This is a genomic window from Halobacteriovorax sp. GFR8 (assembly GCF_050955245.1).
Lineage (GTDB): Bacteria > Bdellovibrionota > Bacteriovoracia > Bacteriovoracales > Bacteriovoracaceae > Halobacteriovorax_A.
This window is the reverse complement of the sequence record NZ_JBPBLR010000002.1, coordinates 2258168-2315838: the sequence shown is the minus strand read 5'-3', so window position 1 is coordinate 2315838 and position 57671 is coordinate 2258168. Positions and strand designations below refer to the sequence as shown.

At 37.0% G+C, this 57671-nt stretch carries 52 protein-coding genes (2 of these 52 running past the window's edge); 40 read left to right on the top strand and 12 right to left on the bottom strand.

Features of this window, described 5'->3' with window-relative positions; genetic code table 11:
• The 5 genes in view from ACRXC1_RS11510 to ACRXC1_RS11490 are tightly spaced (at most 56 nt apart) and all read left to right on the top strand, a layout consistent with a single transcriptional unit that may run on beyond the window.
• A protein-coding gene (locus ACRXC1_RS11510; protein ID WP_433658937.1) for an N-acetyltransferase family protein crosses the window boundary here: on the top strand, positions 1-247 show its 3' portion. The gene continues 275 nt to the left of window position 1, outside the view; the window shows 247 of its 522 coding nt (coding positions 276-522); its start codon lies beyond the left edge, outside the window; it ends in the stop codon at positions 245-247.
• Between the two features lie 17 nt (positions 248-264).
• Positions 265-1917: an AMP-binding protein gene (locus ACRXC1_RS11505; protein ID WP_433658935.1), complete on the top strand. Its 1653-nt coding sequence runs from the start codon at positions 265-267 to the stop codon at positions 1915-1917.
• Between the two features lies 1 nt (position 1918).
• The gene (locus ACRXC1_RS11500) at positions 1919-2224 is read left to right on the top strand and encodes a hypothetical protein (RefSeq protein WP_433658933.1); all 306 of its coding nucleotides are present in this window, start codon (positions 1919-1921) and stop codon (positions 2222-2224) included.
• A gap of 56 nt (positions 2225-2280) precedes the next feature.
• The gene (locus tag ACRXC1_RS11495; RefSeq protein ID WP_433658931.1) at positions 2281-3006 is read left to right on the top strand and encodes a pirin family protein; all 726 of its coding nucleotides are present in this window, start codon (positions 2281-2283) and stop codon (positions 3004-3006) included.
• Positions 3007-3059: 53 nt separating this feature from the next.
• The gene (locus ACRXC1_RS11490) at positions 3060-3662 is read left to right on the top strand and encodes a hypothetical protein (RefSeq protein ID WP_433658929.1); all 603 of its coding nucleotides are present in this window, start codon (positions 3060-3062) and stop codon (positions 3660-3662) included.
• 14 nt (positions 3663-3676) lie between these two features.
• On the opposite strand, the gene ACRXC1_RS11485 is transcribed toward ACRXC1_RS11490, so the two are convergent.
• Positions 3677-5380, bottom strand: a complete 1704-nt coding sequence (locus ACRXC1_RS11485; protein ID WP_433658927.1) for a transglutaminase-like domain-containing protein — start codon at positions 5378-5380, stop codon at positions 3677-3679.
• A gap of 270 nt (positions 5381-5650) precedes the next feature.
• Here ACRXC1_RS11485 and ACRXC1_RS11480 point away from each other — a divergent pair, with 270 nt between their 5' ends.
• The gene (locus ACRXC1_RS11480; RefSeq protein WP_392988930.1) at positions 5651-7228 is read left to right on the top strand and encodes a Na/Pi cotransporter family protein; all 1578 of its coding nucleotides are present in this window, start codon (positions 5651-5653) and stop codon (positions 7226-7228) included.
• Positions 7225-7596, top strand: a complete 372-nt coding sequence (locus ACRXC1_RS11475; RefSeq protein ID WP_433658925.1) for a hypothetical protein — start codon at positions 7225-7227, stop codon at positions 7594-7596. The genes ACRXC1_RS11480 and ACRXC1_RS11475 overlap by 4 nt, the downstream gene beginning before the upstream one ends.
• Positions 7597-7630: 34 nt before the next feature.
• On the opposite strand, the gene ACRXC1_RS11470 is transcribed toward ACRXC1_RS11475, so the two are convergent.
• Positions 7631-8830, bottom strand: a complete 1200-nt coding sequence (locus ACRXC1_RS11470; RefSeq protein WP_433658923.1) for a PAS domain-containing protein — start codon at positions 8828-8830, stop codon at positions 7631-7633.
• 208 nt (positions 8831-9038) lie between these two features.
• Between ACRXC1_RS11470 and ACRXC1_RS11465 the strand changes: the two genes are divergently transcribed.
• The 7 genes from ACRXC1_RS11465 to ACRXC1_RS11435 all read left to right on the top strand — a co-directional run bounded on the left by ACRXC1_RS11465 (position 9039) and on the right by ACRXC1_RS11435 (position 15831).
• Entirely contained in the window at positions 9039-10229 is a 1191-nt protein-coding gene (locus ACRXC1_RS11465; protein WP_433658921.1) for a hypothetical protein, read from the top strand.
• Complete coding sequence (locus ACRXC1_RS11460; protein ID WP_433658919.1) at positions 10210-11406, top strand: hypothetical protein; 1197 nt, start codon at positions 10210-10212, stop codon at positions 11404-11406. The genes ACRXC1_RS11465 and ACRXC1_RS11460 overlap by 20 nt, the downstream gene beginning before the upstream one ends.
• 81 nt (positions 11407-11487) lie before the next feature.
• Positions 11488-12000 (top strand): hypothetical protein, encoded by a 513-nt coding sequence (locus tag ACRXC1_RS11455; protein ID WP_393060921.1) that lies wholly within the window; start codon positions 11488-11490, stop codon positions 11998-12000.
• 126 nt (positions 12001-12126) lie between these two features.
• Positions 12127-12597, top strand: coding sequence for a hypothetical protein (locus ACRXC1_RS11450; RefSeq protein WP_433658917.1), 471 nt, complete (start codon positions 12127-12129; stop codon positions 12595-12597).
• A gap of 46 nt (positions 12598-12643) precedes the next feature.
• Positions 12644-13708, top strand: a complete 1065-nt coding sequence (locus ACRXC1_RS11445) for an AI-2E family transporter (protein WP_433658915.1) — start codon at positions 12644-12646, stop codon at positions 13706-13708.
• A 20-nt stretch (positions 13709-13728) separates the two neighbouring features.
• A complete protein-coding gene (locus tag ACRXC1_RS11440; protein ID WP_433658913.1) occupies positions 13729-15384 on the top strand; it encodes a Na/Pi cotransporter family protein in 1656 nt (551 codons plus the stop codon).
• A 12-nt stretch (positions 15385-15396) separates the two neighbouring features.
• Positions 15397-15831 (top strand): OsmC family protein, encoded by a 435-nt coding sequence (locus ACRXC1_RS11435; protein WP_433658911.1) that lies wholly within the window; start codon positions 15397-15399, stop codon positions 15829-15831.
• Between the two features lie 13 nt (positions 15832-15844).
• Here the strand turns inward: ACRXC1_RS11435 and ACRXC1_RS11430 are convergent, their stop codons facing one another.
• The 3 genes from ACRXC1_RS11430 to ACRXC1_RS11420 form a co-directional block, all read right to left on the bottom strand.
• Positions 15845-16357, bottom strand: a complete 513-nt coding sequence (locus ACRXC1_RS11430) for a Tll0287-like domain-containing protein (RefSeq protein ID WP_433658909.1) — start codon at positions 16355-16357, stop codon at positions 15845-15847.
• 76 nt (positions 16358-16433) lie between these two features.
• Positions 16434-17735 carry a hypothetical protein gene (locus ACRXC1_RS11425; protein ID WP_433658907.1) on the bottom strand — a complete coding sequence of 434 codons (1302 nt, stop codon included), beginning with the start codon at positions 17733-17735 and terminating at the stop codon, positions 16434-16436.
• Positions 17725-19002, bottom strand: a complete 1278-nt coding sequence (locus ACRXC1_RS11420) for a hypothetical protein (protein WP_433658905.1) — start codon at positions 19000-19002, stop codon at positions 17725-17727. Before ACRXC1_RS11420 ends, ACRXC1_RS11425 begins: the two co-directional genes overlap by 11 nt.
• A 284-nt stretch (positions 19003-19286) precedes the next feature.
• On the opposite strand from ACRXC1_RS11420, the gene ACRXC1_RS11415 reads away from it, so the two are divergent.
• The 3 genes from ACRXC1_RS11415 to yghU all read left to right on the top strand — a co-directional run bounded on the left by ACRXC1_RS11415 (position 19287) and on the right by yghU (position 21430).
• The gene (locus tag ACRXC1_RS11415; protein ID WP_433658903.1) at positions 19287-19811 is read left to right on the top strand and encodes a hypothetical protein; all 525 of its coding nucleotides are present in this window, start codon (positions 19287-19289) and stop codon (positions 19809-19811) included.
• Between the two features lie 19 nt (positions 19812-19830).
• Positions 19831-20469, top strand: coding sequence for a hypothetical protein (locus ACRXC1_RS11410; protein ID WP_433658901.1), 639 nt, complete (start codon positions 19831-19833; stop codon positions 20467-20469).
• A gap of 103 nt (positions 20470-20572) precedes the next feature.
• Positions 20573-21430 (top strand): glutathione-dependent disulfide-bond oxidoreductase, encoded by an 858-nt coding sequence (yghU, locus tag ACRXC1_RS11405; RefSeq protein ID WP_433658899.1) that lies wholly within the window; start codon positions 20573-20575, stop codon positions 21428-21430.
• Here yghU and ACRXC1_RS11400 read toward each other — a convergent pair.
• On the bottom strand, positions 21427-22485 hold the full coding sequence (locus tag ACRXC1_RS11400; RefSeq protein ID WP_433658898.1) for a hypothetical protein: 1059 nt from the start codon (positions 22483-22485) through the stop codon (positions 21427-21429). The genes yghU and ACRXC1_RS11400 overlap by 4 nt on opposite strands.
• Before the next feature lie 206 nt (positions 22486-22691).
• On the opposite strand from ACRXC1_RS11400, the gene ACRXC1_RS11395 reads away from it, so the two are divergent.
• Together ACRXC1_RS11395 and ACRXC1_RS11390 are read left to right on the top strand one after the other, a co-directional pair.
• A complete protein-coding gene (locus ACRXC1_RS11395; RefSeq protein WP_433658896.1) occupies positions 22692-25901 on the top strand; it encodes a hypothetical protein in 3210 nt (1069 codons plus the stop codon).
• A gap of 116 nt (positions 25902-26017) precedes the next feature.
• Positions 26018-29224 (top strand): hypothetical protein, encoded by a 3207-nt coding sequence (locus tag ACRXC1_RS11390; RefSeq protein WP_433658894.1) that lies wholly within the window; start codon positions 26018-26020, stop codon positions 29222-29224.
• Between the two features lie 16 nt (positions 29225-29240).
• On the opposite strand, the gene ACRXC1_RS11385 is transcribed toward ACRXC1_RS11390, so the two are convergent.
• Positions 29241-30020, bottom strand: a complete 780-nt coding sequence (locus tag ACRXC1_RS11385; protein WP_433658892.1) for a hypothetical protein — start codon at positions 30018-30020, stop codon at positions 29241-29243.
• Between the two features lie 189 nt (positions 30021-30209).
• Between ACRXC1_RS11385 and egtB the strand changes: the two genes are divergently transcribed.
• Together egtB and egtD are read left to right on the top strand one after the other, a co-directional pair.
• Positions 30210-31376, top strand: coding sequence for an ergothioneine biosynthesis protein EgtB (gene egtB, locus ACRXC1_RS11380; protein WP_433658890.1), 1167 nt, complete (start codon positions 30210-30212; stop codon positions 31374-31376).
• Entirely contained in the window at positions 31376-32368 is a 993-nt protein-coding gene (egtD, locus tag ACRXC1_RS11375) for an L-histidine N(alpha)-methyltransferase (protein WP_433658888.1), read from the top strand. Before egtB ends, egtD begins: the two co-directional genes overlap by 1 nt.
• On the opposite strand, the gene ACRXC1_RS11370 is transcribed toward egtD, so the two are convergent.
• The gene (locus ACRXC1_RS11370) at positions 32365-32712 is read right to left on the bottom strand and encodes a zinc ribbon domain-containing protein YjdM (protein ID WP_433658886.1); all 348 of its coding nucleotides are present in this window, start codon (positions 32710-32712) and stop codon (positions 32365-32367) included. The two genes, egtD and ACRXC1_RS11370, sit on opposite strands and share 4 nt — an antisense overlap.
• A gap of 178 nt (positions 32713-32890) precedes the next feature.
• Between ACRXC1_RS11370 and rimK the strand changes: the two genes are divergently transcribed.
• The 6 genes from rimK to ACRXC1_RS11340 all read left to right on the top strand — a co-directional run bounded on the left by rimK (position 32891) and on the right by ACRXC1_RS11340 (position 39381).
• The gene (gene rimK / locus ACRXC1_RS11365; RefSeq protein WP_433658884.1) at positions 32891-33784 is read left to right on the top strand and encodes a 30S ribosomal protein S6--L-glutamate ligase; all 894 of its coding nucleotides are present in this window, start codon (positions 32891-32893) and stop codon (positions 33782-33784) included.
• Entirely contained in the window at positions 33785-34810 is a 1026-nt protein-coding gene (locus ACRXC1_RS11360; RefSeq protein ID WP_433658882.1) for a succinylglutamate desuccinylase/aspartoacylase family protein, read from the top strand.
• A gap of 231 nt (positions 34811-35041) precedes the next feature.
• Positions 35042-36550 carry a methyl-accepting chemotaxis protein gene (locus tag ACRXC1_RS11355; RefSeq protein WP_433658880.1) on the top strand — a complete coding sequence of 503 codons (1509 nt, stop codon included), beginning with the start codon at positions 35042-35044 and terminating at the stop codon, positions 36548-36550.
• Positions 36551-36565: 15 nt separating this feature from the next.
• Positions 36566-37378: a CheR family methyltransferase gene (locus ACRXC1_RS11350; RefSeq protein ID WP_433658878.1), complete on the top strand. Its 813-nt coding sequence runs from the start codon at positions 36566-36568 to the stop codon at positions 37376-37378.
• A 3-nt stretch (positions 37379-37381) separates the two neighbouring features.
• Positions 37382-37879 (top strand): chemotaxis protein CheD, encoded by a 498-nt coding sequence (locus tag ACRXC1_RS11345; RefSeq protein WP_433658876.1) that lies wholly within the window; start codon positions 37382-37384, stop codon positions 37877-37879.
• Positions 37876-39381 (top strand): chemotaxis protein CheW, encoded by a 1506-nt coding sequence (locus ACRXC1_RS11340; protein WP_433658874.1) that lies wholly within the window; start codon positions 37876-37878, stop codon positions 39379-39381. Before ACRXC1_RS11345 ends, ACRXC1_RS11340 begins: the two co-directional genes overlap by 4 nt.
• On the opposite strand, the gene ACRXC1_RS11335 is transcribed toward ACRXC1_RS11340, so the two are convergent.
• From ACRXC1_RS11335 to ACRXC1_RS11325, 3 genes are all read right to left on the bottom strand, one after another.
• Positions 39378-39995, bottom strand: a complete 618-nt coding sequence (locus tag ACRXC1_RS11335; RefSeq protein WP_433658872.1) for a TetR/AcrR family transcriptional regulator — start codon at positions 39993-39995, stop codon at positions 39378-39380. The two genes, ACRXC1_RS11340 and ACRXC1_RS11335, sit on opposite strands and share 4 nt — an antisense overlap.
• Positions 39996-40067: 72 nt before the next feature.
• A complete protein-coding gene (locus tag ACRXC1_RS11330) occupies positions 40068-40760 on the bottom strand; it encodes a cupin domain-containing protein (RefSeq protein WP_433658870.1) in 693 nt (230 codons plus the stop codon).
• Positions 40757-41284, bottom strand: coding sequence for a sigma-70 family RNA polymerase sigma factor (locus ACRXC1_RS11325; protein WP_392908938.1), 528 nt, complete (start codon positions 41282-41284; stop codon positions 40757-40759). Before ACRXC1_RS11325 ends, ACRXC1_RS11330 begins: the two co-directional genes overlap by 4 nt.
• 284 nt (positions 41285-41568) lie before the next feature.
• Between ACRXC1_RS11325 and ACRXC1_RS11320 the strand changes: the two genes are divergently transcribed.
• From ACRXC1_RS11320 to ACRXC1_RS11290, 7 genes are read left to right on the top strand one after another with little or no spacing between them, the layout of a single operon-like run.
• Positions 41569-42855 (top strand): DUF1295 domain-containing protein, encoded by a 1287-nt coding sequence (locus ACRXC1_RS11320; protein WP_433658867.1) that lies wholly within the window; start codon positions 41569-41571, stop codon positions 42853-42855.
• The gene (locus ACRXC1_RS11315) at positions 42855-44093 is read left to right on the top strand and encodes an NAD(P)/FAD-dependent oxidoreductase (protein WP_433658865.1); all 1239 of its coding nucleotides are present in this window, start codon (positions 42855-42857) and stop codon (positions 44091-44093) included. Before ACRXC1_RS11320 ends, ACRXC1_RS11315 begins: the two co-directional genes overlap by 1 nt.
• Positions 44090-44875, top strand: coding sequence for a DUF1365 domain-containing protein (locus ACRXC1_RS11310; RefSeq protein ID WP_392908942.1), 786 nt, complete (start codon positions 44090-44092; stop codon positions 44873-44875). Before ACRXC1_RS11315 ends, ACRXC1_RS11310 begins: the two co-directional genes overlap by 4 nt.
• A 2-nt stretch (positions 44876-44877) precedes the next feature.
• On the top strand, positions 44878-46134 hold the full coding sequence (locus ACRXC1_RS11305) for a class I SAM-dependent methyltransferase (RefSeq protein WP_433658863.1): 1257 nt from the start codon (positions 44878-44880) through the stop codon (positions 46132-46134).
• 9 nt (positions 46135-46143) lie between these two features.
• On the top strand, positions 46144-47163 hold the full coding sequence (locus ACRXC1_RS11300; protein ID WP_433658861.1) for an SAM-dependent methyltransferase: 1020 nt from the start codon (positions 46144-46146) through the stop codon (positions 47161-47163).
• An 18-nt stretch (positions 47164-47181) separates the two neighbouring features.
• Positions 47182-47874 (top strand): fatty acid desaturase, encoded by a 693-nt coding sequence (locus ACRXC1_RS11295; protein ID WP_433658859.1) that lies wholly within the window; start codon positions 47182-47184, stop codon positions 47872-47874.
• On the top strand, positions 47867-48334 hold the full coding sequence (locus ACRXC1_RS11290; RefSeq protein WP_392908949.1) for a chalcone isomerase family protein: 468 nt from the start codon (positions 47867-47869) through the stop codon (positions 48332-48334). Before ACRXC1_RS11295 ends, ACRXC1_RS11290 begins: the two co-directional genes overlap by 8 nt.
• Position 48335: 1 nt before the next feature.
• Here the strand turns inward: ACRXC1_RS11290 and ACRXC1_RS11285 are convergent, their stop codons facing one another.
• Positions 48336-51323 (bottom strand): hypothetical protein, encoded by a 2988-nt coding sequence (locus ACRXC1_RS11285; RefSeq protein ID WP_433658857.1) that lies wholly within the window; start codon positions 51321-51323, stop codon positions 48336-48338.
• A gap of 118 nt (positions 51324-51441) precedes the next feature.
• Here ACRXC1_RS11285 and ACRXC1_RS11280 point away from each other — a divergent pair, with 118 nt between their 5' ends.
• From ACRXC1_RS11280 to ACRXC1_RS11255, 6 genes are all read left to right on the top strand, one after another.
• Positions 51442-52035 carry a class I SAM-dependent DNA methyltransferase gene (locus tag ACRXC1_RS11280; RefSeq protein WP_433658855.1) on the top strand — a complete coding sequence of 198 codons (594 nt, stop codon included), beginning with the start codon at positions 51442-51444 and terminating at the stop codon, positions 52033-52035.
• A gap of 5 nt (positions 52036-52040) precedes the next feature.
• The gene (gene mtnP / locus ACRXC1_RS11275) at positions 52041-52877 is read left to right on the top strand and encodes an S-methyl-5'-thioadenosine phosphorylase (RefSeq protein ID WP_433658853.1); all 837 of its coding nucleotides are present in this window, start codon (positions 52041-52043) and stop codon (positions 52875-52877) included.
• A gap of 91 nt (positions 52878-52968) precedes the next feature.
• Positions 52969-55260, top strand: a complete 2292-nt coding sequence (locus tag ACRXC1_RS11270; RefSeq protein WP_433658851.1) for a PEP/pyruvate-binding domain-containing protein — start codon at positions 52969-52971, stop codon at positions 55258-55260.
• Entirely contained in the window at positions 55214-56629 is a 1416-nt protein-coding gene (locus ACRXC1_RS11265; protein WP_433658849.1) for a PQQ-binding-like beta-propeller repeat protein, read from the top strand. The genes ACRXC1_RS11270 and ACRXC1_RS11265 overlap by 47 nt, the downstream gene beginning before the upstream one ends.
• Positions 56630-56832: 203 nt before the next feature.
• Positions 56833-57402 carry a manganese efflux pump MntP gene (locus tag ACRXC1_RS11260; RefSeq protein ID WP_433658847.1) on the top strand — a complete coding sequence of 190 codons (570 nt, stop codon included), beginning with the start codon at positions 56833-56835 and terminating at the stop codon, positions 57400-57402.
• Between the two features lie 58 nt (positions 57403-57460).
• Positions 57461-57671, top strand: partial view of a carbonic anhydrase gene (locus ACRXC1_RS11255; protein WP_433658845.1) — the start only. The gene runs 416 nt beyond the window's last position; the window shows 211 of its 627 coding nt (coding positions 1-211); it begins with the start codon at positions 57461-57463; its stop codon lies beyond the right edge, outside the window.

Below are 57671 nucleotides of genomic sequence, written 5' to 3'. Positions count from 1 at the left end.
TCGTGATTCTGATAATTCACCAAAGGCCGAATTCGCTGTTACGGTGATTGATAAATATCATCGCATGGGATTTGGTGGAATTCTAATTGATCACTTAATTGAAGCCGCCAAAGAGCGTAAGATAAAAGAAATATATGGAACGGCCAGTACCGGCAATCACGCTGTTTTAGGGCTTCTTAAAAGTCGCGGAGAAGTTGTTATTGAGCCTGAAACAATGGGAATTGTGAATATAAGATTAAAGTTATAAGAAAAAAGGATATATAAATGAATAAAGTATGGTTAGAAAATTACCCAAAAAGTGCAGCAACGGAAATCAACCCTGATCAATATAATAATATTGTTGAAATGATTGATGAGACTTGCGAAAAATTTTCGACGAGAAAAGCATTTATTAATATGAATGCAAGTATGACTTATCAAGAAGTAAGAGAGAAGTCTGATGCATTTGCAAATTACCTTATTGAAGATTTAAAACTAAAGAAAGGTGATGTCATCATGATTCAGATGCCAAACCTTCTACAATATCCTGTCGCTCTTTTTGGAGCTTTTAAAGCCGGTCTAATTGTCGTTAATACAAATCCTCTTTATACAACAAGAGAAGTAAAAAAAGTTCTTGAAGATAGTGGTGCAAAAGCAATCGTTATCTGTTCAAACTTTGTTGCAAATTTAGAAGAGGCCATTGAAGGGAGTAAGATTGAGCATATTATCACAACTGAAATTGGTGATTTCTTCCCTTTAGTAAAGAGAAAGCTTACGAACTTTGTGATTAAGCACGTCAAGAAGATGATTCCTGCTTATAAAGGAACTTATATAACTCTTAATGAAGCCATCGCAAAAGGAAGAGGTGCGAGTTCTACTTTTCCAACGATCGAAAGTGAAGATACTGCACTTTTTCAATACACAGGTGGAACGACAGGTAAAACAAAGGCCGCGATTCTTACTCACCGAAATATTATTGCCAATATGTTACAAATGGATGTTTGGATTAATGCTGGCTTAGGTACGGAACAAGCTAATATTCTAGCACCACTACCAATTTATCACGTCTTCACATTATCAGTTAATATCTTTGGTTTTTTTAAGATGGGGATGACAAATGTACTTGTGACAAATCCTCGTGATCTTAATTCTCTAATTAAGGACGTCTATACTCATAAGCCTAAAGTTATGATTGTAGTTAATACACTTCTACAGGCCTTACTTGCAAATGAAGACTTTAGAAAGCACGACCTAAGCTTTATTGCTTTTAGTGTTGCTGGTGGTATGGCCCTTAAACCAGCTGTTAAACAAGAGTGGGAGAAGGTGACTAAGACAAGAGTTATTGAAGGCTATGGCCTTACTGAAGCATCTCCAGTTGTTAGTTGTAACCCTACAGATGGGACAGATGAAATTGGTTCCATTGGACTTCCTCTTCCTTCAACTGACATTAAAATTATTGATGGAGATGAAAACGAGCTAGGCTTTAATGAAGAAGGGGAGCTCTGTGTAAAAGGTCCGCAGGTTATGAAAGGGTACTGGAATCAACCAGAGGAGACGAGTAAGACTTTTACGAAAGATGGATGGCTTAAAACTGGGGATTACGCAACGATTGATGAAAAAGGTTTTTTAAGAATTTTAGATCGTAAAAAAGATATGATTGTTGTTTCAGGATTTAATGTTTATCCAAATGAGGTCGAAGGTGTTCTTCTTGAGATTGATGGGGTCCAGGATGTTGCTGCCATTGGAATTGATAGTGAGAAATCAGGACAGGTTGTTAAGGTTTTTGTTGTAAAATCGAACGCCTCTTTAGCAGAAGAAGATATTAAGGCGTATGCAAAGAAGAACTTAGCTGGATATAAAATTCCTAAGCAAATTGTATTTGTCGATGATCTTCCAAAGAATAACGTTGGAAAGGTTCTTCGTAGAGAGTTACGTTAAGATGTACTCAACTTCAAGAAGATATCGTAAAAATGATTGGTGGGATCTTGTTGCTGTCATCGATCAAGAGCTGGAAAGAGATGACGGCCCTCAAACTTATTACCATATCCTTGATGAATTAAAGTGGAGAATGGTTGAGTCTATTTCAGAAGGCTCAACCTTTAAAATTAAAAAGAAAGCCGCAGAGCTTTATGATCGAATTCAAGTTAGCCAGAAAAAGTGGGATCATATTGAACCTGATCTTGCCAAGGAGATTGAGCTTCTTTTGGAGTTCTTGCTGGATCCTCCAGTTAAAATTTTAATTTAATTTACCTACATTGAGATTTTGAAGACCGCTATAATATCGAAAATGTAGGAGGAAAGATGACGAATGTACTTCACCGTGCAGATTCGCGCGGTTACGCAGAACATGGGTGGTTAAAAAGTAACCATACTTTCAGCTTTGCCAATTATTATGATCCAGAAAGAATTCACTTCGGCACTCTTAGGGTTATAAATGACGATGTTGTTGCCCCTGGGGAGGGATTTAGTACCCATCCTCATCGTAATATGGAAATTATTTCGATTCCTCTTAAAGGCTCTCTTCATCATCAGGATACTATTGGAAATGATTTCATTATAAGGAAAGGAGAGATCCAAGTGATGTCTGCCGGATCGGGAATTTCTCATAGTGAATATAATAACTCTGACAGAGAAGAGGTACACTTCTTACAAATTTGGGTTCTACCTAAAGAGCATAATATAAGGCCTTCTTATTCTCAAAAATATTTTAAAGAATCTGGTCGCAGAGGAGAGTTTCAATTAATTGTCTCTCCTGATGGCCGAGATAATTCTGTCACGATTAATCAAAATGCCTTCTTCTCATTAGCAAATTTAGAAGAAGGACAGAACTTAACTTATAAGAAGTTTTTGAAATCAAATGGCGTCTATCTCTTTGTCATTGATGGCGAGGTTAGGATTAATGACTTAACGTTATCAAAACGAGATGGACTAGGTATTGATCCAGATAATAATATTGGACTAAAGTCACTTAATGACTCAGAGGTTCTGGTGATGGAGGTACCGATGGATTTTGAAAAATATAACTAAAAAACCTGACCTTGGTCAGGTTAAACTAATAAAATTGTTTGCTAAAATAAAGTATGAAAAAAGAAAATATTGTACTCCTGATTCTTATTACATTAATCTCTTTTGCTGGTGCTGGATATTATGCATCAAACCTAAATGAAGATACGAGCTTGCAAAGGTGGGTGTTCTTTGATTTAGGGGATACTATTATCAACACGAAAAAGAGTGGGAATTATCACTACTATGAAGGTTCTCTTGAGTATATCCATGCTTTAAAGAATATGGGCATTCATGTGGCGATTATCTCAAATATTCCTGAATCTTTTGGTGAAACATATGAACAAAAGATTGTAACTCTAAAGGAATATGTAAGGGCGCACTGGAATGACTCTGTCGAATTTGATTGGAGTGTGTTTGAGAAAGTCTATATCCCAATGAGTAATGATGAACTAAAGCCAGCTCCTTATATTTTCAATAAGGCATTAGATGAGACAGGACGCTTTCCTAGTCTTTATATTTCGGAGTCCTTGAAAGAGGTTGAAGCCGCAAGACAGTTAGGACTTGCAGGCTTTCACTTTAAAGAAGGAACGTTAAATAAGGCAAAGTTGGTCGATAAAAATATTTATATCCACTTAGACGAAATCATTGATTATATCGATAATAATAGTCACCTGTAACAGGTGACTATTTTTTAAAAGATATATTCACCTTCAAATTTATAAGTTGCTTCTTTATTTTCTTTTTTAATATATTTAATACCTAATTTTAAGCTATCTTTTAATACTTTTGTTTGTGCAGCTATATATGCTGACTTTTGGTTTCCTTTTACCCAGAACCCTGTTCTTCCATATAGTGGTGCTTTCATTCCAATCTCAAATGAATGACGTCCATCTTCGGAGTAGAGTGTAATACTATAGTCAGCTGTAGCACCCTCTTGCCTTACATAGATGATATTTTGAATACCAATGCCATACTCATCCATAATCTGTCTTTTGATTTCATTTTTAATTGTTCCACCAATTACGGCCATCGTGTATTTACCTTCTTCTCTAACATCCGCCTTCATAATAGATGCGTGGGCCGTAACAATTCCTTTCCAATTCACTCCCATGTAGCTCGAATCAGCATATAGGGAAGAGGTGAACATATTTTGGCTGTCGCTAAATTCTCCCTCTGTTTGGAAGTTTTTAGCTTTTATCTTTCCATTTCCAACAGTAATACTTACGTGTGACTTTATGTCTGCGTAGACATTTCTTAGAATACCTAAGTCAACTTTTCCTGACTTCAGTTGTGCATCCATACCGAAATAAAAACTAGTACTATCTTTAACAAAGTCTCGATGTTCTAATTTCTTTTGCTCTCTTTGAATTGCAATACCAGCGTCAAATTTAATTCGATTACCTTGATTTTTTAGAGTTGCTGCTACACCTGATGCCGTTAGGCCATTTTCAGTTTCAGCATAGTAACTCTTTGCTCTTATGAGCCCGTTCTCATAATTCATCGAAATAACATCGATATTATCAAACTCGACACCTGGAGCGACCATATCAATATCTAGACCGACTGCTTGATTTAGTAAGTAACCAACCTCACTTGGTACTCGGTCAACAGGCTCTCCATCTGCATTAAAAATTCGATAATTAATTCCAAAGTCAGCTAGAGTTGTATCTTGTGCTAAACTCTGTGCGCTTTGACCTTCATTAATTCTGGTTTCACCGTAGTTAAAATTAATGATTCGATCTTTATTTCCCGGGTCTTGGACAACGACAGTAGCGTGGCCAACATTTCGTGTGTTGTAAGCGACGACATAGACGTCTTCAACATTTAATTTTTTTAGAACATTGGCCTGAGTCACGGCAATGTCACGACAAACACCGGCCTTAGTACCGCTTCTGATTGCTTCAAAGATATCTTCTGTTGTTACAACGCCATCTTTATCACGTTCAAAGTCGTAATGGTTATTCATAATTGTCCCAAGTATATGGGCCAAGTACATCTTCTGATTAAAGCTTAATAGAAGTTTTGCTGATGAATAGATATCGTCTCTTCTAACTTCAGGAGAGCCAATGATTAGGCCCGCGACAACGTTGGTAAAATACATTTCACCTTCTTCTTTTCCAAATTGTGCCACGGACTCTTTAAAGATATCCGACATATCCATTTCATTAAAATAGGCACAATTCTCACTTAGACAACCGACAATTGATTTTACAACTGCAGTTCTTCTGACGGTATCTGCCCAATAAGATGATGTATTGAATTCTTCTGTTTGAATAAGCGGTTTCGTATGATACTTGCGCTTTTTAATATCAGCAGTTGAGCCATTGGCACTTATGCTAAACTCTGCTTGAGTACTAAAAGATAAAAGTAGACTTAGAAAAAAGATTTTCTTCATGTGAAATCGCTCCGTTCAATATTTCAGTATATTAATGCAAGGTGAGTGCCAGTAATTTTCTCGAATATTCATTTAGTTGGCTTAAGAGTGGTGTTGATAATCCATGCGGCCGTCCAAAGTTCATTCATTTATTATGATTATGGCGATCTTTTTAACTTATTGAAATTACGAGTAATTTATTCAAATAAAGAATATGATAATTTTATGATGCTAGTTTTACTGCTATATTTATCTCAATAATTCATTTTTATATTAGACATAGGTTTATTAATGAAGGACTTTCAAATTATTTTGGCCGCAACGTCGAGTGTGATTCTCTTTGTCTTTGGCCTTGAGAACTTTTCTAAAGAAGTTCAAAATATTACTGGTGAAAAGTTTCGAAAGTTTCTCGGAAGCGCAACCATGTATCCCGTTGTAGGGCTCTTAATTGGTGCCATTATTACGGCATTGATTCAGTCGAGTTCTGCAACCTCTGTCATTGCAATTAGTTTAGTAAATGCCGGTGTTATGTCCTTTAAAAATAGTGTTGGGATTATTTTTGGTGCTAATGTTGGGACAACTGTAACGGCCCAATTAGTTGCATTTAAGCTAACGGCCTTTGCTCCTGTCTTTATCATTATTGGCTTTCTACTTTCTTTTACAAGATCACGTTACGCTATTTTTGGAAAGACTCTTTTCTATTTTGGTTTTGTCTTCTTTAGTTTAAACCTTATTTCATCGGCCCTTTCTCCACTACAAACAGATGCTCGCTTAATTGAGTTTCTCACGAGATCTCATAATCCACTTCTTGGTGTTCTCGTTGGAGCAGTTATTACCGCAGTTGTTCAATCAAGTTCAGTGACAACTGGTTTGGCCATTATTTTCACTCAACAAGGTCTTATGAGTCTCGATAATGCGATTCCTATTTTAATGGGCTCAAATCTAGGAACGACAGTAACAGCTTTGATTTCAATTATAAATATGGATATTGCGGCAAAGAAGACGGCCCTTGCACACTTTCTTTTCAACTTGGGTGGTGTGTTGATCTTTCTTCCTATCGTTATTTTTTGGGGAGATCGTATGCCCCTAATGTCTGATGTTCCTGCCATTGCTCTTGCAAACTTTCATCTGATCTTTAACGTCACGACGAGTTTTATTTTTGTTATTTTTTTAACTCCTTTTACTGCTCTCATTGATCGAATGCTTGGGGAAGGTAAGATGGACTTTGAACGTATTGCTCTAGGCCTAAAAGAAGAATCAGACTTTAGTGAAATTGAAAAAAACTTAATGGATGACCTTGAAAAGACTTTTCAGTTCGTACAAGAAAACTACAATCTTGTCACTCTAAGTATTGAAACAAATTACAAAGGTATTTATGAGGCGGCAAAGAAGCGTATTGATTATATGGATTTTCTTAAGGCCGAGCTTTTAGGTTTTTTCTCTAAGTTTATTTCTAAGTGCAATAACGAGGAAGAAGTTGATCGTATTGTAAATATCATGGCGATGTATGAATATATTTTTCAAATGCACGACTCAGTTAAGGATATTACAAGTGTTAAGGTTTCAATGGATAATAATTATATTGAGCTCAAAAGTGATGTACTTATGATTGTGCGAGAAATAGCAAGTAGTACACTTTCTGTTTTTGACTATATTTCAAATGATGGTCAAAAAGAAAAGGATCTAAAAAAAGTTTCACAAGACTTTCAAAGAAATCTAGAAGGGTTTGGAAAGAAAGTTTTCACACTGATGGCAAAACCTGAACGAAATGATGCTGGAGCAATTATGCATCTTTTAACTTACTCTCAAAGACTTAAAGATAAGCTCATGAATTACTATCATCTTAGAGAAGGTCGAATCGCTCCATGAGAATGTTCAAAAAAATCGAAGAAATTTATATTGAAGTACTTCTCTGTTTTGCTTCTAAAAAGAAGGGTCTTTTACTTAAATTAAGAAAGTCATTAATAACTTTACGTGACGGGCTTGAAAAAGAGGGAGTGGAAACAAGGGAAATGTTTAATACTTATGGCCGCTACACTCAGGGCCGTGCCTCGAAAGAAGAAATGAGAGAGGCCAACAAGCAGTTTGTTGAAATTATCAAAGGACTTGGTGTTGGTGTCCTACTCGTTCTTCCTTTTGCTCCTTTAACAATTCCATTTGTAATCAAATTAGGACAAAGGCTAGGGGTTGATATCATTCCTTCATCATTCAAAAGTAAGGAAGCTAAAGATAGATAAGGCAGCCTTAAGAAACTTAAGGCCGCACCAATAATTAATTTACTAATGTTTCATTCATTCGTGATACCTGATGAACTAAATCGTTACCGATATCGTTTATCTCTTTTAATGATTGCTTGAGTGAGTCTTTAAATTTAGTCAGTTGATCGAGAAGCCCCGAAAGCTCTCCTGAGTTTCTATTAAGCTTGGCCGCTTCGATCTTTCCACTGATACTAACCATCTCTAGGCCAATTGATAGCTTCTTCACATCGTTACATACTCTTTTGAATTCACTAAACTCCGTTTGAATCTCAACTAGACTAGACTTGGCATTATTTATTTGTTGTTCTTGTAATAGGGCCAAGATATTCATTTCATTTGCCTTTTGAATTGGTGAAGGCTTCGTTTCTTTTTCAAAGAAGTTGTAAATTTCTCTTTGTAAAATGGAATTACAAACGAAGAATTGGCAATCCTTAACTTTCTCTTGAACAAGCTTTCCAGAAACCATGAATTTATTAATTTCGTCTTGAATTTCTTTTGCAAGATTATCGTATTGAGCAGATATCGTCGCCATTGAAGCTGCTTCTTCTCCAATTCTTGCTGCTTGAACTTCTAGGTTCATAGGCACAAGTGATGTCTTCTTGTATTCCTCAAATATACCTTCTGACTTTTCTTGTAGGAATGAACCTGATTCTAGTGCCTTTCTTAATAAGTTAAGCTCTGCAATTGGTTCTTCTCCAAGTACTTTTTGTCTCGATTCAAGCTCTTGCATCAGGGCCTCAATCATAAAGTGCTCGTAGGACTCAAAGCCTAACTCTTTAATCATTGCTAGTAGAGTCTCTTGGGATTGTGCCGGTGTAAGCTTTTTGCGCCTTTCTAATTGAGTTAGCTCAATATACTTTTCCTTCACGATCTCAAAGAAATGACTACTAGGCTTTAGTCTTACAGATAGGTAGCCATCGTCTATAGGTGAGACAAGGGCAAAGACCCAATAATTACTTCCATCTTTAGCTTGATTATTGACATAGGCGCCGATCATCTTGTCTTGGGCAATAGTGTCCCAAAGTAAGGAAAATACCCCGCGAGGCATTTCCGGATGTCTAACTACCTTGTGGGGCCTACCAAGCATCTCCTCCCACTCGTACTGACTGACTCGTTGAAATACTGAATTTCCAGATGCGATAACTCCTCGCTTATCGGTCCTGGAAAAGAATAGTTCATCAAAATCGAAGTTACTCTCTCTTTCCTTCGACATGCATCCTCCTTTTCTAAAAAATGATGAATATTTTCTGTTTAGAATAAAAAAAAACAACAAAACATGATATATGTCATAAACTGTTGATTTTATTGATTTCTTAACATTATTGCTATCTTAACTAGTTAAATGTAATTTACAACTAAATAATTAGTGTATAAATTTCACCACTTATTTTCTTTGTTACCTGTTCAGGGTAGATAGACATATGAAAAACCATCTACTTATCTTTATTCTGTCATTGAATATGAGCTTTCAGGCGTGTGGGTTAAACCTCGCTGGAGAAAGTGCGTACTTTGATAGGGAGGATATAGCAAAGGCCGAGGCGAAACTAAGTTCTCAAGAGCAGGCCTTACTAGATGAAGTGGCCCTGCCATCACTAACTTGTGAGTATGATATTTTGGAGGAGATAAATCAATTTGCAGAAAGTAAGTTGAAAGAAGCTCTCGTTTACCTTCGAAATACTTCTCGAATTGATGATACCCAATACCGCTTACTTTTAAGAACCCTTAGATCATTTGAAATCTCTAAGAAGGAAAAACTTCTTTCACCTTTTAATCCTATTGTTAAAGACTTTAAGGCGCAGTCTTTTGATAATTTTCAAAGGGCACTGCAGAGAGGCCTTTGCTTTAATGCTATTGCTAAGAATTTATTTAAAGAATTAGGAGAAAAGAAACCAACAAAGTTCTTAAAGAAGGCCTATCATAAAAAAATAATTGATAAGCGTACATATTGGATGCTCAAAAGACTCGTTCAAGAGGACTATCATCTTGAACCACAGATACTAGCAGAATATCTAAAAGAGCAAAGCTTTCTGACAAAACAATTTCCAGAGCGCTTAAATATTCAAAAAACAAATTACATCTCAGGGCGACGTGAGAAGAGTAAGGTCTCACGCAGAGAAGCTTTGCTTGCTAAGTACAACCAATTTCAAATTATCTATCTAAGTGGAATGACTCAGAGGCTACTTAACCGTCTTAATGCGGATGAAGTAATTATCAACGTGATGATTGATGATGAAAGTGTAGAGGAGATTATTTTAGATCCAATGGAGCAGTACCGCTTCGCCGCCAAAATGGTAAGAAAAGAGTTAGGTGATCTTCAGATGATGAACTTATTTGAAGGTACTAATGTTGCCTTTGAAGATATCCTGGCCGCAGCATTTGAAACTGGCCTTGTCTCAGGTGCAGACTTGAGCACACTAGTATTAGTTGATGATGTTTGGAACCCAGAGCTTACAAAAGCTGAAAAAAGAAAAAGATTTATTAGACGATATGGAACAATCTTTGTTGCAGCTATTCCAACAACGTTTTACTTTGTGAAAGTTTTATCGTTAGTTGGTATTGAAATGTTAACAGAGACAAAGCAGGAGCCACAGCGTGATCATTCAATTTTCTAAGCTCCTTCTACTTTTACTTTTCACATCGTCAATAATGGCAGGTTTTAAGGCCCAAGTTATCACTCGTGATGGTGATATGGATTTGATTAAGAAAGAAGTAGAGCTTGATCTAACAAAAGCATCATTACTGGAAAACCGCAGCTTTAAAATTGTATATGGCAAATCAAATGAAGCGATTAACCTAGAGGCTCTAGAAGATGAAGTAGAAAAGCTTAGAGCAGCAAGTGTTTTCTACCACCTGACAAAGGCAAAGAATTATTTCTTAAACGTTGTTAAGTCTTCATACGTAAAAGAACTTCCGCAACTTGTGGTACGTTTAAATATAACAAATCAATTTAATTCAATTGGGCACTTTGCACATGACAACTTATCCCCTGAATATAATAACGCTCTTTCGATTCCTCCCGGTGAGGGGAGAGAGAGGTTTGGGATTAAGCCTTGGAATTATGAAATTTGGTTTCGTCCGGCCAAGGAGATAAATCTTCCAAAAGAAGGTTTGAAAAATGACTTTGAACAAACGGCCGCAATTTTTAGTGAGTTTCGAAATCAGTCACGTTTAGCAAGCTTTCAAAAATTTGTTAGCGACCTCTTCTTACTTACAGGGGATGCCCTAAAAGACAGCGGACTTAATATTCTTGGTTCAACGGCCATTATTGAAGCATCATTTTTTGCCATGAAAAAGCTTTACGGTTTACTTCAAGGAAAGAAATTCTTTTTAGATACAAGTTTTATACCCGAAGTTGTCTACCATGAGTTTGCCCATGTTGCTCTAAGCGACCACCTAGGGCTTAGTCACTCTTCTCCGGTTAATGAAGGGATGGCCGACTTCTTTGCTGCCTCAATCGCAGATAGTGCAACGATTGCTGATAATGTAAAAGATTATGCAAAGAGAGTTCGTGAAAAGGACGCCTTTCGTGATGAAGTTTATAATGCTGGCTTTGAAACTAATGCTTATGCCAACATTGATTTTGTTTTAGGGGTTTTATGGCAAGTTCGCGAACTTGATAAGGACTCAAGTCATGGGCTGATTTATGATGTTCGCAAGAATATTACAAGTAGTTCAAATATTAGAGGAGATTTATTGAAGTCGATTCTAAAGGAGTGTCGAAGAAGTTGTAAGTCACCCTTGAGAGATCGCATAAATCTTCTAAATGCCTATCATGAGATTGGTTTATAAAAGAAGTTATCTTTTATTAAATTGACAAAATATATTTAGATAGGGTAGTTACCCATATCTGTTACTAATAGGGAGATGTTCATGTTAAGAAAATTAGCTGCTATGGCACTTGTATGCTTTTCGTTCTCAGCTCTTGCAAATATTGAAGCTAAAATCGCGCCAATTTTTGAAGAAGTTGAATTTAAATTATCTGTAGAGTGGGATCAAAAAGATCAAAACTTCTACAATGAAACTGTTAAATCATTTGAAAAACAACTAGGTGATCTAGCTCAAGAAGGTATCACGCCATCTGAAGTTTTAAATTACCTACAAGCAAATATCAAAGATAAGAAAGTTGCATCAGAACTTTCTAATCTTGTTGGATCAATTGACGTAGAGAATATGACTCTTGAAGAATCAAAGTCACTAATTCAAGATTATGTTGATGGTATGAAGAACACTGGTGCTAACTACTCTGGTTACTATAGCTATGACTACGGTTTATACTTTGTTGTATTCGGTGGTGTTGCATTCTATTACTACTGGTATGCATTTCAGTATACTTACTACTATGATTGCTACCGTGATTACTGGGGTAATTACTACTGCTACTAAAATTAAATTAATAAAGGCCTCCTAACGGAGGCTCTTTCATTTTTAAACTCTTCCAAACAAATAATCTCTAAGTAAAGTTGTCCAGTATGTTGCCGATAATGCCCTAATCATTTTAAGGGTTCTAGTATGGTTTTAAATATAAGATCAAAGGTTGTTGGCTACGAAACTTCTACACCAAGTGGAAGTGATCGCGTTTTTAATTTTATCAAGTTTGAGAATGGAATAGTAATAGAGAATGCTATTACATCAGTGTCGATAGCTGAAATATTTGATAAGAGTGAAGAAGTTGAATTCGCTTACTTTAAGGTGGGGAAGTACTTTTATATTGCAATGGCAAAAATTGGAAAAGAAGTGCTGACTGCAACGACGACTAGAGCAATTATTTTTAGTATGATCGTAAACTTCATTCCTATTTTTCTATGCTTTGGAACACTTCTCTTTTTTGGTACTTTTTCGGCAATTGCTTATTTCCTAAATGACTTTGCAATGGCCATGTCTTATGGGGCGGTAATAGGAACACTTCCAGGCGCATATTATCTGACAAAGTTTATAAAATTCTTTCTAGAGCTTAAGCAGTGTAAATCACTTATAAAGTAGGGCATTATAAATTGCTTATTGGCCATTTCAAACATACAATATTTACATGCAAAATAAATTTAACGTAACGTACGTATTCTTCGGTTGTATCTTTCTTTTAGTCTGTTACCTTGTTTGGATGATGGCCAAGCAAATGATTGCTCCAATAATTTTTGGCTTTGTCTTAGCAGGTGTTTTTAATCCACTAAATAATCGCTTAATTAAGAAGTATAAACTCTCTGATAATTTTGCGGCCACAGTTACAAGCTGTATTATTATTCTATTAGTACTTATCCCCCTCATCTTTCTATCAATTGCTCTTAGCAAGGAAGCCTTAAGCTTATATCAAACAATAATGAAGGCAATGTCTCATCATGAGGTAAATGATTTCTTATTCGGAGATGGGCCAGTTGCTGTTCTTATCAAAAGTGTTTCCGATATCACAGGTGTCGATATTGATATGGAGCAAGTTAAGACAACAGTATTTGGTACCCTTAAAGGAATCTCTGGAACAGTTATTTCAAGTATTAATTCTATCGTTGGAAATATCATTACTTTTATTTTTGATCTTGCGATTATGATGATTGTTGTCTTTGGTGTTTTTGTCGAAGGAAAAAAACTGAAAACATATATTTTTGATTTATCGCCACTTCCATCTGATCAAGAACAAAAGATTCTCGATAAATTTAACCAAATGAATTATGTAACTCTAGTATGTAATGGTGTTGGTGGAGTTATTCAGGGAGTCTTAGGTGGAATTGCTCTTTGGATTGCTGGTTTTGAATCTGTCATTCTATGGACTGTGCTTATGATCTTTCTAGCATTCGTACCTTTAGTCGGGATTTCGATTGTTACGATTCCAGCAAGTCTTTATCTTATTTTAACAGGAAAAGCTTTTGCTGGCGTTACTTTATTTATTTTTACAGCACTAGTTGGCCTTATTGTTGAAAATTGGTTCAAGCCAAAATTTATTGGAAACCGTATTCAAATTAATTCTACTTTTGTCTTACTTGCAATTATTGGAGGGATGGGAGTATTTGGAATGGGTGGAATCTTCTATGGCCCAATTATAGGAATTCTCTTTTTAACAATTGTTGAAATCTATCATGATCAATATAACGTCGTATCATAGGCGAAAGGAAGTGAAGAGCAGTGGAAATCTTTAAGCTCATTTATTCTGTACTAGGTGGTCTAGGAATTTTCTTCTACGGAATGAAGAATATGTCAGAAGCCTTGCAGTCTGTTGCCGGTGATGTTGTTAAAAATACAATTAACAAAATTACAACTAATCGCTTCTCTGCCATCATCGTTGGGACTCTTGTCACTATCTTTGTTCAAAGCTCATCTGTCACATCTGTTATGACAGTAGGTTTTGTTAACGCTGGCCTAATGAACTTAAGTCAAGCAATCGGTGTCATTTTAGGTGCAAATATTGGAACAACTGTTACCGGGTGGATTATCTCAATTAAGGTAGGGAAGTATGGCCTACTCTTTATCGGCCTAGGTATTTTTCCTCTTTTATTTGCTAAAACTAATCGCTATCGTCAAATTGGTCGTATTCTATTTTCTGTCGGGATGATCTTCTTTGGTCTAAGTATTATGTCTAATGCTTTTAAACCTCTAAGAACGATGCCTGAATTCTTAAGTATGATTTCATACTTTTCCGAACAAAATTATGGTGCATACTTTGCGTGTATTATCGTTGGTTGTATTTTGACGGTGGTTATTCAATCTTCTTCGGCCATGCTGGGGATTACGATAGCACTTGCTAGCTCTGGGGTTATCCAATTTCATACGGCCGCTGCACTTGTGTTAGGTGAGAATATTGGAACGACTATTACGGCACTTCTTGCTAGTGTTGGAGCAAATATAACGGCCAAAAGGGCCGCTCGTGCTCACGCTATTTTTAACCTGCTAGGCGTTCTTATTATCTTCGTATTCTTCCCATTCTATGTTGAGTTTATTGATTATCTTGTTCCTGGGGCAGCGAACGCAGTGAATGCAGAGGGGGACTTTGTGAATGTTGCAGTTCATATTGCAACTGGACATACAATCTTCAATGTTGCGGCAACAATTATTTTTATTCCATTTCTTACTCAGCTTGCAAATTTTGTCACTAAGATCACTCCTGCGACGGGAGAAAAAGAGCAGCATCATCTTGTGATGCTTGGGGATCCAAGTCAAATGGTGACGGCCGCAGCACTTGCTCAGGCGCAGGCCGAAGTTAATAAAATGAAAGATATCGTTTCTAGACTTTACGCTCTTGCCGAAGAGATTTACATAAAACAAAACTTTAAGGATCAAGAACGAATTTCTCTTAAGGCCAAGGACTACGAGAGGATCACTGACAATATTCAAAAAGAAGTTACCATCTTTATTGTCAAGCTCATGGTTAACCCGCTAAGTGAAGATGAATCTCGTCGTGCCCAATCGATGATTAAAGAAGTTGATGAGTTAGAGAGTATTGCTGATTATATTGAAAGACTTATTGCATATAGTGCTCGCGGTGATATCTCTAAACTCATGCGTGATGAAGCAAAGAAAGATTTTGATGCTCTATTTGTTAATGTTAAGGCATTTTATGATTCAGTATCAAATCAAATCTCACTTGATCGAGTGGACTATAGCGTTGCGGAACGTAAGTCTAAGGAATTAAGAGATCAGGCCGAGCAAATAAGAAAGAAGCACTTAGATCGTGTCTCAAGTGGTGAGTATGATGCTTTGGGTGCTCTTACATATTCTGATATGATTGTTGCTCTTAGAAAAATTAGAAGTCACACTGAGAATGCGGCCCAGGCCCATGTTTAAATAGGAGAAATTATGGCAACGTATACTACTATTACTAAGGGAGACTCAGGAAGTATTGAATTAAGCTTGTCCGCGGATAATAAGCAATCAATCACGGTGACTCCACCTCCTGAGTTTAACGGAGTCGACACTGAATGGAGCCCTGAGGACCTTTTTAGTGCAAGTATATCAAGTTGCTATATCTTAACATTCAAATCATTTGCTTCTTTTAAAAAACTTGAATTTAGAAATATTGAAGTTAAGGCCGATGCTCATCTTGAGAAAGTCGCTAAAGGCTACGAGTTTACGAAATGTGATATTTACGTCAATCTTGAGATTTGTTGTGAGTCTGATGTTGATCCATATCTCGATCTTCTCTATAAGGCCAAGGATAATTGTTTGGTAACAAAGTCCATGAAGTGTGAATTTACACTGCATCCTAAAGTTAAGAATTTAGCAAAGAACTAGTCTTGTTATATTTCTACTTTTCTGTTTTAAAAGTTGCCCAAAAGTATCCTCTAATATCGCCACTCTTGTAGCCAGTGGCCTTATCACTTGGGTAGAGTTGAGATATTTTAGATTGTACTTCTGGTTTTAGGTTATCCCCATGGCAGTTCAGACAAAGAGGCATTGTTTTAATAGGCATGATAATACCATTCTTATCAGAATCAATTCTTACGACAGAATATTTCTTCTTATTATTTCCCGATTCATAACTCATGATTGCGTCATTCATCCAGCCTTTAACAGTATTATTTGGGTTTCGATTCTTTAGACTCACGCGACCAACTTCAATACCATCTTCATGATACTTCTTAGTTATCGGTAGGGCCTTTGTGTTACAAACTGACACAGCATTAGCGGGAGATACCTTCATTGCTGTCTGCAATTCTTTTTTTAGTGCCATTGCTGTCTTCTGTATTGCTTGGACGGCCTCTTTTTCAGAGGCAATGATTGGTGAAGTAATTAATAATACTAATAATATCTTTTTCATACGCTAAGAGTATCATATAATTTATTTAGCAAGTTTGATCTAGATCAAATTTTGAGTTAAATTTCTACTCTCTATCTTAGGTTTTATCTTGCGTTATACTAAAACCGGTATTTATCTTTAGTTCAGCTGAGTCGACAAAGAATAGATCATTAATAATTAATGCGCTAGAAAGCTCTGTGTTAAGTCTTTTAATCGCGATTCTTATTCGATGATAAAAACTATCATTGTATTCATTGCCCCAAATTAATAGTGTTAAGTCTTCAAGTGATATTACTTTTTTCTCAGTCATGGCCTTAACTAAAGCTAATGCTACTTTCTTTCTATTGAGATCAATTGATTTACTTTTATATGATACGACTGAGCCTTCTAGCTTTATTTCAACGAGTACATCTGTCGAAATTAATGCTTGCCATAGTGCTTTTGTCTTTGTTGAAAAGCTTTGTATTAAGAAATTAAATTGGTCACGATAGAGAATATCTTTTTTCATGTTCTTAGAAATCATAATTGAATAAAGTGTTAGGCTAGAGTGGATTGGCATTGATTTGATCTTAGCTTCTTTTCCTTGTGAAAGAAGGCCAAGGTTTTTTTCAAACGAACTTTCTCCTACTTTACTAAACTCATTAATAATATTGTCTTGAATACCTTTATTATTTTTTAATAGGTATTCAATAATTTCAGATAAGAATAAGGCTCTATCTTGCTTGTCTAGTTTACTTTTTATATTCTCGTAGCGCTCAAATGCAATTTCGAATCCAAAAAGTTCAAGCTCCGTTACTAAGAGTGAGTGATTTAGTTCTATGTTGAAATTTGTGTGATAGCGTTCTTCATTGATCGTAAATAAATCTTTGTAGAGAGTATTGAGGTCCTTACTCAACTTCCATTTTGATTTTAATCGCACGATCTGTGCAAGTACCATAGGATAATCTTCTTTAACTTTGTCGAGATTACTTAAAAGGTTCTTGTATATAAGAAGAGATTCGTTAATTTCTCCTAACTCTTCTTTGAATTTACCTAGGCAAATAGCACTTTTAATATATGTAGAATTTGAAAGTATATTTCTATATTCATCTAGCCTGATCTCTAGTTCTTTAGTTGCTTCTTGCCATCTTATAAAGTCCTCCATCATATAGAGTGCGCAACACTTATCGGCTAGTAGACCAATGTGTTGGCCATATTCTTCCTCTATTTGATGAATTGATTTTACACAGTTTCGATATTCACCTTTAAAGAGGTGAAGCTTAGCTTTGAGATGATTAACTTTTCTTTCTTGATCTTTCAACTCTGGATTAAAATTTGATATCGCAATATGTGCAATATCAAATTGTCCATTATTGATATTTCTTTCTATATCCTTGAGTATTTCAGAATTATTCAGCATCTAGATTCTCCATTACCCTTTTAAAGTTCTCTTCAACCATTTTTTGAACTTCTTTAATTGTTTGTTCCGGAGTTACTTTCTTTGACGAATCATTTACCTTATACTTACCAAGGCCCTTTGACTGAATTATATCAAGTAACTTTCTGTTATCTTCCGTGTCGTCAGAGCCACTCCATCCGCCTTTGATTCTTGGGCGAGGACCACGGGAATAGAATGAACCAACATTACTCATTTGAGGATCAGCTAAAAATTCACATAGTGAGTATTTCTTTTTTGTCTCTCGATTTACAATAGTTAGTTCTTTTTCAAATATAAGATCCAGTTTTTCTTCTAATTTATCCTTAGTTAAATAATATTCAGGTACTAGCTGTTTAGTCATTTCTTCTGTTTCAATAATGTATTGAATTGGAAGAAATAAGTACTGATAATCTAGAAGAAGCTCTCCTTGTTTGCTGATGTATTCTTGACAGCTGTTTCCAAGGTCATTGATAAACTCGTAAGGAAGTGTTTCTCTTCTCATCTTAAACATCGAATTTAAGATGATATTTTCAAATGCAAGTGCTCTTGTAATTGAAAAATTAAAGCGAATTAGTGGATAAGGAATAATACCAAGTACTTTATCTAAGTCGTCTTTTGCTCCAATTGAAAACATTTTACCGTTTTTTATTTTATAATCTTTATCCCTTATTAGATTATATTGTCCTCTACCTAAGACAGACTTATGGTCATATGTAATATAAAGTTCATGGATTATTCTTTTATAGATTTCAATTACTGGCTCAACTCCTTCAATGATTAAAAAAGTATCGTTAGTCATACTCGACCAGCTCTTTAGAGGCTTTCTCTTATTTTCTCCAATAACAAAGTAGAATTCTCGCTTAAAAGGTTTTACTTGAATTGATAATTCATCAAAAAAATTTTTTCCATAAACTTTTATGATCATTGAATGGCATTTCTTTGCCAAATACTCTGACATCTTTATACTTACTGCTGTTGCTGATCTAATTGCTTGCGCATTATCCTTAAACATTAGACAAAAATCTTTTCCTGCCTCGTTAAGAAAAATATTGGCAACTGCTTTGTCTAGAAAGCTTTGTAGATAAGAGTTATCTTTTACCGCATAGATCTTAGCATCGTCTGCGAAGACTTCTCTATTCATGATTTTTTTCCCATCATCTAATACAAACTCTTTAGTTATTGCAATATTCTTATAGAGTTCATAGTCAATGGCCGTAAGGTCTTCAAATTGAGCTGCGTTAGCTATCATTGCTATATTAAAAATAACGAAATAGAGAATCGTTTTGAATATTATTAAGTATTTTATCTTCATAGCGTAAATAAATTGCAAGTGATATGCCATCCTAAGTTCTTGAAATTATTTACATTGTAGATTAAGGGATTGCATTTTATTGAGACAATGTAAACTTTTTAGTCAGTTTCTGTAATCAATGAAATGTTCAGTTTTGTTCATCGTGAACATTTCATAAATTCGCTATAACCATTTCAACAAACCGAACAAACACAATTAATAATAACGAAATGGAAAAGAACATGAAAACAACATTACTGATCACTTTATCTTTAATAGCTCAGTTATCTACTTTTGCACTTGCAGGTAATGAGCAAATAATAAGACTTCTTGAAAAAGATGTGGAGAAGTCTCTACGAAATCAAACGGTTGTAAATAAGGTTAAACAGATTACGGGTTGTGATTTTGAGTACAAAGAAAGTGAAAGAGTCGTTTCTGGTACAAAGACAGCGAAAGTTAGTGCAAGGGGTGCATCTTTATATAAGTCACTAAGTAAGGCTTATGACAAAGCATCTAAGAAAGGATTCTATAGTACTATTGATTGTCACTACGATACGAAGAAATCTTTCTTTTTTAATTTAATTACTTGGAAGACAACGGGTGAGTGTAGCAAAAACACTTATAAAACTGTTAAGTACTCTAAACAAGAGGCAAGGAAGAATTTATGTGAAAAAGTTTTTAATTGTGAAGCTAAGGCTTTAAATAAAATAGATGTTCAAGATACTTTAGAAATTACAGATGTAATTTATAAGGGAATTGGTTGTTAGTTTATAGTTAGGAGATGAAATGAAAAAAGTATTTTTGCTATTTATTTTTATGAATGTTGCTTATGGTGCAAAAGTCGAGTTAAAGGCGAGTGGAAGTGGACAAAGCTACTGTGATACGACGAATCCTAGATGTATCTTTGATTTTTCGACAAGTGCGAATGCTAAAAGCAATGCTAAGGCAGATGCAAAGATGGAAGCTGAGTATATGTGTGCATCTAAAGGCGGAAAGTTATTGAGTAGTACTAATACTGGTTCTCGTTGTTCAAAAGTGCGAGGATGGACGGACTCTTACGTATGTAGTGCCACTCATAAGGTTTTGTGTGAAACGAATCCAAACGGTAATATTAGAGTTGATCGCTTATCTGTAAAGCAATGTGTTGCAAGTCTTTCAATGATTTCATCAATTCATAATACTAAGGATCCTACATATACAAAGCAAATGGATAATGCTTGTACTTACGCTACTTTAGTTGAGAATACCGATGAACTAGAAAATTGTTTAACAATATCTTTAAAACAGGATACATCAGCGTCCACGTACTTTGCACTGAAGTATTGTGACTTAACTAATCGTGAAGGAAGATTAAACGATTGGAGTAATACTTTACCATTTTTTGATGGTTATAACTTTAGATACATTTATGAAAATAAATTTTAATAATATCGTGCATCCTTAAGAATATTAGGGTGCACTGCGTTTTTTAAAAAAATCTTATCTTGTTATAATGATTTCAATATTTCTCTTAATTATAGGAATCCTTATGACAGATCAATATACACCACCAAAAGTATGGACATTTAAAGAAGGTAATGGGGGAGAGTTTGCAAGCATCAATCGCCCAACTGCAGGAGCACGCTTTGAAAAGAAGCTTCCACAAGGAGAGCATCCATTTCAATTATACTCGTTAGGAACGCCTAATGGAGTTAAGGTTACGATTATGCTTGAAGAATTATTAGAGCTTGGAATTAAAGAAGCTGAATATGATGCTTATTTAATTAATATCGGAGAGGCGGATCAATTTGGTTCTGACTTTGTTGCCATTAACCCAAACTCTAAGATACCTGCTTTACTTGATAAGAATAATGGGAAGCCAATTCGAGTTTTTGAATCAGCTTCAATCCTTGTTCACTTGGCAGAGAAATTTGGTCATTTCTTACCAAAAGATGCTGCTAAGAGAGCAGAAGTTTTTAATTGGCTCTTTTGGCAGATGGGAAGCGCTCCATATTTAGGCGGAGGCTTTGGTCATTTCTATGCCTATGCACCGGAGAAGTTTGAGTATCCAATAGATCGCTTTGCTATGGAAGTAAAGAGGCAGCTTGATGTACTTGATAAGCAATTAGCAAATCATAAGTATATCGCAGGTGATGAATACTCAATTGCCGATATGGCCATATTCCCTTGGTATGGGGCACTTGTGAAGGGCAAGATCTATGATGCAACAGAGTTCTTGTCTGTCCATGAGTATAAGAATGTTATTCGTTGGGCAGATGAATTAATTAAGAGACCAGCGGTTTTAAGAGGAAGGCTAGTCAATCGTACTTGGGGAGATGAAGATCAACAAATCCTTGAGCGCCATAGTCAGAGTGACTTTGACGCTAAGGATATTACATATCGTTAAAATTTATAACCAAACCCTAGGCCTAGTCGATTTACTGTTAAGTCGGTTGGGCCATCCATAAAGTGCATTTTAAAGATGACGTGAGCAAAGATTTTCTTTGTGATATCACCCATGACATAGGCCATGGCCTTACCACCAGTAAACTCTTGTTTATCACTTGTATTTGCATAACCAATCTCACGACTTGAAAGCACTGAGTGAGAGTAGCTAAATTTTGCTAAGAAGTTTCTTCGATATAACTTGAAATTCTTTTGAACTCCTACTGTTAAGAAAAAGATTTGGTTCTTATCAAATCTGACTTCATCAGCATCTGTTAGGCCGTCAAAATTGAAAGTATTAAAACGTTCAAAGTCAAGACCTCCATACGCCTCGAGTCCGTAGTCAGCAAATTTATAAGCACCATATAAGTTAAATCCAATCTCTGGATCTACGGAAACATTATCAAGATACTTATTTGCAGAAGCAGTATTTAGCTGAGAGTAATAAAGGCTAGCTTGCGCGCCATACTTTGCATTAATTTGATAATTACTTGTTAGACCTAGAGAAAGAGAAGAGTTTTGCTTAAATTCAACTGAGCCCGGGGCACTTTTTTGGTTAAATTCCCCAAGGGAAGTCATATAGAAAACTGAAAAGCTTAAAGGCTTCGAGTTCTTTTGTGCTTGAGGGACTTGCTCCTTTGCTTTTACAACACCAAATAGGGCCTTAACTTGCTCATCTGTTAAATTTAGAAAGGTCATAAATTTATTAATATCGATAAGCTCAATATCAACATAGAGTCTGAAGTTTTTTTCTTTTAACTTATTCCAATCTTTAATTTGACCATTTTCACGTTTTGTCTTCTTGGCCATCGCATCTTCTTCAGTATAGCTATAAGAATCAATTAGAATCTGCTCATAGATAGTCTCAAGATTTTCACTATTTACAGACCGATAGGAAAGCCTAAGGTATTGATGCTTAGAGTTTCTCTTTGATTCCTCAAAGTTTATTGAATCCGCATAAAGATAATTTAATGACAAAAGGAAAAGGCAAGTTAGTTTTAATAATTTTTGTTTCATTTCTACTCTCTTTTATTTACTTTGGTTAAATTATTTTAATTTAAAACCTTCCTTCTTAAAATAGAGCGATTTCTGCAGTCAATAAAAAGATAACCGATGTAAAGCCTCGATTTTTCTAAATTTTTTTTACCAATAGTAAATTTTTATTTAAATAAGTGAAAAGTATTTACCGATAGAAATTATGTTGATTTTATAAGGTGAGGAAAATGAGAAATATATTATTATTGTCGGTTATTCTTTTAATGACTAGTTGTTTGAAAGAATCTGAAGTTACATTTAATTTTGGATTTGAAGTAGCGGGCCTAGAAGTTATCTTAAGTGATAGTAGTTCAGGTTCAACAACACATTCAGTGACTAATAATATAGATATCGCTAAAAGTGGTGGTGATGACCTTACTCAATATTGTATTAGTGAAACGCAAACAGTTGTACCTATTGATACAAGTGCTGGTTCATGTGGGGGTGGCAATTGGGTAACTGGCTTTCCTTCTTCATTTGCACTCTCTGGTGGTGATGGGCTAAAGACTGTTTATATTTTTGGGGCCGATAGCTCTAATGCTATTTCTTCTGAGACAGTCACAAAAACAATTACTCTGGATACAACAGATCCTACTGCCGTTTCGGCCCTTACTCTTGGGACTGTTCCGGCAAGCTTATCAACAACTCCTACTATTACATGGACGACAGACTCAACTGACAACCTTGTTCTTGTTGGCTATCAGGTAAGAGTCGTTAAGGATTCTGATTCCTCTGTTGAGCAGGATTGGATTTCTTTTACAAAGGGAGATTCTGTAAGTGGTCTGACTTTAGATGGTGCTGAAGATTATCGAATCGAAATTCGCGCCATTGATGAAGCGGGGAACACAAGTGTTGTGGTATCGGATACGTATACAACTTTAAATGTAGCAGGAGGTTTAACTCTTGGTGCAACAGAATTTTCTCTACTTTATCAGCCTGGTGGAGCAGGCCCAGGTGAGACTCAATCGATCACTCTAACTAATTCTGGAGGTATATCAACTGGATTACTTCAGGCGCCTCTTATTTATGGGAGTTCATCTAATTTTCAAATGACAAATGATACATGTACAGGAACTAGCTTAAACCCTGGCGAAACTTGTACAATCGATATGACAATCAATGCAGCAGCTGATGGATATTACTTTGCAAATATTTATATCACAGATGGGACGATCGTTTCTTCTGAGCATCGAGTGCAAGGGATGGCCACGGGATACAGTCCTGGGAACTTATATTATTTTGGTTCATGGGATGTTGGTGCACCAATTGATGTTTATGATCCACAAAAATTTCAATCTCTCTATCCAAATGATCTCAATAAAGTTGTAGGAAATCTTACATGGTCAAAAATCGTTGCTGGAGATCAGCACTCTTGTGGAATTACAACTGAATCAAAACTCTATTGTTGGGGTGAAGGTTGGTACGGTGAAATTGGTTATGGAGTCGATGAGCCTAAGTATATTCCTCATATTGTTGATGGTGAGAAAACGTGGAAGGATGTCTCTACTGGTTATCGTCTAACATGCGCAATTGATGGCAGTGATGATCTCTATTGTTGGGGAGATAATAGTTATTATCGATTTGGTGATGGAACAGCAACTGATTCATTTATTCCAAAGCTTGTTCCGGGAGGAATGAAGTGGAAGACGATTTCTGCTCGTAATTATCACGTTTGCGCTATTAACTCTCTTGATGATCTTTATTGTTGGGGAAGAAATAATTATGGTCAAATCGGAATGGGAGATAACACAACAGTTATTACGGCACCTGAGCATATAAGTTCAGGTACGAAGTGGAGAAATGTTGCTGTCGGTGAATATTCGACATGTGCTGTAACTCTCGCGGGAGTTGGGTATTGTTGGGGAATGGGTTCTAACCATGTTTTAGGGGATGGACTAAGTGCTGACACATATTCACCTAGTCCTGTTAGCGGTGGCCTAACATTTGATAAAATTGAAGTTCATTGGTTTCATGCCTGTGGACTAACAAATACAAGTGATATTTATTGCTGGGGAACAGACTTTAGTGGGGAAGGAAATTTAGGGGATGGCCTGGGGACAACTTCTAATGTTCCTGTACAAGTTACTGGTTCTCAAACTTGGATTGATATTTCGGTGAGGGGAAGACACTCATGTGGTATCGATAATTTAAATCAAATGTACTGTTGGGGTGAGGGTGAAGAAGGTGAGATTGGAGATGGGGATGTTGTTAATCGCCTAACACCAACTCTTGTTATTGGTGGCCATAATTGGGCTTCCGCTTCAGGTTCTGATTATTTAAGTTGTGGTGTTACAACGGGTGGTGATGGCTACTGCTGGGGACAGTATTGGAACTGGGGACAGGCCGGAACAGGTATGGGGAATGCTGGTCTTTTTATGCCTAAGAAAGTTCCATTGGCAAAAACATGGAAGTCGATGGCCGCAGGGTATATGCTCCATTGCGGTATTGACGACTCTGATGATGCTTATTGTATGGGACGAGATCAATATGGTGAACTAGGAAATGGTGCAGCTGATACGGCCACATATTCACACCCATCGACAATAGTTACAGGTGGCCATAAGTGGGCTTCTCTTAGTGCTAATTATGATTCTGTTTGTGGAGTCACAACCACAAATGTTGGTTACTGTTGGGGAAGAAATAATTACGGACAAATTGGAAGTGGTGATACGACAGCGTCTTTTCATGATCCCAATTTAATTGTTGGTGGTCATAGTTGGAGTAAAATTTCTGTTGGTTACTATCACGTTTGTGGAATACGCACAGATGGCGCTGCATACTGCTGGGGAACGAACCGCTATGGTGGAATAGGAAACGGCGTGGCCACAGGGAACACGACAACTCTAACGACAACACCAACTGCTGTAAACGGTGGCCTTACTTTTACAGATATTGGAACTGGTGACCACTTTGCTTGTGGGTTAGCAACAGATAATAAGGTTTACTGCTGGGGTTATGATAACCGAGGACAGCTAGGGAATGATACATCTTACGTTAGCTCTTCTACTCCAGTTGAAGTTGTCGGAGGTGGCGTATGGACAACGCTATCTGTTGGTGAATCTCACGCTTGTGCTCTTCAGGCCAGTGGAGATGGTTACTGTTGGGGAAGCGGTAATAATGGAGCTCTTGGGCAAGGTGATTACACAAATCGACCTGAACCAGCAATTATAGCAGGCCGTTCTTGGAGTAAGCTTGTCTCTGGAATGTGGCACACTTGCGGAATTGAAAATGTAACAGGTCATATGTACTGCTTTGGTTATGGTGAAGGTGGTGAGATTGGAAACTTTCCTGATACTTTTTGGGGCTCGATTGAAACACCATTACTCTATGACCGAGGGATTAAATTCTCAGAGATTTTCTTAGGAGGGTCAGCGACATTTGGTATCGCTGCTCCTTAATGTATGGGCGCCGTAAAGGCAGCTTTTGTTATTTCTTCCACTACTTGAATTTTATTTAAGTAAGTTAAATATGTTTGCCGATAAAGTGGTTGTATTTAGCTTAAAAGGTGGGGGAAATGAAAAGCGTTCTATTGTTGGCGATTACTTTTTTATTGGCCAGTTGCTTAAAAGAGTCTGAAGTTACATTTAATTTTGGATTTGAGACTACGGCCTTAGACGTCACATTAAGTGACAGCAGTTCTGGTTCAACGACCCATTCAGATACCAATAGCATTGATATCGCTAAAAGTGGTGGTGATGACCTCACTCAATACTGTATCAGTGAAACACAAACAATTGCCCCTGCTGACACGAGCGCTGGCTCATGTGGAGGAGGAAATTGGGTTACAGGCTTTCCTTCTTCATTTGTCCTTTCTGGTGGAGATGGATTAAAGACCGTATATGTCTTTGGAGCCGATAGTTCTAGTATAATCTCATCTGAGATTGTAACAAAAACCATTACTCTCGATACAACAGATCCTACTGCTATCTCTGCCCTTACTCTTGGAACTGTTCCCGCAAGCTTCTCTGTGACACCAACTATTACATGGACAACTGACTCAACTGACAATCTCGTACTCGTTGGTTATCAGGTAAGGGTGGTTAAAGATTCTGATTCTTCAGTTGAGAAAGATTGGGCCTCTTTTACAAAAGGAAGCTCTGTGAGTGGATTATTTTTAGAGAGGAATGAAGATTATCGAATTGAAGTTCGTGCCATTGATGAAGCTGGAAATACAAGTGTCGTGGTATCGGATACGTATACAACTTTAAATGTGGTAGGTGCTCTTACATTAGGTACAACAGAATTCTCTCTCTTGTATCAACCGGGAGGAGCTGGTCCTGGTGAGACTGAATCCATTACTTTAACAAACTCTGGTGGTCTGATTACCGGTCCATTACAAACGCCTCTTATCTATGGAAGTTCTGCAAACTTTCAAATCACAAATGATACTTGTACTGGAACGTCTTTAAATCCTGGTGAAACCTGTAGCGTCGATATGACGATTAATGCATCTGCAGACGGATATTACTTTGCACATATTTATATCACAGATGGATCAATTGTTTCTTCTGAACATCGAGTGCAGGGGATGGCTACGGGATATGCTCCTGGTAACTTGTACTACTTCGGTACTTGGGAGTCTGGTTCTCCAATTGATGTTTACGATCCAGAAAAGTTTTTGTCAGTTTATCCAAATGATCTTAATAAAGTTGTTGGAAATCTAACTTGGTCAAAAATTGTAGGTGGCACACAACATTCATGTGGAATCACAACTCAATCTAAGCTCTATTGTTGGGGTGCTGGTTGGTTTGGTGAAATTGGCCACGGTGTAGCTGAGCCAAGATATCTACCGTATATTGTTGATGGCGAAAAAACTTGGAAGGATGTTTCAACAGGGTATCGTTTAACATGTGGGATTGATGGAAGTGATGATCTTTTCTGTTGGGGAGATAATACTTATTATCGCTTTGGAGATGGAACAGCGACTGACTCACTTGTGCCAAAGCTTGTTCCAGGAGGAATGAAGTGGAAGATGGTTTCCACTCGAAACTTTCATGTTTGTGCTATTAATTCACTTGATGATCTATATTGTTGGGGAAGAAATGATAATGGCCAAATTGGAATGGGTGATAACACCACAACAATTACTTCTCCAACTTTAATTAATTCGGGAACAAAGTGGAAATGGGTAGTGGCAGGTGACTCATCAACTTGTGCCGTAACAACAGCGGGAGCAGGTTATTGCTGGGGCCTTGGAACAAATAATGTTTTAGGAAATGGAGCGGCTGCTAATGTCTATACCCCAACTCCTATTAGTGGTGGACATGTTTTTGAAAAAATCGATATGTTTTTGTTTAATGCATGTGGGCTTACGACTTCAAATGAAATTTTTTGCTGGGGTAGTGACTCTAGTGGAGAAGGATTGCTAGGAGATGGCCTTGGGACAACGTCAAGTGTTCCTGTAAGAGTCACAGGGTCTCAGACTTGGGTCGATATGGCCGCAAGAGGAAGACAGCCCTGCGGAATTGATAGTACTCAACAAATGTATTGTTGGGGAAGAGGTAGTGGTGGAGTGACTGGGGATGGTGACATTGTTAGCAGACTTACACCAACTCTTATTCTTGGTGGCCATAGCTGGGCTTCTGTTTCCGGGTCAGATTTTATGAGTTGTGGTATTACGATAACAGGCGATGCTTATTGCTGGGGACGTCGTTTTAACAATGGAGAGTTTGGAACAGGGATGGGGTATCGAGGACTTTATATGCCTAAGAAAGTCCCCCTCGCAAAAACATGGAAATCAATGGCCGCAGGATATAGGGTCTATTGTGGAATCGATGATACAAATGACGCTTATTGCATGGGAGAAGATCTAGAGGGGCGCTTAGGAAATGGTGCCGCTGATACGGCCACATATTCTCATCCATCGACAATAGTTACAGGTGGTCACAAGTGGGCATCACTTAGTGCAAATGAATATACTGTTTGTGGGGTGACAACGACTAATGATGGCTACTGTTGGGGAGGAAATTACTACGGACAAGCTGGAAGTGGTGATACAACAACCTTTCATGATCCTAATTTAATTATTGGAGGTCATAGCTGGAGTAAAATTTCAGTCGGATATTATCATACTTGTGGAATTCGCACTGATGGTGCAGCTTACTGCTGGGGAGCAAATCGCTTTGGTGGCTTAGGAAATGGCGTGGCCACAGGGAATACAACAATCCATACAACAACACCTACTGCTGTTAGTGGAGGTCTTACCTTTACTGATATTGAAGTAGGGGACAATTTTACTTGTGGACTAGCAACAGATAGTAAAATTTATTGTTGGGGTTATGATGGTGAAGGCCAGCTCGGAAATAATGTAGCCTTTTCTCACTCTTCTGTTCCTGTCGAGGTTGTTGGAGGAGGTGTTTGGACGAGCATATCTGTAGGTAATGAACATGCTTGTGGGGTACAAGTTGGTGGCGACGGCTACTGTTGGGGAAGAGGTAATAGTGGCTCCCTTGGACAAGGTAATTATTCAAATTATGCTGAACCTGCAATTGTGACGGGGTACTCTTGGAGTAAGCTTGTTACTGGCTTCTGGCACACTTGCGGAATTGAAAATGTAACAGGAGATTTGTACTGCTTTGGTTATGGTGAAGGTGGTGAGATTGGAAATTATCCAGATACTTTCACGGACGAGAGCCTAACACCTTTATTATATGATCGAGGAATTAAGTTTTCAGAGATCTTCTTAGGAGGGCTAACGACATTTGGTATCGCCGCCCCTTAAAAGTTAAAGTGATTAATTAGAATTGATAATTAAATTCGATTCGATGGTCACCGTCAGCAATGTCTACTAGGTTACTCCAATTCGCAAAATAGCGAAGGTTAAAGCGTGGAGTAAATTGGTAGCTTGCTGCAAATTCGTGAAGAAGGATATTATCTTTTCCTCCATATCCAGATGACTCATAAAGATCTGAGCCAGCAAGTACCGCTGCCCAGATAGGGTTGTAGTTAAGCCAGATCTTATCCGTAATCGTAAATTTACCGTAGAAACCAACGACACTATTGAATCCAATAACAGAGAAGCCACTATCAACACTAGCATCATCTTCAATGGCATTTTTTCCAAACTCGACGCCGACACCAGCGAGAGGGTAGAGATTAACTATCCAAAACTTTGGAAGTGCTTGAAGGATTGAATAGGAAGCATTCCCTGTTCTTTCTGCGAGCAACGACTCTTTGAGGCTATAATTGATATCTAATTGAGATCCCCTTCCGCTTTTTAAATTTGCGCTGAAGTTTCTAAAACGAAAACTATCCATGCGGTTTGACTTTTTTGAGGGACGATCCCAACCGAGGTCGTCACCAAGGAAGCCCTTGAACTCGATAACATTCATGGCCGCAACGTCTTTGACTCCCGTATCGTAAGAAATACCAATCTTTGCGTTTAGCCCTTTGTTAGTTGCTCCAAGTCCGGCCTGCGTGTAGACGGCCAGAGGGTCCGACATATCTTGAACTTCTTTTGCTAAAGAAGGTGAGCATAGAAGAAGCGAAGAAATAAATATTGATAAATGAGCTTTCATAATTCTCCCTGTTTGTTCTCAATTTATAATTATTACTTATAGGCCATAAATTCATACCAAATTATTCTTTAAGAAATTTTAATATTCTTAAGTTTTTATCCCAGAGCGCAAAAGGTAATTTTTTGAAGAACTTAATTTTATAATTTTTTTGGAGTCATTATCGAAGCATTTAGCGATAAATTACTAGATATGATTGAGCGAAAGTCTCTGTGCGTCGAAAAATTTCGACTCAGTAGAGAGGCCAGTTTAAAGATTTGCGTAGGTCTTAAGATTGAAGATTTTACAGTACAATCAGCTCCGGAAGTAAGCCCCCCCAAATGGCATCTCGCCCATACGACTTGGTTCTTTGAAGAGTTCATTCTGACCAAGTACTTAGCAGGGTATGAGAAATTTAATGATGATTATAGCTTGTTATTTAATTCATACTACAAGTCGGTAGGGACTCATTGGAAACAAGAAAAGAGAGGCCTCTTATCTAGGCCCACTGTTCAAGAAGTTCTGAGCTATCGCAATCACGTGGATACTGCAATGTTGACTTTGTTAGAGACAACAATGGAGCCTGAAAGAATAGAGTTTCTTTTAGAAGTCGGACTCAATCACGAACAGCAGCATCAGGAGTTACTCCTAATGGATATTAAACATATCCTAAGTTCCTCACCGCTGTCTCCAGTCTACTCTGAAAAGAGATTGGAAGCATTTTCGGCCGGTTCATTAAAGTGGAGACACTTTAAAGAAGGAGTTTATGAACTAGGAAATAGTGAGAGTAACTTTGCTTACGATAATGAGAGGCCATGTCACAAAAGATATATAAACTCATTTGCCATTCGTGAAAGCTATATTTCAAATGGTGAGTATTTAGAGTTTATTAATTCCGGAGGATACCAGAGCTTTCAGTATTGGTTAAGTGATGGTTGGGATTGGATCAATGAAGAAAAAATTTATTCTCCACTTTATTGGAGGCTAATCGAAGGAGAGTGGTTCGAATTCACTCTTCACGGTTTAGTGCCTCTTGATATGTATGCACCCGTTACTCATATAAGCTTATATGAGGCCCAGGCATTTGCAAAATGGTCAGGTCAGCGCTTGCCAACAGAGTTTGAATTAGAGCTTGCCCTTGGGGATAAGAAGTTACCGCTTTGGTGTTGGACTTCATCACATTACTCACCATACCCATCTTATGAATCATATATGGGCGCCTTAGGGGAATATAATAGTAAATTTATGTGTAATCAGTTTGTTCTGCGTGGAGGCTGCTTTGCAACCCCTAATGAACATTACCGAAATACATACCGAAACTTTTACCGTGCTCATCAGAGATGGATGTTTTCGGGGATCAGAGTTGCAAAGGATTTATAATGGAAGTGTCAGTACTTAGAGAAGTTAGTGAAGAACAAAACTCAGAATTCTTAGAAGAGTTTGCAATTGATGTTTTAACGGGCCTATCAAAGCCTGAGAAACGATTATCGACAAAGTTCTTCTATGATGATCGTGGAAGTGATTTGTTTCAAAAGATCACACAACATCACGATTACTATTTAACTCGTACAGAGTTTAATATCTTAAAAGAGTCGAGTTCAAAAATAGCCAATTTAATAAGCGAAGATGAAATCGATATCATTGAGCTAGGCGCTGGTGATGGCCATAAGAGTGAGTTGGTTATTGATGGTTTCTTAGGGCAAGGAAAGAGAGTTAACTACTTTCCAATTGATATCTCTGCTCAGGCCTTAAAGCAGATGGAAGAGAATATCACGCACAAGTCTGACCTGACGATACATGGAATTGTTGCGGATTACTTGCAGGGACTTAAGTTTTTAAAAGAAAGATCTAAGAGGAGAAAGCTCGTTCTCTTTCTTGGATCAAATATTGGAAACTTTGACCGTACCCAAAGTGAGAATTTCCTTAGGCAGCTATGGAAGTATTTAAATAGTGATGATTATCTTCTGATTGGCTTTGATCTTAAGAAAGATGTGGAAAAGCTAAGTGCTGCTTACAATGATTCAAGCGGCTACACTCGTGACTTTAACCTTAACTTACTCGATAGAATAAACCGAGAACTTGGTGGCAATTTTGATAAAGAGAAGTTTCAGCATATTGGTGTCTTTAACCCAAAGTTGGGAGCGATGGAGAGTTACTTACTTCCTAAGGAGAAGCAGGAAGTCTATATTAAAGAGCTAGAGCATAGCTTTGAGTTTGAAGCCTATGAGCCACTCCACCTCGAATATTCATTCAAGTACACAAAAGAGGATATAGAACGAACGTGTCAGCACACGGGCTTCAAATTAAAGGATCACTTTACTGATAAAGATCAGTTATTTATCGATTCTCTTTGGCAGGTTGTAAAGAATTAGGCTTTCTTTACAACTGAACACTTAAGATACATCGAGCCATGGCCGTCGACCTTACAGGCGATATCGTGACCATTAACTGGTTCTTCTAGTAGGCGGATATTCTTAACTTTTGTTCCTGACTTGATCGTACCTTTTCCGGCCTTCAGATCTTTGACAACTGTTACAGAGTCTCCGTTTTGTAACTGAGCACCGTTTACATCGACAAATTGTGGAGTGCTGTCATCTTCTTCTGAGCTTCCATCTAGGCTCCACTCGTTGAAACATTCTGGGCAAATCCATAATTGGCCATCGTTATAGGCGTAAGGTGAACTACATTTTGGGCATGTTTGATTTTCTTCTGTCATTCGATAAGAGTAAACCTTTGAAGGCCTATTGTAAATATAACAACTCTTTCACAAGAAAAAAGATATTAAAATATAATTAAATATTTATGAATTATATTGACTTTTATAGTCATTGTTCAGGAATTCTGGATTATATTATAGGTGTGCAAAATTAGTTTTTTATTTTTACGGAGTACAAATGAATATTTTGATTTTATCTTCTAATAAAAATCTTTACTCGACAAAGAGATTAGTAGAAGAGGCCAAGCTTAGAGGTCACCATGTGGAAGTCGTACGCCCTGACAAATGTTATATGGATGTTGTAACTGGCTCCCCAATGGTTTACTACCGCAAAAGAAAGTTAGACAAGGTTGATATTGTCATTCCAAGAATTGGAGCAAGTGTTAGTGCCTACGGGATGGCCATTGTTCGTCAATTTGAAATGATGGGGGTTTACTGCTTGAACTCATCCAATGCTATTGGACGCTCAAGAGATAAATTGCGCTCTCTTCAAATCTTGTCGCAAAAGCATCTACCTCTTCCTAAGACGGGGATGGCAAATAATACTCAACAAACAGAGAGTCTAATTAAACTAGTTGGTGGCGCACCGATGGTTGTAAAGCTTATCGAAGGGTCTCAAGGTAAAGGAGTTATTCTTGCCGAGACAAAAAAGGCCGCGGAAAGCTTAATTGATGCCTTCAGAATTCTTAAGGCCAACTTTCTTGTTCAAGAGTTCATTAAAGATGCAAATGGAGCCGATATTCGCTGCTTTGTCGTCGGTGGTAAGGTCATTGGCACAATGATGAGGCAAGCGAAAGAAGGTGAGTTCCGCTCTAATATTCACAGAGGTGGTATTGGGACTCCTGTGAAGATTACGCCAGAAGAAAGAAAGGTTGCTATTGCTGCGGCAAAAGCGATGAAACTAAATATGGCCGGAGTTGATATTATTCGCTCAGGTAGTGGCCCAAAGATCTTAGAGGTTAACTCTTCTCCAGGATTAGAGGGAATTGAAGGCTGTACAAATAAGAATATAGCCGTTCAGATTATCGACTACGTTGAAAAGAATTACACAAAAGTTGTAAAGGATAACTAATTGACGGATCAATTATTTAAATTAAAAGTTGAAGAAGTTGAGATTGGCAGACCGATTGTTGAGTTTGTCAATTTCCCTTCTTTCTATGGGCTACAAAAAGTAAAAGCTCCCGTTTATATCTATCGTGCTACGAAGGAGATTTCTCCCTGTGTTGTGGTAACAGCATGTATGCACGGAGATGAGATCAATGGATTAAGAGCGGCCCAACTTTTAATGAAAGGAAAGCTTAAGCTTCTTAAAGGAACCTTGATTATTATCCCTGCCGTTAATATCTATGGCTTTCTTAATAAGCAGCGCTACTTACCTGATCGCAAGGATTTAAACCGCTGCTTCCCTGGAAAACCCAAAGGAAGTTTTGGGTCCCGCTTTGCAAATTTTATTTTCAAACAAATTACAAAATATGGTGATGTCTTTGTCGACCTACACTCAGGTGGCCCAGGACGATTCAATATTCCACAAATTCGCTGTGATCTCGATACGGAGGGAATGCTTGATCTTGTTAACAATATAAGCATCCCACTTGTTGTTAATAGCACTCTAAGAGATGGCTCTTTAAGAGAGGCCATCAATGACCTTGGCCGTCCTTGCATCGTCTTTGAGGGTGGGGAAGGTCTTCGCATTGACGAGACGATTGCTAAGTATGGAGTCAATCTCGTAAAAAGTATTCTAAGCCACTACGGCATGATTAAGAGTAAAAAGAGCTTTAAAGAAGAGAAATTCATCATTCGTAAAACGAAGTGGATGAGGGCCGCAAAAGGTGGACTTCTAATCAATAAGGCCCATCATGGAAAGATTGTAAAAGAAGGTGAAGTTGTTGGTGAGTTAAGGCAGCTTACAGGTGAACTTATTAGTCGAGTTACAATGGAGCATGATGGAGTGATTCTAGGAATCAGTAAGTCTTCAGTTGTTATGGCCGGAGACGCTCTTTATAATATTGGCTTCCTCTGTGAAGATACTCACGATGATATTGATGATCTTCAAGAAGACGAAGGTGAGCTCTCTGATTACTTCGACTTTGAAGTTTAAAAACATAAATTGTTCACTTTTTATCCTCTATAAAAATTTTAAAATGAGTAAGTGAAATGCTCTGGTATTAATTTCTTGCTTATTTCTATAGTTATGTCGTATAAGTTATTGATATTGCTCGGTCAATCTAAATAACTAACGTTACGTTAAAACTGAGTAGTTTAAAATATATGGAGTCATATAATTTCTTTATTACAAATTATTTTCTCGATGAGGATGTAGGAGATTTATATGACCATGGCAAAATTAAACCAAGAGCTTGACTGTCGAAATGTATTTGAGGGGAGCGGAGCAATCTACGATATGTTGGATAAGCTACCATTTAACGTTATGTATTGTGGGACTGATCTAGTTATTAAGTATGTTAACCCAAAGAGTTTTGAAAGTTTAAGAGCTATTGAGTCACTGCTACCTATTCCTGTCACTGAGATCATCGGTTCGAAAATTGATGTCTTTCATGAGAACCCAATTCATCAGCAAAAGATTTTAGCAAATCCAAAGAATCTACCTATTAAGACAGAGATTAAGATTGGAGATGAAACACTCGAGTTAAATGTTGTTGCCGTTATGGAAGGTAATGACTACGTTGGGGCCATGGTTACTTGGGATATTATTACAGATAAGCTAGTCGCAGATAATCGAAATGCTCAATACTCTTCGATGCTTGATAATATGCCAATAAATGTAATGCTATCTGATCGTGATTTTAATATTACTTATATAAATCCAAAGTCGAGACAAACTCTAACGTCAATTGAAAATCTATTGCCAATAAAGGTTTCTGAAATTGTTGGAAGTAGTATTGATATCTTTCACAAGAATCCTGCACATCAAAGAAGAATGCTATCTGAGCCATCTAATCTTCCTCATCAGACCAATATTCAGGTAGGTGATGAGATTTTGAATTTATTAGTTAGTCCGGTAATGGATCAGAATAATACTTATCAAGGGGCCATGGTTACTTGGGATGTTATTACTGAGCAAGAAAGAATAAAAACGGCGATTAATGAACTTGCCAATGAAATGAGAGATAGCACTGAAGATATCTCAACAAAGTCTTCTCATGTTGCAGAAGGCGCCGTTTCTCTTGGAGCTACAACTGAAGAGATGAATGCTTCTGTCGAAGAGTTAACAGCATCGATTAACTCTATTGCACAAAATGCCAAGTCGGCAAATGAAATCGCTGAGCAAACTTCTTCGGAAGCGCAAGAAGGGGCAAAGTCGATTAATGAAGCCGTTGAAGCAATGGATGTTATTACAAAATCATCAGAAGAAATTAGTGAGATCGTTGAAGTAATTCGTGAAATTGCTGGTCAAACAAATCTTCTGGCATTCAATGCCGCCATTGAAGCCGCAAGAGCTGGAGAGCATGGTGCAGGTTTCTCTGTTGTTGCAGATGAGGTTAGAAAACTAGCAGAACGTTCTTCACAAGCAACGAAGGAAATTTCAAAACTAATTAATGATTCGGTTAAAAAGATTTCTGAAGGAAGTCAAATTTCAAAAATGGCCGGTGAAGCCTTCTCTAAAATTGTTGAAGGTGTGAATAATACAAATCATTCAATTGCAGAAATCTCAAGTGCTACTCAAGAGCAATTACTTGCAGCTAAAGAGGTAAGTGAGGCAGTTCAGCAGGTAGCTTCTGAAACAGAAAATTCTGCTGCAGCTTCTGAGTCGATTGCAATGGCCACTCGTAGTCTTGCTGAAGGTGCTAAGAAACTTAGTGACCTGATTGAAGATTAAGGCCAGGTGTTGGAAATGATTTACCTTATGGAGCTTAATAGTAATCAACTTGAGAAGATCATTAGTCTTGTTCATGTTCATACAGGCATTACTATTGCTCCATCTAAAAAAAGCATGTTACAGGGCCGAATTCGTCAGCGATTAAAAGCATTGGAGTTAGAAAGCTATGATGATTATATTAATTATTTACAAACTGATAGCAATGAGAAGCAAGAGTTTATCAATATTATAACAACTAATGAAACAACTTTCTTTCGAACACAGAAGGTTTGGAATTACTTTCAAGATGAGTTTTTACCTAATTGGAAAAGTAGCTCACCTATAAAAATTTGGTCAGCGGCATCTTCAACCGGTGAAGAAGCCTACTCAATTGCAATGTCTTGTGAAGAACACAAAAAAAATAATGGCATATTGAGGTATGAAATCATAGGAACTGATATTTCCACAAAGGTTTTAACTTATGCTCAAGAGGCCAAGTATAGTGGACGCAATATTAATAACTTTAAAGAGCGTTTTACAAAGCTATACCAAACATACTTCAAAGCTGTTGGAGAGGAAGCTGAAATTCTTCCTGAATTAAGAAAGAATGTCAGTTTTTCGGCCCATAATCTCTTTTCATTGCCAAAGAGTAATATCTCAAATTTTGATATTGTCTTTCTACGAAATGTTCTCATTTACTTTAAACAAGATGATCAAATGAGAGTGATTAGTAATATTTCTCGAGCAATGAAATCTGGTGCCATATTAATCCTTGGAGAGTCTGAGAGCTTAAATGGCCTGTCCAATGACTTTGAATATGTGAGTCCTCAAATCTATAAGAAGAAGTAGGGTATGAATAGTAGAGACCGCGAGTATATTCATGTACGAATTGGTGAAATTAAGTTTGGCAAGAAAGGTGCTGTTCTTCAGGCAACGCTTGGCTCATGCTTAGGTATTGCTATTATCGACAGAGTAAAAAAACGATGTGGCCTTGCTCATTGCTTTCTTCCACAAGGGGAAGGGATTTCTCCTGAAGCTCAGCCTGGTAAATATGTTGTGGATGCCATCCCATACCTTTTAACAAAGCTTAATCTAGAGTCTCGCTCACAAGATGATTTTGAAATTTATCTGGCCGGTGGCGGTAATATGATGGCGCAGTTGAAACAGCGAAATGTTGATCATATTGGAAAACTGAATAAAGCGAAGGCCTTAGAGATTTTACAAGAAAAGAAATTAACAATACGTAAAATTTTAGATGGTGAAGAATTAGCAACTAAAATTATTATTGATTGTGACACTTTAGAGATAAAGATGATTCGCATTAATGATAAATCGGAACAGAAAAAATGAATGAATTAAAAGAAGTTGAACTTTTAAAATCTAATTCTAATATTTACGCTTCATTTTCATTGAGTGGAAATGAATTTGTACTTGATATTAATTCGGTTCAAGAGGTAGTGAATTACCCTAACTCTCTCTTTTCAATGCCTCTTGCTCCGAATTACCTTGATGGAATCTTTAACTTGAGGGGAATGATTGTTCCCATTTTATGTTTATCAAAACTTCTAAAGCTTAGTGAGGATGAAGAAATTAGTAAATCTTCGTCTAAGGTTGCAATTGTTAATGTTGATGGCATTAGTATTGGTGTCTCATTTGACTCAACTGGAGAGATCTTAAGAGTTGAGGATTCTGAAGTTAGTCTTTTTGATATAAGTGATAGTGAAGATAGTGCTCAGGTTGTAAAAGGGGCGATTAAAAGGGATGAAGGAAGAAAAATATATCAAATTCTTGAGCCCTCTCTCATTATAAAAATAAGAAATCTTGCAAGACTTGGAAGTTATGACTCTTTTAGGCAAGGGGTTGATAGTCGTTTAAAAATTCAAAGTCAGCAAAAGAAGTGTATCTCTTTTCAAGTTAGTGGTACTCCGTTGGCAATGGAGATTACTTCAATCAATGAAATTATAAATATGCAAAATATAGAGCACTCGGCATTTGCTTCAAAACTTTGTTTAGGGCTTGTTAATCTAAGAGGAATAACGATTCCTGTATTAAGCTTCTCTCGTATCCTTGGACTTCAATCCGAAAATAATCAGCTTAAGGACCAAAAAATACTTATTATTAAAATTGATAATGAGTTCTTCGGGCTAGTTGTGGACTCCCTAAATGCAATCACATTCTACGATGATGATGGCGTTATGCCAGTTCCTGTTTTCTCTTCAAAGAGGTCTAGTATGTTCCTGGGTGGAATTGAAACGAGTGATAACGGAATGACATTTTTAATTGATCATAAAGAGATTTTAAATAATGGCGAAATAAAAGAGATCACAAGAAGTCATGCTGAAATCTATCAGGCATCACATGAAGAAGAGGCCAAGAATAAAGTCGAAATGAGGCTAGAATCATTTGTGACATTTGACTTTGGATATCACTTCGGATTGGCCGTAGGTGAGGTACGTGAAATTATTGAGCGACCTAACGATATCCTTAAAACTCCTGGAGCACCTTCTCATGTCATTGGCGTCTATAACTTACGTGACCAATTGATCACAATCATTGATGCTCGTCGTATGTATGGCATAGAAGAGGAGCAGGAAAAGAGGACAAGTACTACTAAGAAAGTCATTATTCTTGAAGCCGATGAAAGGGGAGAGAATTATGCTCTCTTAGTTGATGATATCGATAGTATCGTTAAAATCGATATGCTAAACAAGATGAAGATGCCTAGTATTCTTTCAAAGATATCTGGCCAGCTAGATCAGGATGTTTCTGAAATTATTCGAGATACCAATGGCGATGGGGTTGTAATTTTGAATCACGCTGCAATCATCAGACGAATTGAAACCTCAATTTAATCATGTCTATCAATCAGGTGAGAGTTTTTGATATATGAGCTAATTAATATATCGAGCTCTCTATCTAGTTCAAGGCTTCCAAATTTCTCAGGGCAGAATTCTAAGTAGTAGCGGATCACACCACGTAGTGAGCTAACGATAATATCGATAGGAAGTTCGGATTTTATCTCAGAGCTTTGATAAAAGTGGTTTTCGATGAGCTTTTGAGTTTCAAGACTGACTTGAATAAACTTTTGATTAACTTTAGGATGTCTTTTGTAGAAGAGAATGAGTCTTCTAAGTTCAATATTTCTTCGATAATTATCTAAGACAACTTTCAAGAATTTGTGAAACTCTTCTTCAATACTCTCTCTTTTAGACTCATCATTAAAGAAGTTACCGTAGGTAATAAGATCTTCATCAAGCTGATTATTGATTAACTCAATAAGAATTTCATCTTTATTCTTAAAATGATTATAGACACTGCCAATACTCACGCCGGCCATACGTGCTATTTTGTTGGTTGTTAATTTACTTGCAGGGTTTTTTTGTAGAAATATGTCCGTGGCCTTAAGAATACACTTGTGGGTTACGGCAGTTCTCCCGCGTTCATGTTGTTTTATTTCAATACTCATCGCAAACTATTCTACTATAGATCGAATAGGATTTGAAACAAAAAAGGTTTAGGCAGATTTTCTTTAGATAAACTATGAACGTTTCAAGTACCACCATAGAAGTCTATTCAGTGGTGCAAAAACTCCATGAAGAAAATTTAGACGCCTTTCGACCCATGAAATAACCAAGCATCCATCTTCACTCGTTGTTGATGGTTCATGTGTGTCTGATTCCTCAAAAGTTGAAAAGTCTCCAGTATCAAGCCTATGGCCATCACTACTGTAATATCCATCAAGAACATAGCTATACTCTCTTCCGTGGTGGCCATGCTTTGGGATAGTTTCACCTGGACCAAGGTAGATAAAGAAGAGTCCTCCGGCCTTACCAGATGTCACTTGGGCAACAGCACTATTTTCACCAAATTCTTTCCAGTTAATTTCTTTTTCTGTAACAAATGAAAGAGTATCAGGTAGGGTAAAGGTTTTATCATGAAACTTTAGAGTTGCCTGTTTGTGGGGATTATCTCTTTCCACCTTTGGTTGCGCGTCTTGAACTTTTTCAAAAATTGAATTGAAAATATCATCACTCTCACCCTGAGAAAGTTGTGTCGTATAACTAGAGTGGAAGAAATCACTTGCTTGTCTCTCCATCTCTGACTCTGTATGTATACGACAGGCTTCACAATTATTAAGGTGAGTTTTCACAAGAAGCCCAAGCCCAGCTTCAAGCTCTCCAGATTCATATTTTTTTATTAATTCACTGTCTGGATGATAAAGCTTCTTCACTTTTCCTCCAATATAATCTTTAGGTTTTTAATGGCCAGGCGAATGCGTGACTTCACTGTGCCTAGCGGGATCTTTTCTTGTTCTGCAAATTCTTTTTGAGTTAGTCCTTCTTGGTAGATACCGTTAAGGACTTCCTGCTGTTCGATTGATAGCTTATTTATCATTTCTTTCGTATAGGCTAAGTGAAAAATTTCTTCACTATTATAATCTTCATCTTCTTGTTGAAGATATTCGTCATCAAAAATATCATTTGCACTGATGATACTTAATGGATCTCTGCCTTGTTTTCTTAATAGATCGTATTTTTGATTTCTCACAATTGCATAAACCCAAGTGTTAATATTTCCTTTATCGTTATTATATTGGTGAGCATTTCTCCAGATTTTAAGCATCACTTCTTGTGCCATATCTGCAGACTGTTCTTTATTTAGGCCACCTTTTAGGCCATATCCAATTACTTTTGGATAATAGAAGTCAAATAGCTTCTTGAAAGCATCTCGCGACTTATCCTTCGCTATTTGCATAAGCAAATATTCAATGTCTGACAGACTTAGTTGCACCTTAGCAGCTCTCCCTATAATAGGAATTATTTTAGCATAATTTATGCTTGTGTTATTTAGTAAGTCATTTGCTGCACTAAATGCCTTCATATTACTTAATACGCTACTCGCATCAATTTGGATCACTTCGTAAAAATAAAAAAACTAAGTATCTAATATTAGGCGAAAAATAGAGTTTTTTTTTTGAGGGTGATCTTTTATCGAAGTATGCACGTATCCATAAGCATAAGACAAATAAAGGACTGACCGTGTTTGATTTAATCGTGCTCATACTATTCTTAGTTATTCTCTATTTTACAATAGGCTGGTTCATTTCTTTGAATATTAAAATATTCTCATACTTGGACTTCTACTGGAGCTCAAGTTTTCTCATTGTTATAGGAACTTTGCTATTGTCTCAGCCTAAGCTAATTGAGACATCTCAGTTTATAATACTCTGCCTTCTTTATTCATTCTGGTCTGTACGACTAAGTACGCACTTATTTCAAAGAATAAGAAAGACTGGAGAGGATAGTCGTTACATAAATTTAAAGAAGAAATGGAAGGTTATGTACGGTGTTTACCTTTATGGACTCTTTGTTGGCGAGGGCATACTAACAGTTGTCTTATCACTACCTCTCTTTCTTCTCCTCGATGCAGGAAGCTTAACTGTTTTTAACTTTCTAGGCATGACTATATTCATCATAGCACTCTTAGGGGAGATGACTGCTGATAGACAACTTAAAAGCTTTGTCTCTAATAAGGATAATAAAGGTAAAGTTTGTGATCTTGGATTATGGAAGTTCTCACGTCATCCGAATTACTTTTTTGAAACGATAATTTGGTTATCATACGGAGTATATGGGCTAGACTTGGCAAGGCCTGTTACTTTGATTGGTTTTATCCCATATATCATCATGCTCTATCTTATTACTTCTGTTACAGGAGTCCCGCCGGCCGAGGAGTCATCATTGAAGTCTAAAGGTGAAGTTTACCGAGAGTATCAAAACAGAACTAGTCGGTTTCTTATATGGTTTCCAAAAAGAGTCATAAAACTTGTCTTAATAATATGTTTAATTGGAGGAGTAAGTGTGAAAGAGCTAAAAGCTGCAGGCTTAGATACTCAAAATCAACAAGCACAACGAATTGAAAAGGTTTTTAACGAACTTCGAGCAGATAATATTGAAATTTTAAATGACTTTTATGATAAGAAAGCTCTCTTTATTGATCCAATCGGCGAGCATAAAGGACTCGATGCAGTAAAGGACTACTATCAGGGAATCTATCAAGGAGTAGAAGATATTCGTTTTGAATTTTCTGAAATTATTTCAAATGGCAATCATCATGTTGCCGTTTGGAAGATGATTCTTGTTACGCCTAATCTGAACTCAGGGAAGCCTGTTATCTTACATGGAAACTCTGTCATTAAATTTAATGAATCTGGCCTAGTAAGCTACCATCGTGACTATTTTGATATGGGGGAGTTTATTTACCAGCATATTCCAATACTAGGTTCTTTAATTAAGTATATCAAAAATAGGCTAAAGGGGCAGTAATGAGAATTGCAATCATTGGCTCTGGTATTTCTGGACTGACATGTGCCTATAAGCTTTCGAAAAAGCATGATATTACGCTTTTTGAGGCCAATGACTATCTTGGTGGTCATACTCATACTCATGAAATCGAATATGAAGATCAAGAGTTTAAAATTGATACAGGCTTCATTGTTTTCAACAGAAAGACTTATCCGCATTTCTTAAGTCTTATCAACGAACTGGGTGTTGAGTATAAGCCTACTGCAATGAGTTTCAGTGTTCACTGTGATAAGACAGGTCTTGAATACAATGGCACTACGTTAAATACTTTATTTGCTCAAAGAAGAAATCTCTTTAGACCTTGGTTTTACTCCATGATTAATGGGATTATCGACTTTAATAAAAAGGCTAAAGACTTTCTAACAAATGACTCCGGGGATATTTCTCTTTCTCAATTCTTTGAAACAAGGGGAGTTAAGAAGAGTGTTATCGACTATTATATTGTACCGATGATGGCGGCCGTCTGGTCGACCGACCCTGTTGATGTTTGGCGATTCCCTGCCAAGTTCGTTTTACGATTCTTTGAGAATCATGGCTTCTTAGAAGTTGATGATCGACCACAGTGGTATGTCATTGAAGGTGGTTCAAATTCATATATCAAGAAAATGGTGCCACATTTTAAGAATTCTATAAGACTTAATACTCCTGTTAAATATATTACTCGTGAAAGTGAACAAGTTATCATTGAAACGAAAGAGGGCCGTGAAAGCTTTGATCAAGTTATCATTGCAACACATTCAGATACGGCCTTGAAGCTATTAGAGAGTCCTACAAGTAAAGAAGTCGAGTTACTCTCTGCCATTCCCTATGTTGCAAATCCTACTTATCTTCACACAGATGATAGCTTCTTACCTAAAAGAGAACTTGCTGTCGCAGCATGGAACTATCAGCTTCCAGCACAGAAGTCCATTGGCTCAACTGTCACTTATAATATGAATATTCTTCAAGGGATAAATTTTCATAAAAATTTTAATGTCACACTGAATCCATATCGACCTATTAAGGAAGAGACTATTCTTAAACAAATGAACTATATGCACCCCCTATTCACTTTAGATGGGATGAGAGCTCAAGCTAGGTGGCATGAAATTAGTGGTCACAACCGTACTCATTACTGTGGAGCTTATTGGAGAAATGGTTTTCACGAAGATGGTGTCTTTAGTGCCTTGAGAGTCGTAGAGGAATTGGAGAAGTTATGAAATCGTGCCTTTATGAAGGAGTCGTCATACATTCTCGCTCTCGTCCTAAATTACACTTCTTTAAGTATAAGCTCTTTCTCGTTTATCTCGATTTAGATGAGGTGGATGAGTTTTTCTCCCTTTCACGCTTTTGGTCTTATATGAAACGAAATATTGCTTACTTTAAAAGAAGTGATTATCACGGTGATAAGACTAAGGATCTTAAGGAAGAAGTTTTAAAGACTGTGGAAAAACATCTTGGTCGCAGAAGTGAAGGGCCAGTTCGAATGCTGACTAGTCTTCGATACTTTGGTCACTGCTTCAATCCTGTTACTTTCTACTACTGCTTTAATAAGGAGGGGGAGATTGACGCTATTATGGCCGAAATTGAAAATACACCTTGGGGCGAAAGATTTTGCTATGTCGTCGATGCAATAAAAGCTCCTTGCGACAAAGAGATCGAGACACAGTTTGAAAAAGAATTTCATGTGTCACCGTTTTTTCCAATGTCCTTGGCATATGATTGGAAATTTTCTAAGCCTCATGATGTGTTGAAAATAAACATGGATACATTTGAGAAAGGCGAGAAGGTCTTTTTTGCAAATATGAACCTTAAGAAGGTAGAGGCAACAGAAGGGTCGCTTAATAATATATTAATTAAATTCCCTTTGATGACTCTAAAAGTTGTCTTCGGTATTTACTTTCAAGCATTCCTCCTATGGGTGAAAGGTGTACCTTTCTATGATCACCCAAATCCCAATAGTCGTAGGAACTTACTTTCACAAACGAATATAAAGGAGTAATAATGAAACCAGATATCAAAACTATTGAAAAGTCTCAATTATTGAATAAAGATGATGCACCAGGCGTTCTCCTTCGAACACTTCGTGATGCAATCCTAAAGAAGTTGGCCTTGTTAGAAAATGTTCGACTAACGATTTATGTTGGCAGTAAGAAGCATATTCTAGGTCGTGGTCCTCAACGAATTAGTGCCGAAATGATCATTCATGATCAAAGCTTCTTTACTGATATTTTTATCAAGGGCTCCATTGGTGCAGCAGAGTCTTACATTTTAAAGAAATGGGACACACCTAACTTAAGTAATGTGATGAGAGCTTTTGCTATTAATAAGACGCTCTTAAGTGAAATGGACTCTGGCTTTGTCAATCTTTTGAAGCCGGCGAGGTTCTTAGAATATTGGCAAAGTCGAAATACACTTACTGGCTCTAAGAAGAATATTGAGGCCCATTACGACTTACCTGATGAATTATTTAAGCACTTCTTAGATGACTCGATGATGTATTCAAGTGCAATATTTGCAAATGAAAACTCTACTTTAGAAGAGGCACAACAATACAAGCTTAAACTTATTGGTGAACGATTAAATATTAGGGCAGGTGATCATATTCTTGAAATAGGAACTGGTTGGGGAGCTCTTGCTATACACCTGGCTCAAGCTTATGACTGTCATGTTACAACAACCACGATTTCAGAAAATCAATATGAAGAAGCTCAAAGAAGAATTAATGCCGCGGGACTTGAAGATAAGATTACTCTTTTGAAAAAAGACTATCGTCTGCTAGAGGGAAGTTTTGATCGTGTTGTTTCAATCGAGATGATTGAGGCGGTAGGTGAGAAGTTTTTAAATACGTATATAAAGAAAATTTCAGATGTTCTAAAAGAAGATGGACTTGCTCTTCTACAAATAATTACGATTAACGATCAAGAATATGATCGAGCAGTAAAAGAGTTAGACTTTATTAAGAAGTTTATCTTTCCTGGAAGTTTTATTCCTTCGATTCATGCTGTTTTAGGTGCGGCCAAGAAGGTGTCGGATATGCGCCTATATTCTCAAGTTGATTTTGCACAGGATTATGTGCGCACTCTTGAAGAGTGGCAGAATCGATTCAATCACGAAACACATAAGATCCCAAAACTTGGTGAAGATGAACAATTCAAACGACTTTGGAATTTTTACTTTTCGTATTGTATAGGGGGCTTCAGTGAAAGGGCCATTGGTGTTTCTCATTTAGTCTTTGGTAAACCGTTATACAGATCATAGGAGGATATGATGTCTATTTTAATGAGTGCTGCTGAAAGAGGCTTTATTCCTGATCCATTAATTAGAATGGGAATAAGAAAATTAATCAAACAACGTAAGGATGAAATTAATGAAAACCTTGAGTTCCATAAAAGTGGAATTATCAAAGAGTTTAATAAGTCTCTTATTGCAGAAGATGTCGATAAAGCAAATGAGCAACACTATGAACTTCCACCGGAGTTCTTTAAGTTAGTTTTAGGAGCGAATCTAAAATATTCAAGTGCTCTCTTTGATGATGGGGTAAAAACTCTTGATGAGGCCGAAAGTGCAATGCTTGAAAAGTACTGCGAAAGGGCCAAAATTGAAGATGGTATGGATATTCTTGAATTAGGTTGTGGCTGGGGTTCACTAAGTCTCTATCTTGCGAAGAAATTTCCTAATTCAAAAATTATCGCAATTTCGAACTCGAATGGACAAAGAGAGTTTATTGAAGATCGTATAAAAGAGCGCTCTTTGAATAATCTAGAGATTAAAACATGTGATATTAATGAATTCAGTATCGACCGTAAGTTTGACCGAATAGTTTCTATCGAAATGTTTGAACATATGCGTAATTATAATTCATTGTTTTCTAAAGTCTCTTCATGGTTAAAAGATGATGGGAAGCTATTTATCCATATTTTTTGCCATAAAGATGCCTCATATTTCTTTGAAACTCAGGGGGAAGATAATTGGATGGGCCGTTACTTTTTCACTGGAGGAGTGATGCCTAGCTTTGACCTATTTGAAAAGGTGCAGGATAGCTTCAAACTAGTTGAAAAATGGAAAGTTAACGGTGCTAATTATCAAGAAACTTCAGAGCAGTGGTTTCAAAATATGGAGAAGAAGCGTCCTGAAGTAATGAAAGTTATGGCAGCTACCTATGGTGAAGACCAGGCCAATATTTGGTTTCATCGTTGGAAGATCTTTTTTGCATCTTGTGCCGAGTTATTTGGTCATGACAAAGGTGAAGAGTGGTTTGTTGGACACTTCTTATTTGAAAAGAAGTAGTCAAACACGGAGATTAAAATGATTTTTGCAATATGCTTTTTATTTGTTCATTGGTACTTGTCATTATTTTGTCAGTCTTTTTATTTACATCGTTATGTCTCTCATGGCCTATGTAAACTGACACCTGCTTGGAACAAGTTCTTTTTAGTTCTTACAATTATTGCTCAAGGGCCTAGCTTCTTACGTCCTCAGCACTATAAGGCATTGCATTTAAATCATCACAAACACTCAGATGAGATTGGAGACCCTCATTCTCCAGTTGTTAGTAAAAATATTATCTCTATGATGTTTCAAACTTATAGGGAGTACATGAGCGTAGAGACACAAGAAGAGCAATATCCTAGTGTTGTTGCTTTCGCCGATTCCGTATTCGTCAGATTGCTCTTTGTTGTGCTCTATGCGCTCATGTATTTAATGTTTACTGATTCGTACTGGTATCTTCTATTAGTTCCTATTCACAGCTTTTTAGGGCCAATTCATGGGGCGATTGTTAACTGGTGTGGTCATAAATATGGTTATCGAAACCATAACTTGGATGATAATTCTAAAAATACTCTCTTAATTGATTTTTTAATGATGGGGGAACTATATCAGAATAATCATCATGCTAATGAGAGCAGCTTAAATTTTGCTGATAAAAAATTTGAACTCGACTTTACTTTTATTGCTCTTAAGTTTTTGAAGAGGGCGAAGGTGGTGAGCTATGATTAAGCTAATGAGAAATATTATACTCTTAGGACTTCTTTCTTTATACGCGAATGCTTCAAGTGACCAATTGCGCCTGATTGGAAAGGGGACTTTGTCATACTTTATCTGGGATGTTTATGAAGTCTCCTACTTTAAAAACTCTAGTGATAAAGTAGAATTACTTAAGATTAGATATCTTCGTGACATCGAAAAGAAACTTTCCCAAAAAGGTTGGCAGGAAGCTTTAAAACACTACGATAATATTGAAAGTCAATTGAAGGCATTTGTAGAGAGTAGTGTTGATGTAAAAGAAGGGGATATCATTTCTATCTATAAACTTAATGGAGATAAAGTTGTCATAAAGAAGAATGATAAGGTCATTCTTGAACGTAGGGACGATAAAAAGTTATATTCTTTGGCCCATGCTCCGTGGATTGGTGAATATCCTGTTGATTCTGATTTAAAAAGAGACTTATTAAAATAGTTTAGATCCATGCCATTGTTCCAGCACTATAATGGCCATCACTTTCAACTGCATTTTCGCCTAGTTCTTTATTTACCTTTTCAATTGACTCTTTAAGGGCCTTTTGAATTAGTGCTTGCTCCCCTGACGTGAATTGTAGTTCTTCTTTAACTCCTATAATAAGGTCGATTTTACCATGCTTTATTTGTGTAGGCATTTTTGTAGCAATTGTTAAATTTTTAAGTTTTGAACTTTTAATTTTTCCAGCTCCAACACCTGTTAAGATCTTTCTAAGATGTTTTTCGACGAGCTCTCCATGGACGGCTAAATTTGTTCGATCACTTTGTTTTACGCCTGCAGGTATAATACTTAATCTGTACTGAGAAGGATTCTCTTGAGATGCAAATTTACTAACAAGTGCAATCTGGTCTTGTGCTGTCAATTCCTTAGAAGGAATCATGACACAGTCATCACCACTACAAGCATTACTATATTCAATTTGCCTCTCATCTAAGACATCTTTCACAATTTGATTAAATCTTGTTTTAATTTGGTCAAAAGTTGATGTTACTTTTATTTCTCCGGCCCTTGTGGCCTTGACGATTTCGGAAGGTGAGTGTTTATCTGAATTTAGTATATCAAATGCAACCTGACGGATATTTCTTGCTCCCATTCCTGTGATATCTCCTGACATTCCTCCAAAATTTGCAGCATTTAAATTTGCATTAACACGCTCTTTAATCCAGAGCCCTGGTGTTAGAGAATCGAGATTTTTAATATAACTCATTAATTCTTGGCCATCTTGAATTGATAATTTACTTCCAAAACGACGATTTAATTCATTGGCAAGGGATTCTCCCTGAGCAGAAGGTGGACCTGTGATTTTTCTCGCTACTTCAAAGACTTCGAGAGTAGGAACAAAAGATTTTTGATCTCTTATTTTCTCAATAAGCCCAACTTTTGCAAGAGGGTGGTTCTGATTCAACCTATCTGTATATTTAACGATACTTTTAACTTCATCTTCGATAGTAAATTTTACTTTTTGAAAACTTGCAACCTGACCAGAGCGATCTACTGAACGACTCCTTTTGGCGGCCTGTCCTGCTTCATCTGCAGTGTCTCCAATTCCTGCTTGGAACCATCCTCGAATATTTTCTGTTGCTGGAATTCCGTCCATTGTCTTAATCATGTTGGCAAACTCGCTATTAGCTTCTTGGTAAACAGAATTTAGCTCTTTTGTTAATTGGGCCTTGATTTCACTTGATAAGTCTTTTGGAACAAAGGCAAAACGTGTTGACTTAAAGTCTGAATATACTTCAATATCAATATTTGGATACTTCTTTAATAATTTATTGATTCTAGTTGCAATGATAGTCTTGTGGGCATTGGTAAGTGCTGTCACAAGGCTTTTGTCTCCAATTGTATCGTTTAATCTCTTTAGAGCAGAGTTCTCAATATCTAAATAAAGAGATGCATTAGATGCCCTTGCATTTTGAATCCAGCGACTATTTAATTCTTGCCCAGTGAGGACAAAGTCTTCATATTTTGAAATAAAGTCTGCCTTAGTTCCAATTTTTTCGCTCGGATTTATAAATATTGATTGACGATACTGATCTCTTTTTCTGATCCCTTTTAGGTCGTAGTCAAAAGTTGTTCCGGAAGGGGAGTAGCGCATTGTTTTGGAAGCGATCTTCACACCACTTCCGATAAATTCTCCAGTTACAGAAAGTGGAGCAAGTAGGAGTGTGAAATCTCTTTCAAATTTTCGATCCTCATATAACTGAGCTGTTGTAAGACCAGAGTTGAACGCTAGTGATGCTTGTTCATATCGGTTTTGTGCAATACTTATTCCTATTGTTTCTGCAGCAACACCGACTCCAATCATACAGCCGATACCAGCAGTGAATGCGCATACACCACCACCAATAAGTGCTGCTCCTGCTAGGGCCAAGTCGGTTTTTAACTCGTTTAACTCTTCTTGATCTTTAAGATCTTGAGAGACATCACACAGAACCTTTGATGCTCCTCTGCTTGTAATAAACGAGTTTAAGATATTATCATTACGAATTAGTGAAGCTTCATCTGCCTTTTCCAAATGTGTAAGTCTATCAATTGAAAGACCAGTTTGTTTGGCCAAGTTAGAAATGACACTTGTGACTTCTCTAAGGATTTCTTTATCGCTTTCAGTTCCTCTTAGATCAATATGGGCCAAAATTGGATTACTCGCTAGCTTGTTGTTATATTCTTTCTTTAACTGCCTACGGTAGTTATCCATATTGCTAGCAACTGCTTTATCTAGTGTGCGTTGGTGAAAAGATTCACAAGAATAACGCCCTTTTGAAGGAAGAAAGCCAAAAGAAGTAGGTGATAATTTTTCGATACATTTATTTTTACCAAAGTTCTCCTCAAACCACACTTGTTTAAAGTGATACTTTATTGCCTTTGCTTCTTCTTCAATCTTTGCTTTTTCATCTTTAGTTAATTGCTTCAGTGCTTTATCCTGAAACTTATGCTTTATTGATGTACTATAGAGAATTGGTTTCATTCTCTGAAAGTTAGGAGGAGGGACCATCATAGACATTGTGGCCCTTAGCTTAGGTGATTCAGTTTTTACTGTTTTAAGAATAGTTTCTTTGATCTTTTTGCACTCTGGATTATTTGAAATGAGGCATTTTTTTAATTTATCAAAGTAAGCTTTATTTTTTCTAAGCTCACTAATTGTGAATTCTCTTAGTTCATTAAGTAGATTATCTTCGTAAATATTTCTTTCAATGGCGGTTGCAGTTTTAGACAATTCTTTGAAATCATCAAAATAATTGATTCGTCCATTTTCACAACCAATAAAGTATTCATCGCTCTGATTATTTTTAGACACATTTTGACATGCAGCTATCTCATAACTTCGGTGGGATTCGATGACAGAGCTACTTTGCGCAAAAGTATTTAATGCAATAACAATACCTGAGAATAGCAAAAGAAGCCTTGTTGTCACGTCTTTATTATCGGTCATTTATTGCTTTTTTCTTAGTATAATCTGAAGATGAACGGGGTGAAAAAATATGACTTTTAACATGTTTTTTGATTAGATATTATAACGTTTAGAAATTAGTCATTTATGGAGAAAAAATATGTCACATTTTAATCATGCGGCCAATACTTGGGACTCTGAAGATAAGATATCCCTAATGCAAACACTTGCTGAAAAAACCAGAGAACGTCTTAACCTTTCTAGTAAAGTTGACCTTCTTGATTTTGGATGTGGTACTGGTCTTTTTGGTCTCGAGTTTATTGATGATGCTAAAAGTATTACTGGTGTGGACACTTCCACAGGTATGCTTGAAGTGTTCGATAAGAAAACAGCTGACTACGATCATATTAAATCAATTAATACTGATTTAGAAAATCAAGAACTGAATGAAAAATTTGATTTGATTATAAGTTCGATGACTTTTCATCATCTTGATTCTCCTGAGCAAATGACGATAAAACTTGCTGGAATGTTAAATGAAGGTGGAAAGATGGCCATCGTCGACCTTGAGTCAGAAGATGGAAGTTTTCACCCTGATCCAAAAGGGATGGGTGTGAAGCACTTTGGTTTCTCTAATGAGGAAATTGCTTCATGGGCAGACAAGGCGAATCTTAATGTGAAGATTGAAACAATTAACTCACGTACAAAGAATGGCCGTGAGTACAATCAGTTTTTAGCAGTATTTTATAAGTAGGTAATATGAAAATAGGTGTAATTGGTGGAAGTGGTGTTTACGATCTTGATCTTATGGAGAGAATCGAGTCATTAAAGATAGAGACTCCTTATGGAGATCCAAGTAGTGACGTTGATCACTTAAAGATCAATGAAAGCGAATTTTACTTCATTACTCGTCACGGCAAGGGCCATCATATCAGTCCTTCAGATATCAATTACCGCGCCAATATTTATGCTCTCAAGTCTCTTGGAGTGACTCATATTATTTCAATCTCTGCAGTGGGTTCTTTAAAAGAAGAAGTTGCGCCTGGTGACTTCTTTCTTCCTGATCAATTTATTGATTGGACAAAGGGACTACGAAAGAGATCTTTCTTTGAAAATGGAATCGTAGGACACGTTTCTGTCGCCGAACCAGTTGAAAAAGCTCTTATTGAGCGAATCAAAGTATTAGCTGATAAAGTCGAAACAAAGTTTCATTTTGGTGGAAGCTATATTTGTATTGAAGGCCCTCAATATTCTTCCCGTGCTGAATCAGAACTTTATCGTAGTTTTGGTGCAAGCGTAATCGGAATGACTAATGTTCCTGAAAGCTATCTTGCAAAAGAAGCTGGAATTGCTTACGCAACAGTGGCACTTGTGACAGATTACGATTGCTGGAAAGATGAAGCATGCTCTCTGGAAGAGATCACAAATGTAATCAACAAGAATGTTTCAAATGTAAAAGAGCTCTTAACTCATCTGATACCAAGCTTAGTTAACGACGAAGTTAAGTTTGAGCGAGTTAATGCTAACGCAATTGTGACACAGGAATCCTATTGGCCGAAAGAGTCAATTGATACAATTAAGACGCTAATTTCCTGATATTTGGCGTTTTATGTGACAAAAGGTGACGATTGTCATGTAATGACTGTCTCGTAAACGATATAAATTTATCAAGAAGAGGAAGGCGTTTATGTTGTATTATTTTAAGGATCTCCCTGAAGAGAAGAAGGAAGTTGGTGGTAAGGCCTATATGCTGGCCATGATGGCCCAAATGGGAATAGTTGTCCCTGATGGAATCATTCTCGATGCACTACCGACGAAAGATGAGTTAGCAGAAATTTTCAAATTTGCTCGTGCTGGCGAATACTCACTTGCAGTTAGAAGTTCGGCAACAGGTGAAGATTCAAAAGAGAATAGCTTTGCAGGTCAAAATTCGACTTTCTTATATGTAAGCAATGATACAGATTTAGAACACGCTATTGAAAATTGCTTTAATTCAATACACAAAGAATCTTCCAAGGCCTATCGTAAACACTTCCTTGGTTCAGATAAAGAAGTTCCAATGAATGTCGTTGTTCAGCGTATGATTGACCCTTCTTATTCAGGTGTTTACTTTTCAAAGGACCCAAGAGGGAAGTTTGAAACATGGATGCTAGAGTATATTGATGGTGTAGGTGAAGACCTAGTCTCTGGAAAGCGAACTCCGATTATTCTAAGTGAAGAAAATTTTGAAAGTGAACATATCACTGAGAAACAAGTTAAAGAGATTGTTGCCTTTGCTAATCTTGTTGAAGATAAGTATCAAGACGATTTTGATATCGAATGGGCGATTGATAAGGCCGGGAAAGTTTACCTTTTACAAGCGAGGCCTATTACTGCCAAGGCATCCATAACAAATCTTAAAAAATTGGCCCATGATGAACTTGAAAGACTTTCAAGTCTCTTTTCTGATGATACTGTTTGGGATGGACAAACATTTGCTGAATGGACAGTATCTCCAACGACTTTAACAACTCAGATTTGGTCTGAGTCATTTAAAAGAGATCAAGCCTTTGATAAGGCCCTTAGAAAATTAGGCTATGTTGGATTTGATGGAAATGAATCCATCATGGATGAAGTTTTTGGAAGAAATTATATTAATCTAAGTAAGCTTGGGCAGATGTACTTTGGGCCAATTCCATATTCAATTGAGCCTATTCCAAGACCACATCTGAAGTTTCACTTTTCAAAGATAACTCCTAAGGTGCTCTTTCGTACTCCGCAAACAATGTGGCGTATGCTTAAAGTAGGACTTTCAATCAATACTCATCGCCAAGAGGTAATCGATGAAGCTTCAAAGGAGCTACTTGAGATTACAACGATTTCAAAGCGACCAAATGATCCTACAATCTATAAAGACTGGAGTGAGGAGGAGATTAATAATCGTCTTTCAAAAGAGATGACAATCTTTAGCAATCGTACTTTAGAGTGGCCATATATTTTGATTTCACTTACTGAGACAACAATCCAAACTTTAATCTCTCTTCTTAAAAGTATTTATACTGAGCAAGAAGCGGATCAGATGATTAAGAAATGGTCTGGTGCAGGAATTAATTCTGAAACTTATAATATGGGCCTATATTTTAAAAAGGCCTGCGCAAAACCAAATACGAGATCTCTCTTTCTTGCTCGCTATGGTCATAGAGGGCCAGGGGAGCTTGATTTAAGTGCAAAGAGATGGTCAGAGATTGGAGATGATGCCTTCTATGATTATCCTGTTGAAAAATATGTACAGGACAAAAACTCTCATGCCTTTATTGATGTTGAGGCAGAGATTATGGCCATGAAGTCATTTAAGAAGACTTTAATTTTGGAAGAGTGGAAAATACTCAAGCAATTATTAGAGCTTAGAGAAAAGTGGAAAATGGCCATTTTAAGACCTTATGCTCATATTCGCTTTCTTGCCCTTGAAAAGGCCAGAAGGCTTCAGCTTGAAGATGAAAATGATATTTTCTATCTAAGTAAAGAAGAGATCTTAAGTTTTGAATCTTCAATGCTTGAATTAATTAAAGATAGAAAAGAGCGCGCTCAGATGTTTAAGAACTTCAATTTCTCAACTGTTACTTCTCTACAGGAGATTAAAGCAGTCATTGATGGAGAGGAAGAGTCTAGTACAAACGACCTTGTAGGTGAAGGGCTTTCATCTGGAGTCGTCAGAGGGAAAATTGTTGTTGTAAATAACCCAGCAAGTTGGAAGGAAATTGATTGGCCTCAAAATGCAATTGTCGTAGCACAGTCAACAGATCCAGGTTGGACACCTGTCTTTACTAAGGCAAGTGGAATTATTGTTGAGCGTGGTGGTGTTTTATCTCACTGTGCAATTGTGGCCAGAGAGATGGGAATCCCGGCAGTAAGTGGAATTAAACAATGTCATTTAAAATTCAAAGGTGGAGAAGATGTTTTCGTTGATGGAAATACTGGATCAATTAAACTCATGCAATAACTTATGTAGCGACTTTAGCTACTCAATTGTACCGACGGTTTTATTACCACTTGCTTTCTTAAGTACTGGTATCACTGTTGTTGCGACTTTTATTGCAGGTCTTTTTGGAATAAAACTTAAGGCCGAAGGTCCTAAGAAATTATTAGAAGTCTTATTAAAGCCAAAGATTTTAATTTCTGCCATGATTTTTAATGTGCTTATCTATGGTGGCATGGAAGCGTATCAGTATTTAAAGCATGGGCCAGTTCCACTTTTCGTGCAAGACTTTATGAATAGGGACATTAAATATACTCGAGGGCCAATTGATGTTGATCCCGAAAACTTCTTCTGGCAACAGATTGTACCTGAAGGTGTTTTTGCATCTGGAACTGTAGTCGAAGATGAACTCTTTGTGGGAACTAAAGAAGGAAATCTCTTTGTTCTAGATTTGAATACAGGAGCGATAAAAAATAAGATTTACTTTGGAAAATTTCTTTCACCAACACCTGTCTACTTTAAGGGATATCTTTACTTTGGTGAAGGTCTTCATGCTTCACACCATATGCGTGTTTATAAATTTGATCCAAAGGCAAAAAAAGTTGTGGGGTCTTTTGAGACAAAGGGTCACACAGAGATTCTTCCTGTTATTAAAACAATTGCGGGAAAGGATCTCTTATTCCAAGCAGCTGGGGGAGATGGTCTTTATGCAATTGACCCTGCTTCAATGAAGCAAGTATGGCACTTTGATGGGGGCCATATGGATGCCTTTGTCCATATAGATGGAGAGAATCTCTACATTGCTAGTGGTGTACCTAAGGAAGATGCCGGAAAAGAAATTCCCTATGCGTACAAGTTAAATGCTTTAACAGGAAAGCTTATATGGAGAGAAGGGCTCCCACTTTCGAGTTGGTATGGGCCAGTTATGGCCAGAGATAAAATTTGCTTCATTCAAGGAGAGCTTGAAGGAAGACCTGATCTTGGTGGCATTGAATGCTTAAATAGTATTGGGCAAAGAGTTTCAAATGTTCAAGTTGATTCACCTGTTATTGGTAAGCCTCTCGTCTTTGATGACTTATTAGTTTTTAATGATTTTGATGGCCGCGTCTATGCGTGGAACTCTGTGACTTCAAAACTTGAATGGAAGTATGAAAGTGATAAAAAGAAGATTGGCTACAATTATTCTTCAATTAAATATAATGGAGAGAAACTTATCTTTGTAAACCGTCTAGGAAAGATCTCTTATCTTAGTTTAAATGATGGGAGTTTACTGAAGGCAAAGCGTTTTTCAGAAGGTGAAAAACCGGAGAATATCTTCGCCGACGCTCTTATCTTAGATAACGGGCATATTGTCTTTGGGATGAAAGGAAGTATTAAATACTTTAAGAATTAATAAAGGGCCTTCTTAGGCCCTTTTCTTGTTTGAGTGCAGACTTTGAAATCGACTTCATCAAAAAATAAACTTATTGAAAGTGAGAATGTTGAGATAAGCAGTACTATTATTATTTTCATCTGAAGAGACAATAGTAATCATTTAATAAATCAAATAGTTATTTTATAATTGCCTGTAATAAGCCTACGCATTATAAAGGTCTTATGATTAATTATTTTGAAGTTATTATTATTGGTTTAGTTCTATGTGCGGATTCTTTTTCGGCCGCCGTTGCCATGGGGGCCAGACCTCATAAATTTAGCGACACATTAAAGTTTGCATTTTCTTCTGGTGGAGCCGAAGCACTTGTTGCCTTTTTAGGTGCAATTGCTGGCGCAAAGGTCATTGCACAATTTGATTATATTGACCATTGGATTTCATTTGGTCTCTTAACTGCTGTTGCCATTCACATGGCCTATGAGGGCTATGAAGAACTCAGTGGTAAAAATGATGGTGAAGAAGAGAAGCCAAAACAATTTCACAGTTTATTAAAAGTAATCCTCGTTTCATTTGCCACAAGCCTTGATGCATTTGCTGTAGGGGTGACAATTGGTGCATCGGGTAAAGTGCTGACTCCATACATTACTTCGATTGGCGTTTGGGCATTTTGTTCGACAATAGTGGGAATGAGCATTGCTAAACGTGCTTCTGATAAGTTAGGACCAGTTTTCAGCATCATTGCTGCGATTATTTTACAAAGCCTTGCAGTGAAATTCCTACTCGAAGGCCTATAATTGGCAAATTCAAATCATTCACATATTATTTAGCGAAAGAAAAAAAGTAGGTGAATTTATGGATATCAAAAAGATTTTTGAAAATAACAAAGAATGGGTTCAATCTAAGTTAGACCAAGATGAGAAGTACTTCGATAAACTAGGGGCAGGACAAAACCCTAATTTTCTTTATATCGGATGCTCTGACTCTCGAGTTACGGCCGAAGAAGTAATGGGCGCTGGACCAGGTGAGATCTTCGTTCACAGAAATATCGCCAATATGGTTATCA

Bases quoted from the DNA above. Each gene is read 5' to 3' on its own strand.
- ACRXC1_RS11370 (WP_433658886.1), bottom strand. From the start codon at position 32,712: ATGACAGAAGAAAATCAAACATGCCCAAAATGTAGTTCACCTTACGCC.
- ACRXC1_RS11475 (WP_433658925.1), top strand. From the start codon at position 7,225: ATGAGAATGTTCAAAAAAATCGAAGAAATTTATATTGAAGTACTTCTC.
- ACRXC1_RS11470 (WP_433658923.1), bottom strand. From the start codon at position 8,830: ATGTCGAAGGAAAGAGAGAGTAACTTCGATTTTGATGAACTATTCTTT.
- ACRXC1_RS11445 (WP_433658915.1), top strand. From the start codon at position 12,644: ATGCAAAATAAATTTAACGTAACGTACGTATTCTTCGGTTGTATCTTT.
- ACRXC1_RS11295 (WP_433658859.1), top strand. From the start codon at position 47,182: ATGATTTTTGCAATATGCTTTTTATTTGTTCATTGGTACTTGTCATTA.
- egtB (WP_433658890.1), top strand. From the start codon at position 30,210: ATGATTGAGCGAAAGTCTCTGTGCGTCGAAAAATTTCGACTCAGTAGA.
- ACRXC1_RS11490 (WP_433658929.1), top strand. From the start codon at position 3,060: ATGAAAAAAGAAAATATTGTACTCCTGATTCTTATTACATTAATCTCT.
- ACRXC1_RS11500 (WP_433658933.1), top strand. From the start codon at position 1,919: ATGTACTCAACTTCAAGAAGATATCGTAAAAATGATTGGTGGGATCTT.
- ACRXC1_RS11305 (WP_433658863.1), top strand. From the start codon at position 44,878: ATGAAACCAGATATCAAAACTATTGAAAAGTCTCAATTATTGAATAAA.
- ACRXC1_RS11420 (WP_433658905.1), bottom strand. From the start codon at position 19,002: ATGATAGCTAACGCAGCTCAATTTGAAGACCTTACGGCCATTGACTAT.
- ACRXC1_RS11390 (WP_433658894.1), top strand. From the start codon at position 26,018: ATGAAAAGCGTTCTATTGTTGGCGATTACTTTTTTATTGGCCAGTTGC.
- mtnP (WP_433658853.1), top strand. From the start codon at position 52,041: ATGAAAATAGGTGTAATTGGTGGAAGTGGTGTTTACGATCTTGATCTT.
- ACRXC1_RS11345 (WP_433658876.1), top strand. From the start codon at position 37,382: ATGAATAGTAGAGACCGCGAGTATATTCATGTACGAATTGGTGAAATT.
- ACRXC1_RS11335 (WP_433658872.1), bottom strand. From the start codon at position 39,995: ATGAGTATTGAAATAAAACAACATGAACGCGGGAGAACTGCCGTAACC.
- ACRXC1_RS11265 (WP_433658849.1), top strand. From the start codon at position 55,214: ATGTTTTCGTTGATGGAAATACTGGATCAATTAAACTCATGCAATAAC.
- ACRXC1_RS11410 (WP_433658901.1), top strand. From the start codon at position 19,831: ATGAAAAAAGTATTTTTGCTATTTATTTTTATGAATGTTGCTTATGGT.
- ACRXC1_RS11485 (WP_433658927.1), bottom strand. From the start codon at position 5,380: ATGAAGAAAATCTTTTTTCTAAGTCTACTTTTATCTTTTAGTACTCAA.
- ACRXC1_RS11450 (WP_433658917.1), top strand. From the start codon at position 12,127: ATGGTTTTAAATATAAGATCAAAGGTTGTTGGCTACGAAACTTCTACA.
- ACRXC1_RS11400 (WP_433658898.1), bottom strand. From the start codon at position 22,485: ATGAAACAAAAATTATTAAAACTAACTTGCCTTTTCCTTTTGTCATTA.
- egtD (WP_433658888.1), top strand. From the start codon at position 31,376: ATGGAAGTGTCAGTACTTAGAGAAGTTAGTGAAGAACAAAACTCAGAA.
- ACRXC1_RS11350 (WP_433658878.1), top strand. From the start codon at position 36,566: ATGATTTACCTTATGGAGCTTAATAGTAATCAACTTGAGAAGATCATT.
- ACRXC1_RS11290 (WP_392908949.1), top strand. From the start codon at position 47,867: ATGATTAAGCTAATGAGAAATATTATACTCTTAGGACTTCTTTCTTTA.
- ACRXC1_RS11505 (WP_433658935.1), top strand. From the start codon at position 265: ATGAATAAAGTATGGTTAGAAAATTACCCAAAAAGTGCAGCAACGGAA.
- ACRXC1_RS11280 (WP_433658855.1), top strand. From the start codon at position 51,442: ATGTCACATTTTAATCATGCGGCCAATACTTGGGACTCTGAAGATAAG.
- ACRXC1_RS11465 (WP_433658921.1), top strand. From the start codon at position 9,039: ATGAAAAACCATCTACTTATCTTTATTCTGTCATTGAATATGAGCTTT.
- ACRXC1_RS11455 (WP_393060921.1), top strand. From the start codon at position 11,488: ATGTTAAGAAAATTAGCTGCTATGGCACTTGTATGCTTTTCGTTCTCA.
- ACRXC1_RS11285 (WP_433658857.1), bottom strand. From the start codon at position 51,323: ATGACCGATAATAAAGACGTGACAACAAGGCTTCTTTTGCTATTCTCA.
- ACRXC1_RS11425 (WP_433658907.1), bottom strand. From the start codon at position 17,735: ATGCTGAATAATTCTGAAATACTCAAGGATATAGAAAGAAATATCAAT.
- ACRXC1_RS11300 (WP_433658861.1), top strand. From the start codon at position 46,144: ATGTCTATTTTAATGAGTGCTGCTGAAAGAGGCTTTATTCCTGATCCA.
- rimK (WP_433658884.1), top strand. From the start codon at position 32,891: ATGAATATTTTGATTTTATCTTCTAATAAAAATCTTTACTCGACAAAG.
- ACRXC1_RS11325 (WP_392908938.1), bottom strand. From the start codon at position 41,284: ATGCAAATAGCGAAGGATAAGTCGCGAGATGCTTTCAAGAAGCTATTT.
- yghU (WP_433658899.1), top strand. From the start codon at position 20,573: ATGACAGATCAATATACACCACCAAAAGTATGGACATTTAAAGAAGGT.
- ACRXC1_RS11270 (WP_433658851.1), top strand. From the start codon at position 52,969: ATGTTGTATTATTTTAAGGATCTCCCTGAAGAGAAGAAGGAAGTTGGT.
- ACRXC1_RS11435 (WP_433658911.1), top strand. From the start codon at position 15,397: ATGGCAACGTATACTACTATTACTAAGGGAGACTCAGGAAGTATTGAA.
- ACRXC1_RS11315 (WP_433658865.1), top strand. From the start codon at position 42,855: ATGAGAATTGCAATCATTGGCTCTGGTATTTCTGGACTGACATGTGCC.
- ACRXC1_RS11355 (WP_433658880.1), top strand. From the start codon at position 35,042: ATGACCATGGCAAAATTAAACCAAGAGCTTGACTGTCGAAATGTATTT.
- ACRXC1_RS11310 (WP_392908942.1), top strand. From the start codon at position 44,090: ATGAAATCGTGCCTTTATGAAGGAGTCGTCATACATTCTCGCTCTCGT.
- ACRXC1_RS11395 (WP_433658896.1), top strand. From the start codon at position 22,692: ATGAGAAATATATTATTATTGTCGGTTATTCTTTTAATGACTAGTTGT.
- ACRXC1_RS11385 (WP_433658892.1), bottom strand. From the start codon at position 30,020: ATGAAAGCTCATTTATCAATATTTATTTCTTCGCTTCTTCTATGCTCA.
- ACRXC1_RS11495 (WP_433658931.1), top strand. From the start codon at position 2,281: ATGACGAATGTACTTCACCGTGCAGATTCGCGCGGTTACGCAGAACAT.
- ACRXC1_RS11480 (WP_392988930.1), top strand. From the start codon at position 5,651: ATGAAGGACTTTCAAATTATTTTGGCCGCAACGTCGAGTGTGATTCTC.
- ACRXC1_RS11260 (WP_433658847.1), top strand. From the start codon at position 56,833: ATGATTAATTATTTTGAAGTTATTATTATTGGTTTAGTTCTATGTGCG.
- ACRXC1_RS11340 (WP_433658874.1), top strand. From the start codon at position 37,876: ATGAATGAATTAAAAGAAGTTGAACTTTTAAAATCTAATTCTAATATT.
- ACRXC1_RS11430 (WP_433658909.1), bottom strand. From the start codon at position 16,357: ATGAAAAAGATATTATTAGTATTATTAATTACTTCACCAATCATTGCC.
- ACRXC1_RS11415 (WP_433658903.1), top strand. From the start codon at position 19,287: ATGAAAACAACATTACTGATCACTTTATCTTTAATAGCTCAGTTATCT.